Raw genomic sequence first — 56,116 nt, forward strand, 5'->3', positions numbered from 1 at the left:
GTTCGGTTCCTAGACAACAGCGCTTGGCCACGGGACTCCAATCCTGTGGAGAACGCGATTCAGCCCTTCGTCGTCGGAAGAAGGTCGTGGTTGTTCGCTGACACCGTGGGCGGCGCGAACACCAGTGCCAATTCTTTATTCGCTCATCGAGACCACCAAGGCCAACGGCATTGAGCCGTACCGATACCTTGTAGCCCTGTTCAAGAAGCTGCCGCTCGCGCAATCAGCCAACGACTACGAGGCCCTGCTGCTCTGGAGCATCGAGTTGCTTGGCACGGGCAGTTGACGGCTTTAAAAAATCGATGATTGCAACTCTTGCAGAGTTGCGCTGCGCTGATGCAGCACATCTCTCGTTCTCGCACGAATTGCAATCATTGCACCACTGTCGTATTGGCCATGCTCACTAAGCCCTTATGCGCCGCAGCGCTATTCGCCTGTTATCTGTTCCTGCTGGGTAGCGTCACCCAATCCCCGGACCCGTGTGCGGCCCCACTCAAGACTTCGTTTACCTCCTGACCACTCCTTTATTGATCCTGGGGTCCACCGGGTGGCTGGGGGTGTCCTGTTGGTGCCTTCCGTTTTCCGGGAGCTGGCCAAGCCACCTTGCCCACGCCGTTCTGTCTGCGGTCATTTCGATATTGTTGGCAATTGGCCTCTTGATGGGGGCGTTTCTTATCGTTCTGAGATATGAACACCTGATGTCGTTTCTGCTGGAGCAGGATTGCTATGGTGATGTCACACCCTCAATGCTGAGCATGACCGTGGCGAGCTTTCTTGGATTGTTGAGCATCGACGTCGCCAGTGCGAAGGTGTGGCCGTTCACGCCGCCCCGGCGGTTCGCAGCCTCGGACGCTAGACGCATGCCGGCGGCGTAGCCCGCGCCCTGCTTGGCTTCCAACCCGCGAATGGGCGCCACTTGTGCCACCAGCACCTCCAGGGCACACGCGTGGCTCATCGCCGCCGTCGCGATGGCCATTCCTGCGAGCCAGCGTGCGAGTCGCGCTTGTTTCATGGCCGGGCTCCTCCTTTGTTTTTAAGGAGTGCCGAATGCATGCAACATGTTGATACAACATCCGCGGAAAATCCCGGATGGCTGGATCGCTCGTGAGCTTGCGGCCGTGGCAGATGGATTTTAGCCTAAATTCAGCTATTTGACATTTAGCCGCATTAGTGCTAAATTACAAATAGCATAAATACAGCTAAGTCATGGATGCACTTCCTGCCCAACCTCTGGTATCCGGCGATCAACTGGGGCAATTGCTGCGCAGCACGCGCAAGCGACTGAAGCTGAACCAAGCTGCCATTGGCACCAGATTGAACCTCAGCCAGAACCGGGTTTCCTACCTCGAGCTTCATCCCGACGAGTTGAGCATCAAGCAACTGCTGACCTGGTGCTCGGCGCTTGGCCTGGAGCTGAAGCTGGGCGCGCGTGGCGCGCCGGCAGCCAAGCCACGCACGACGGAGTGGTGAGATGGGTCGTCGATCGCACAGCCAGTCCCTCGGCCTCTGGTCCAACGGCGAGCACGTCGGCCGCTGGACGATCCCCGCGCGCGGCGACATGGAGCTTCACTACGACGAGGCCTGGGTTCGCTCGGCCCTGGGCCGTCCGTTGTCCCTGTCCCTGCCATTCAACCCACACAACGAGCCCATCAAGGGCGCCGCCGTCGCGCACTACTTCGACAACCTGCTGCCCGACAGCAATGCCATTCGCAAGCGCGTGGCGACGCGTTTCAAGACGGGCTCGGTAGACGCCTTCGACCTTCTGCGCGCCATCGGGCGCGACTGCGTGGGCGCCATTCAGCTGCTCGATGAGGCCGAGGCGCCAAGGGCTGTCGACCAAGTGGAAGCAGTGCCGGTCGACGACCAGTCCATCGAGCGGCACCTGCTGAGTGTCGTCAGCCCCGACAAGCTCGACGCCGCGGTCGACCCGGACGACGACTTTCGCATTTCGCTGGCCGGCGCGCAGGAAAAGGACGCCTACCTGTGGTGGAACGGCACCTGGCACAAGCCTCGGGGCACCACGCCCACCACCCACATCTTCAAGCTTCCCCTGGGTCTGATTGGCGGGCGCCAGGCCGACTTCTCCACCTCCGTGGACAACGAGTGGCTGTGTCTGAAGCTGTTGCACGCCTATGGGCTGCCCACGGCAGACGCGACCATCGCTTCGTTCGGCAAACAACGTGTCCTCGTGGTCGAACGCTTCGACAGGCGCCTTTCGAACGGACGCCTCCTGCGATTGCCGCAGGAGGACTTCTGCCAGGCCACCGGGACCTCGCCCTTGGTGAAGTACGAAAATGAGGGGGGCCCCGGCCTGTCCAAGCTCTTTTCGCTGCTGCAGCAGTCCGTGAGTGCGGCGGATGACATGCGAACCTTGATGACCTCGCAAGTGTTGTTCTGGCTGCTGCGCGCACCGGACGGACACGCGAAAAACTTCAGCATCCATCTGCTTGCCGGCGGCGGCTACCGGCTGACGAGGATGTATGACGTGATGTCGGCCTACCCTATCCTCGGCAAGGGACCCAATCAATGGGCGCCACGTGAAGTCAAGATGGCCATGGCGCTTCTTGGCAAGAACAAGCACTACGCCATGACTGCCATACAGCGCCGGCACTTCAACAGCACCGCCCAGCAGGTGGGGTATGCCCGCGACGCCGAGGCCATCATCCAGCAGGTGATTGAACGCACGCCCGTTGCGATCAACGACGTGAAGGCGCAATTGCCGAAGGATTTTTCGCCACGGGTGGCCGAGCGCGTGCTGGGTGGACTGCAAGCAGCGGTGGATGCGCTCGAAGGCATGCCCTCAACTTGAGCTTGATGTCGGATCCTGCCGCTTCAAGCCTTCCCGGGTGCTGTATTTCTGAAACTCCGAAATACTTGCGGGCTTCGGCAAGGTGACACCCTCATCGAGGGATGGGCATGGGCGTCGAGGTCATGTGTTTTTGGGGGGCTATCCGTAGGCCTTCGTCGATGTGCCGTCCGTCTCTACCACCGCCCTGCCACACAAGCAGCAATCAGGCCCAACAACATCGCCTGCAGGCACCATGCCCAGCGGACACGAACGGCAGACTCCAGCACCGCGCCAGTGATCCAAAGTCCCGCGATGGTCAGGCCGAGCATCGTCGCATTGAGCCCGAACGACGAGGCCTTCGCGTGCCACAGGAATACAAGAATGGCCACGAGCCAGAGCACGAGTTGGCCGATGGCCGTCCATTGCTGGACAGGCGTGAGTGCGGGGTCATAGCGCTTGACCGTCTCAATCGCCTGAATCCGTACGAGGAACCTCGGTGCAACATCGGCCGGTTGCCACCCCGGCGGCTTCACCCACACGCGCAACTTGTCGCTCCACCTTCGTGTGTGCCATGCGGTGCGAGCCAGGGAGATGTAGGTGTCCAGGAGAGCATGCAGCGGGTTCCAGCTGTCGAGTGGCTTGAGGGTGCCGTAGACGCACGGCTCTCGCTCCTCGGCAAAGGTCCCGAAGAGCTTGTCCCACACCACCAGCAAGGCGCCGTAGTTGCGGTCCAGGTACCCGGCGTTGATGGCGTGATGCACGCGGTGGTTCGACGGCGAGGAGAACACATGGTCGAACCAGCCGAGCTTGCCAATGTGCTCGGTGTGCACCCAGTACCCGTAGAGCACCAACACCAGCGCCGCGATGCCGAACCGCTCCGGAGGCACGCCGATGAGCGCCATCGGGAGAAAGAAGATCCATCCGAGCAATCCCACGGCGCTGCCCTGCCGCAGGGCGATCGACAAGTTGAAATCCTGGCTCTGGTGATGCACGGCATGCGCGGCCCAGAACACGGCGCACTCGTGGCCGGCACGGTGCACCCAGTAGTTGCAGAAGTCGAACAGGATCACCGCGCACAACAGGCCGGCCCAACTGTTCCAGAAGTCCTGGTTCGACCAATGCGACGTGAACGGAAAGATCATCGTGTAGAAGCCGATCTGGAAGAACGGCGTGCAGACGGCCACCACCTGGCTCAGCAGGCCGTGGCTCAGGTTGCTGATGAAGTCGTTGAGCCGGTAGGTGTTGCGCCGCCGGATGCAGCCCCATGCAAATTCGCAGGCGATCAACACGGCAAAGAGCGGGATGGCATAGATGATCGTGCGGTACATGGCGCATCCTCTCGGTGTGCTCAGTTGGCATCGTCGACGGTGGGCAGGCCCCTCCCCGAGGGCCGATAGATGGCAGCCAGTGTGTGCCGGATCAGGGGAGCCAACAGACGCGTGACCCATCGGCTGCGGTGGCGCACGGCGATCCATATGTCCTCGTGCTCGGCGCCGAACTTGCGCTTCATGCTGTGGTTGGTCGACCCCAGGTCGACGCTGGTGCAGCCGCTGTTCATGGCGTGCTCGATCGCGCGAACCACGATCTGGTACCAGAGCTGAAGCTCCCTCGACACCTCGTAGTCGAGCCCGATCACCATGCACTTGAGCTTGGCGCCGCGCTGCATCAGCAGGCCGAATCCGACCATCCTTGTGCCTTGCGAGACGGTGAGCATCCGTGTGGCGTCGAGTTGCCCCAGTGCCGCGAAGAAGCTGCGCGGCAATGCGGGTGTGCGCGCTTCGCTGGCCCGCGCGTTCACCGCGAGATAGAGTGCATAGGTCGCTTCGACCAGATGGTCGAAACGCGTGTGCACCGCGACCTCGAGAGCGGCCGTCTCGCCTTGTGCCATGACCTGGCGCAGGTACCTGCGCTTCTTGGACGGCAGCGAATCGAGAAAGCTCTGCATCTGCCCGTCCGGCGGCAGCGCAAGGCGGCTGCGGTCGTAGCACATCTGCGCGATGAAGCCTGCCTCGGTCATCGAGCGCATGGACGCGTCGTCACGGCCCGGCGAGAACTCCTTGAGCACGAGGATGTCGCAACGCACCTGGGCCTTCACGAAGGCCTCGAAGCCGGCCAGGAACGAAGCGAAGTCGAGGGCATCGGCGTCGAACCAGAAGGCCTTGCCCGCGGCGACCGTGCCGCCCAGCACCAGCACGCGCATCGGAACGAAGCGCATCACGCGCATCTCCGAAACCGAATAGCAGGCCAGTGCGCGCACCTGCCCCGCCGGGTCCATGGCCTGCACGAAGTGGTAGGAGGTCCCGGGCTCGGTGTCGGCCAGGAGCCGGAGGAACTCGCAGTCCAGCGAGAGTTCGTTCTCCGCCACCCGCGCATTCCAGCGGGCGCGGAAAGCTTCGTCGGAAGGATCGACCGGATGAAAGATCAGGGTCATGGTGCCTCGGCCCCCGGCCTTCTGACCATGAGATTGATCGTGTAGGGCCCGACGCTGTTGAAGCGCGAGGTGCCGAAGTGGTGTTCCCCGATCTTCTCGAAGCGGAAGTTGGAGAAGACGCGCTGGTCGTTCGTCTCGGGGCTGCTGCTCTCCAGCCGGTACACGAGGTCGAAGCGGTCCGCCAGCAGGCGAAACGGCTCGAACATGCGCCGCGAAACGCGTTGGCCCTGGTGCGCCGGCCGGACGCATCCCATCTGCGCGTAGATGCAGCGAGCCGGCAAGCCAAGGCGGTGCATCGTCTGCTGCGAGGCCCGCACCAACGCGTTCGCCGCCCCTGCGGCCGCCGCTGCGCGCAGCAGCCCGTAACTGCGCAGCGCGGCGGGCGCACCGAACGCCGCCAGGTGCCACCACGGCTCGGTGCCGGGCACGGCCGGCGGAAGCCCCCACAACGAAGCACCGCGGATTTCGCGCGCGTCCGATGCATCCGACTCCTCCGCCGCGTCCGCGGACTCGAGCAGCACCAGCCCTCCCTCGAAGGCCGCGGCCGCGCACAGGTACTCGATCACGCGCGCGATCTTTTCCTGCGCCCGCCGGGTGTCGCCCGAGCGAACGCGCGCGACCTCCGACGGCGGCAGCCATGCGAGCCAGCCCTTGTCCTGGTTGTGCACGAAAGCCTGCGCCATCAGTCGCGCGGCCGAAGCCACCTGCGCCCGGTTGCGCGCAATCTCGACGGCGGGGCGACCAGGCAGCGTGGCATCGGCCGCGTTCAGTGCAGCGATGTGTTCGTGCAGGCCCTGCAGCAGCGCCGGCTCCACGTTGAGCGGCCGCAGGGCCCGGGACGTCGGTGGCATGAAAGGAACGTTCATCCCGCCACCCGCATCGGCAGCGGCGCCGCAACCGGCTGGAAGAGGCGCCCGCGCTCGGCCATGAGCACCATCGCCAGTGCCGCGCAGCCGCAGGCGATCGAGCCCAGCGTCATCGGCACCGCCGTACCGTCGAAGCGCTGCCCGATGAAGATGCCGACCAGCGCGCCGGCCACGTTGATCACCAGGCTCTGGACCGCGGAGGCCGTGCCCGCGATGTGCGCGAGCCGCGCCATCGCGAGCGAGCCGAAGTTCGCGAGCATCAGGCCGAAACAGAACATCAACGCCGATTGCAGCGCCGTGAAGACCCACGGTCGCTCCAGCCCCGACCACGCCACGGCGCCGTGCACGCATGCGACCAGCAGGTAGCCCATCAGCGCCAGGTGCGAGGTGCGCCGCGCGCCGAAGCGGCCCACGACGCGTCCGTTGAGCAGCGCGGCCAGCGCGACGCAGGTCGCGACCGTGCCGAAGACCACGGGAAAAGCCTCGGGCGCATGGAACACGTTCGCGAACAGTTGCTGGCCCGATGTGACGATGCCGAACAGCGCCCCCACGAGCGCCGTGGACGCCAGCGTGTAGCCGAGCGAATCGCGCTGCCGCAGCACGTAGCCGATCGCCCGCGCCACAGCCCGCGGCGACAGCGGCATGCGCCGCTCAGGCGGCAGCGTCTCGGGCAAGCGCAGCGCCACCCACGGCAGCAGCAGCGCGCCGAAGAGCGCGATCGCGGCGAACACCCATTGCCACGAAGACAGCACCAGGATCGCGTGCCCCAGCGAGGGCGCGAAGATCGGGATGCCGAGAAAGAGCATGAAGGCCAGAGACATCACGCGCACCATCTCGTCGCCCGAATGGCGGTCGCGGATGATCGATAGCGCAAGCACGCTCACCCCGCCGCCGCATCCTTGCAACACACGCAAGGCCACGGCGGTCCCGAAGCTTCCGGCCAGCACGCTCAGCGCGGCAAAGGCCACGTAGATGGCGAGGCCCACGAGCATCAAGGGCTTGCGGCCGTAGTGATCCGACAGCGTGCCGTAGACGAGCTGCGACGTACCGAAGCCGATCAGGTATGCAGTGATCAGCCACTGCCTGCGGTTGTCCTCACCGGCATTCACCGCGGTGCCGACGGCGGCCAGCGCCGGCAGCAAGGCATCGATCGCCACTGCGTTCACCGACATGACGGCCGCGGCCAGCACGATGAACTCCTTGGCGCCCGGCATGGTGGAAATGGGCTTCAGCATGCGGCAGCTACGGGGAGCGGGGCCAGGGCCTCGCCTGCCGCGAGTCCGACGGCGCCCGGCTGCCGCGCCGCGTGCACGTACTGGGCCTCGACAAGATCCGCGCGCCGCGAGAGAAAGCGGCGTGGATTGATCGTGCCCTTGTCGGTCAGTTCGCCGAAGGCCGCGCTCGGCGGCTCTAGCAGCACGCAGGCCCGCGCGATCGATTCGCTCGAGCCGGTGTGGACCGCGTTGTAGGCAGCCACGGCATCTTCGAGGAAACGCAGCAGCGCCCCGCTGCCCATGCCCTGGGCATCGTCATCGGTCAGGCCCTCGAAATCCCGCCGCACCAGTTCGGCGTTGAGCCAGAGAAAGGCGACCAGCCGCAGCCTGCCGAGTCCAGCCACCACGACGTCCTGCACCAGCGGGCCGGTGTGCGAAAGCAGGTCGGCCCTGATGCGCCCCGGCACCACCCAGATGCCGCTGCCGAGCTTGAACTCGTCGCTCGAACGGCCTTCGTAGCGCAGGCCCGCGTCGGGGTTGGCGGGGTCGACGAAGGAGACCAGGTCGCCGGTGTGGAAGAAGCCTTCGTCGTCAAACGCCTCGCGCGTTCGCTTCTCGTCGCCGAGATAGCCCGGCGTGACGTTGGGTCCCTTCACCGCCACGGCATAGAGGCCTCGCCGCGGCGACAGCCGGAAGCTCATGCCTGGCAGCGGCACGCCGATCTCGCCGGTGCCGGCCGTCTCGAAATGCGTGACGGCCGAGGTCGAGGTCGTCTCCGTCAGCCCCCATCCGCTCGCCCAGCGCGCGGCGTGCCCGGTGCTGCGGCGGCACAGCGCATCCATGCGCCGCCAGAGATCGGCGGCCAATGGCGCGCCGCCGTACACCAGCAGGTCGAGCCGGCGGAAGAAGGCGTCGGCGAAAGACGCATCGGCTTCGAGATACGGCAGCAGCACCGCATAGCCCAGCGGCACGTTCGTGTACCAGGTGGGCGACACCTCGCGCAGGTTGCGCACGCTTTGCCCGATGTCTTTCAACGTCGGGCGGCCTTCGTCGATGAACAGCGTGCCGCCGTTGCGCAGCGTCATGTTGAAGCTGTTGTTGCCGCCCGAGGTGTGGTTCCACGGCAGCCAATCGCACAAGACGGGTGGCCTGTCTTCGAGAAACTGCCAGAGCTGCGCCATCTGCTGCTGTTGCGCGCAGAGCATGCGCTGCGTGTGGATCACAATCTTGGGCAACCCCGTGGAGCCGGAGGTGAGAAGAAACTTCGCCAGCGTGTCGCCACCGATCCGTGCCCTGCGTTCGCACAGGCGCGCATGCGATTCCTTGGCAACGGCCTGTGTCGCGGCACCAGCAAGCATGCCCGGCGAGAGCCACCTGCACGCATCGACTTCACCGAGCGACGGACGGGGCACCGTTGCATCGGCCACGTACGCAAAGCCGGGCCGCACGCGCTGCGCAATGCCCTCGATGCGCGCAAGCCCCTGCGCGCTGTGCAGGTGCACCGGCGACAGCGGAACCACGATCACGCCGATGGCCATTGCCGCGAGCGACAGCAGCGCATGCGCGATCGAGTTCCCCTCGATCAGAAGCAGCGTGGTGCCGATGGGCGCATCGCCTTGCAGCAGCATCCGCGCGATGGCATGCACGTTGTCGCGCGCCGCGGCGTAGCGCAAGGTGCGCCATTCCTCACCCTCACGCTGCGCCAGGAACACGCGATCGGGTGCATCGCATGCCCATCTGTCGAGATGGTCCAGCAGCGTCTGCGGATGCGGCCGCAACGGCTGCTGGGTCGCATAGAACACGTCGCCCGCACGGTGATGCGTCATCACCGTGGCCGCAGGCGCGAGGCGTGGCGAACTCATGATTCCATCCCTCCTTGATCGGAACGGTCCGATGTCAGCGCGCGTTTTTACGTCAAAGCAAATGCGTTGAGTGCGGCATGAATACTTTGTGCCGCTACGCCATCAGGCGTATGGCTGCACCCTGCGCATGACAACACCATGACAGCCAGTTCATCGAGGAGTCACATGCTCATCGCGCAGTTGTCCGACCCGCACATCAGGCCTGAAGGCGCGCTGTATCAAGGCGTGGCGGATTCGAATCGCATGTTCTGCGAAGCGCTCGCACACCTGCATGCACTCGACCAGCGCCCCGACCTGCTGCTGATCACCGGCGACCTCGTCGACGAGGGCCGACCCGAGGAATACGCGATGGTGCGCGAGCTGCTTTCGGCTTCGCGCATTCCCTTTCTCGTGATTCCCGGCAACCACGATCACCGCGAGAACTTCCGCGCCGCGTTTGGCGACCAGTCCTACCTGCCTGCGGACGGGCCCCTGCACTGGTGTGTCGACGATCATCCGGTGCGCTTCATCGGGCTCGACTCGTGCCCCGCAGGAAAGCACTACGGGCACATCGATGCGCAAGGGCTCGCCTGGCTGGCGCGCGTGCTGGCGCAGGACACAGCCAAGCCCACGTTGCTCATGCTCCATCACCCGCCTTTCATGAGCGGCATTCCCTACATGGACATGTACCGCTACATGGAGGTGCAGCAGTTGGAAGGCGTGGTGCGGGCCGCGCCCAACATCGAGCTCGTGCTGTGCGGGCATGTGCACCGCACGATGCTGCGCCGCTGGGCCGGAACGGTCGTGTGCTCCTGCCCCAGCACCACGACGGAGATCGACCTGCAGCTCGCCCCCGACGCACCGCCGCAGTCCCACATCGGACCGCGCGGCTGCATGCTGCACCTGTGGGACAAGGCGCACGGCATGGTCAGCCACGTGAGCCACATCGGCACCTTCGCGGGTCCCTACGGATTCGCCTGAGCGCAACGACACCGTCGACACCACGCGGAGCATCCAGACAGTGAACTATACGGATTTCGTCACGGCCAATGCCGATGCGTTCCTGCGCAGCCGGAGCATCGGCTTCGACATGCTCGCGACACTGGCGCGCGAGCAAGGCTTCGACGACGCGCAGGTGCTGCTCACGAGTTCGCCGGTGCACGGCATCGCCACCGCCACCAGCGACATCGACCTCATCTGCGTGACGCCGCAAGCCGTGAGCAAGGGCCAGATGGCCACGCAGATCCACCGCGACGGCCAGCACTGCGAGATCCTGCCGATCGGCACCGACGACCTGGACCGCGCCTTCGCCGATCTCGCGCTGCTGTCGCGGTGTGCCCTGCCGCAACGTCTGGCGGGCTACCAGCGCTGGGACAGCGGCCACGCCGTGCGCAAGAAATACCTGGAGCGCATCGTCTACGCCGTGGCCACCGATGGCAAGGCGTACCATCTCGCGCACCTGGGCGCATTGGTTCCGGTCGCAGCCGCGCAGGAGTACGACGCCTTCCACCAGAGCCGCGTCTGCGCCGCGCTGGCACAGCGCGCCGGCGAGCCCGACGCGGCACGCGGCTATCTGATCAACGCCTGCCTGTCTGCGATGGCGGCCGCGCTGTCGCTCGGCGGCTGGGTGCTGTCGAACAAGAAGTGGACCTTGCGGCGCTGGCGCGAAGCGGCGGGCCCGCACATGCGCGTGGTCGATGCATGGCTGCAGGAGCGGCTCACGGCGATGTGGTCGTCGGTTGGCGAACCTTCGTGCGCCGCCAGCGCGCGCGGAATCGCTGCGCTGGACGAGGTCGACCGACGGCTCGGCGTCCTGATGGGCGCACCGTCGCTGTCCAATGCCATGCCCCACACCGACGCCCCCTGCACGCAAGCCGCCCTCGACAAGCGCTCGGCCTTCCTGATCGGCAACGACGGCCGCGCCCGGCTCGCTGCGACGACCGAGGCACAGGCCGCACCGGCAGACCTCGCGAGCCTGGCCACCCTCTCCGCCGCGCATGCAGCCTCGCTGTTGCGCAGCGCACGCAGCGGCACGCTGAGCTTCTCGCTCATGGCCGCCAGTTCCTGCGCGGAAGAAAAGGAAGACGTCCATGCCCTCGCCGATTGAGCCGCAGTCTCCGGATGCACGCGACATCCGCTGGTTCCCGCGCATCAACGCGGGCTACCGGTTTGCCGCGGGCGACCATGTCACCTCGACCATCAGCGCCGCCTGGCTGCTCATGACGGAGTTGCGCGCCTACATCGAGGACCTGGCGGGCGCACGCGACATCCCGGATGCGGCGGCGCTGGTCAAGATCAAGATCGCCGAGTTGCTGCTGCAGGTGGATGCGGTGCTCGGCCGTGCCGCCGTGCCGCAGGAGATGCATCGGCTGCCGCTGCTCATGGCGTACGGGCTGAGCGACGTGGCGGCGATGGACGGGCCCACCGCCACCCGCCTCCTCGGCATCGACACGCCCACCGACGGCGCGGAAGTCGATCGGCTCACCGGCGTGCTCGAAGACCTGCTCGCGGCGTTTCCGAGCGACCTCGTCGATGCGCTGCAACCCGAGAACCAGGGCCATGTGCTGCGCTTTCTGCGCTCGGCCAACAAGGCCTGCGAGCGCGTGGGCTGCGATGCAGGTTTTCTCGCGCCCTTGATGACTTCGCTATGAGCAACGACATGCCCACCGGGCGCAAGAACGCCTTCGCGGACCGCTACGGCACCGTCTTCGGCCGCCAGCAGGGGCTGATGCTCAAGATGGCTGGCCTTGCGAGCTCCGAGAGCAGCGCGAGTGGCGCCTGGATCGAGGACAGCATGGGCGCGCGCTGGCTCGACTTCGGCTCGTTCGGCGTCCACCTGCTGGGCCATTGCCATCCGCAGGTGGTGCAAGCGCTGACGGCGCAGGCCGGGCGCATGGGGCTGTCGTCGAAGATCCTGGCCAACGAACCGATCGTGACCGCGGCCGAGCGCCTGCTCGCGCTGGGCGGCCAGCCGCTGGACAACATCATCTTCGTCAACACCGGTTCGGAGGCGACGGAGGCCGCGCTCAAGCTCGCGCGCATCGCCACCGGCCGCCGGCGCATCCTCGCGTTCCGCCACGCCTACCACGGGCGTTCCCCCGGTGCGCTGAGCGTGAGCCATGGCTACGAGCGGCACGGGGGCCTGCTGACCGACGGGCAGTCGAGCTTCGTCGACGTCGGCGACCTGCAGGCCGTCGAGGCCGCGCTGGCCAGCGGCGCGTATGCCGCAGCGATCATCGAGCCGGTCCAGGGCGAAGGCGGCATCCGTCCCGTGAGCCCGGCCTTCCTGCAGGCGCTGCGCGAACTGACGCGCGCGCACGGCGTGCGGCTCATCCTCGACGAGATCCAGACCGGGCTCGGCCGCACAGGCCAGTTGGTGTGCCCGGTCGTACCCGACATCCGCCTGCTTGGCAAGGTGCTCGGCGGCGGCATGTTTCCCGTGGCCGCGGCGCTATTTGACACCGCGCAGTTCGGCGCCGCCGCGCGCGATCCGGTGGTGCACGCGTCGTCCTTCGCGGGCAGCCCGATGGCCGGCGCTGTGGTCAACGCGGTGCTCGATGTGGTCACCGAAGCGTCTTTCACGACCCGCACCGCCACGCTCGGCACCCGCTGCCGCGAACTGCTCGCTGCGCGCGTCGGCCACCACCCGGCGGTGGCGGAGGTCCGTGGCGAGGGTTTCATGATCGGCGTCGAGTTCAAGGACATGAGCGACGCCGGCCAGATGATCATCGAGGCGGCCAAGCGCAAGCTGCTGATCGCCTTCTGCCTCACGGCACCGAACGTCGTGCGGGTGTATCCGCCGGCGGTCATCGACGAAGCCACGCTGATGGACGGCATCGAGCGCTTCTGCGCCAGCGTTGCCGCACTTCCCGCCCGCGACACCACGCCCTCGAAGGAGCCTCTCGCCAATGCCTGACGTCAATTCCTCGCTTGTCATGGGTCCGATGGACCGCGAACTGCTCTGGCGCACGCTGTGCGACTTCGAGCGCTATCCGGACTTCATGCAGGACGTGCTCGAGGTGCGCGTCGAACGCCGCACTGCCACCGAGATCGTGAGCCACTGGCGCGTGCTGCTCAACGGCAGCGAGCTCTCGTGGACCGAGCGCGACCTGCTCACCGACGACCACCGCATCGTGTTCGAGCAGACCGACGGCGACCTCGAGGTGTGGCGGGGGCAGTGGCGCGTGCTCATCGCGGGGGACGGCAGCCTCAGCGTGGAGCTCGACGTGAGCTTCGACCTGGGAATCCCGTCGCTGGCCGAGGTGCTGCACCCCATCGGCGAACGTGCCATCCGCGCCAACAGCCGCCAGATGCTGGAGGGCATCCGCACGCGCATGGCCGCCGCCGACGGCCTGCTGGTCGGCTCATGAAGGTGCTGCTGAGCGGCGCGAGCGGTACCGTCGGCATCCCGCTCGCCGCCGCCTTGCTTGCGCACGATGTCGACCTGCGCCTGATCTGCGTGCTGCGCTCTGCGAAGGCGCGTGCGGCGCTCGAGGAAAGCCTGCCGCCCGCCCTGCGCCGGCGTGTCGAGTTCATCCAGGCCGACCTGTCGGACGACGCCTCCATCGATGCCGCGATACGCGTGCTCGCTACGGACGACACACCTGCCGTTGGCGTACACCTGGCCGCCGACGTGTCGTGGGACAAGAGCTGCCAGGAGATGCAGCAGCTCAACGTGCAGGGCACACAGAACTTCGCCCGCCTGCTGCTCGCGGCGTCGACACAGCCGCACATGGTCTACGTTTCGACCGCCTACACGCAGACCCACGACTGGGACTACCGCAACGGCTACGAAGAGAGCAAGGCCATGGCCGAGCGCAAACTGCGCGAAGGCTTCGGCGCACGCCTGCCGATTTCGACCTTCAGCTGCAGCCTGGTGGTCGGCGACAGCCGCACCGGCGAGATCGCGCGCTTCAACGGGCTTTATCCGCTCATCAAGTTCCTTGCCACCTTCAACCCGCCCTTCCTCGTGGGCAACAAGGAGGGTCTGCTCGACATCGTTCCCGTGGACTGGGTGGTCGCCGAGCTGCACGCGATGGTGCTGCGGTGCGCGGCCGACGCCACGCCGTGCGAGTGCGTCGCCTCGGCCGGGTCGCACCGCGTGCGCTACGAAACCGCGGTGCGGCTCATCGAGGAACGCATCGCGCTTGCACGCCGCAGCCATGGGCTGCCCGAACTTGCGCCGGTGCCCATCCTGCGCGACCGGCAATGGGGTTTCCTCAAGCGCGCGCTGGCCGCGTGGCAGCCGCCGGGCATCTCGCGCTCGGACTTCCGCTATTTCGAACGGCTGCTGCGCGTCTACGGCATCTATGCAAGCAGCGACCGCGTGCGGCCGCCGCTGCACGTGCGCGAACCCTCGCCCGATCCGCTGGGCTTCCTGCCGGGCGTGGTCGATCACTGGATCGCATGCCACCCGCGCACGGTGCGCCCGCAGGCTGCCGCCACGCCTTGCGCACAGGAACAGGCCGCATGACGACGGCAGGCATGGGCACCACCCTCGGCGGACGGTCGATGCGCCTGCCCTTCGGGCCGGAAACGCTGCAGGCGCTCGCCACCCTGAAGCCATGGCGCTGCGCCGCACAGATCCTCACGCAGTGGCTGGTGTGCGTGCTGGCCATCGCGGTGGCGGAGCGCCTGAAGCAGTGGCCGGTGACCGTCGCGGCGATGCTGGTCATCGCCACGCGCCAGCACGCGATGCTGGTGCTGATGCACGACGCCGCCCATTGCCTGCTCGCGCGCAAGCGCTGGTTCAACGACACGGTCGGCAACCTGCTGCTCGCCTTTCCGCTGACGCTCAGCGTGGCGCGCTACCGCGCGCATCATTTCAGGCACCACCGCTATCTGAACGGCGAAGGCGACCCCGACCTCGCCGACTCGGTGATCCCCGCCACGCGCGGCCGCTTCCTTGCGCTGCTGCTGCGCGATGCCTCGGGGCTCACCACCATCGCGGCCCTGCGCTCGGCCAACAGCTTCGGCATGCTGGGCCTGTTCTCGAAAAAGGCCCCAGGCAGCCGTCTCGACCGCGGCCTGGCGGTGGCCTTCATCGCGGCGGTGGCGGCGCTGGTGGCCGGGTTCGGCGTGTGGCGCGAATTCATCCTGTACTGGCTGCTGCCCATCCTGCTGTTCATGCCCGCCATCCTGCGCGTGCGCGGCATTGCGGAGCACGGCGGGCGGCTCGGCAATCCGGTCGCCACCGCGGCGCGCAGCCTGCGGGTCGGATGGATCGAGCGCTTTCTCTGGGCACCCTGCCACATCAACCGCCACTGGGAGCACCACAGCTGTCCGGCCGTGCCCAGCTACAACCTGCCGCAACTGTCTCGCCTGCTGGCGGCGGGCGATGCGCAGTGCGCGGCCGCCAACCCGACGCAGGGTTACTTCATCGGCCCTCGCTCGCTGATCCGTGAACTCTATCCGGCCGCGCGGCCGGAACCGGCGCACGCCACCGCGCCGGAGAAAGGCATGCATGGTCCTCACGGGAAGTGAAATCCGCCGCATGCGCGAGGCCGGCTCGATCGTCATCGAGCCCTTCGACGAGCGCCAGATCGAGCAGAACTCGTACGGTTGCTGCCTGGGCGCGGAGATCCTCGAGTACAGCTCGGACCAGATCGATCCGCACCTGGGGCTGCAGGTGATCCGCCACACCATCCCCGAAGAGGGGCTGGTGCTGCACCCCAACCGCTTCTACCTCGGCCAGACGGCCGAGCGCATCGGCGGCGTGCACTTTGCCAGCGAGCTCTACGCCAATCTCTCCACGGCCCTGTGCGGCATGTTCATACAGACCAGCGCACCGCTGGGCCACACGGGCGCGGTGATCTGCTGGACCCTGGAGATCGTCGTCACTCAACCGCTGCGCGTCTATGCCGGCGCGCGCATCGGCAAGGTTTGCTTCTGGACCAACCTCGGCGGAGAACTGAAGTATCAGGGCCGCTACGTGGGTTCGGAAGGTGTTGTTCCCTCGCGAATCATCATGGACCAAAAATGATCCTTACCGGCACCGAAATCTCCCGACGCGTTCACAGCGGCGACATCACCATCGCGCCGTTTCTCTCGAAGAACGTCAATCCCAACAGCTACAACTTCAGGCTGGCCGCCGACATGAAGGTGTACCAGGAGGGCGTGATCGACATCAAGGAGGAGAAGCCCACCGACGACATCCACATCGGTCCCGAGGGCTTCGTGCTGGAGCCGATGCGGCTGTACCTCGCGACCACCATGGAGACCATGGGCAGCACGAAGTTCGTGCCGACCTACGCGGCGCGCTCGTCGATCGCGCGGCTGGGCATGTTCATCAACCTCTCGGCTTCGCTGGGCGACATCGGCTTCGTCGGCAAGTGGACCATCCAGCTGCTGGCCATCAACCGCATCAGGGTCTATGCCGGCATGGACATCGGGCAGATGATGTTCTGGGACGTGCAGGGCGACATCGACCTCTACGACGGCAAGTACCAGGGCGCGACCGAGGCCTATGCCTCGCGCATCTTCATGGACTACGAGAAGAAGGCCTCGCCGATGGCGATGCCCCCGCAGGCGCATCCGCTCGAGGTGGTCGATGCCCGCGCCGCCGAGCTCGATGGCGTATAGGAAGGAACGGCACGCCATGTCTTCCAAGTACCGGACGCTCGTCGCGCTGTCGCATGCGGTGCCCGTGCCCGCGCTCTTCGCGCTCGACGACGCACAGCTGGCCGCGCTCTGGGCCAACCACGGCGCCATGCGCGAGGAGGCGCAGGAGGTGTTCGCGAGCATCCGCCTGACCGCGGGCGCGTTCCTGGACCGCGACCTCGACCGGCTCGATGCCGTGGCCGTGCCGCAATGGACGGACGATGCGAACGCTCTCCTTGCGGCGCATCTCGCAGCGGCCGGCCTGTCGGCCGCGCACGCCCTGGCGGTGCGCTCTTCGGGCGGCATCGAGGACGGTGCCGCACACAGCTTTGCGGGCATCTTCGAATCCGTGCTGCATGTCGAGGGCATGGCGGCGCTGAAGGAGGCCCTCTTCGATGTATGGCGCTCCGCGTTCTCGCGCCGCGCGGCCGTGGAGCGACTGCGCTGCGGCCTGCTCGACGCACCGCTGGACATGACGGTGATCGTGCAGCGCATGGTCGCCGCGCGATGGGCCGGCGTGGCCTTCAGCCACAACCCCATCGACGGCCGGCCGGAGATGCTGATCGAGGCCGTGCAGGGCGTGGGCGATGCGCTGGTCTCGGGCGCCGCGGCCTCGCAGTCGGTGCGCTGGGGCGAGGCCGGCCTCGTTGGCGATGCGCCGTTGCGCGACGCGCAGGAGATGCTGGTCGAGCTGGCCGCCATCGTGCGCACGGTCGAGGGTCAGCTCGGCACCGCCGTTGACGTCGAATGGGCCTGCGACGGCGAGCGCGTATGGGTGCTTCAGGGGCGGCCGATCACCTCGCTGCATGCGGCGGACGACGCGGCTCACGCGCAGTGGACCGATCTCTATCTCGCGGCCGACGAAGACATCGCCGCCTTCAGGCCGCTGCCGGGTTTCGCGAACTACTTCCGCTCCAAGCGCCGGCCGCTGGCATTGCTGGCGCATGCGCACGGCGTGGCCTCGGGCACGGCGCTGCTGGTGCGCGGCAATGCAGGCGGCTTCGAGGATGCCTCGCGCATGCAGGCCCTCTGCGCGCGCTTCGGCGAGGACAGCGTGGTGCTCGACTTTTCCGACGGCCTGCGGCAGCAGGTTCTGCCCACCGGCGAACTGGCATCGCGCCTGCGGCAGGTGCTGGGCGCGCAGGCGTCGACCTTCGTGATCCGCGACTACGTGCGCGGCGACTGGGGGCTCATCACCCAGCCCACCGAGGACGGCGGCGTGCTCTGCGAATGTTCCACCGACGGCCTGCTGGCGATCAACCGTGGATCGGCGCAGACGCAGGCGTTCTTCATCGGCAGCGACCGGCAGGTGAGCGGCGCGCAATCCGCTGCGGCCGCGCCGTTCGGCGCGCGTGAGCGCGAACAACTGCACCGCGCCACCCATGCGGCGGTAGCGCGCTTCGGACCGGTCCAGCTCGAATGGGTGATCGGCGCGGGGCAACTGAGGCTGATCGACTTCTCGCCGATCAAGAGCCTGCACACGGCGCAGGGCGACGACGGCCACGAGGAAGATGGCCGACGGACCATTTCCCCCGGCTTTGCGCACGGCGCGGCGCTGGTGGTGCCTGCCGACAGGCATCTGGAAGACATCAGCATCGCCGCGACCGTGTCGATCAGCCACATGCCGAGCGCGGAGAGCCTGGGGCCGGCCATCGTTCGCTTGGCCGAGCGCGCGCGCGTCGGCGGCGGATCGATGATCGTCGTGGCGCCGCGCCCCTACGCCGCACTGGCGGCGCTCATTCCGTACGTCTCGGGCTTCGTGTTCGAGCAGGCCTCGATGCTGTGCCACCTCGCGATCCTGCTGCGGGAAAGCCAGGTACCCGCAGTGGCCTCGCGCGCGCTCTACGCGCGCGGCCTCGAAGGCGAGAGCCTGACGATCGAGGCCCGCGCGGCGAGCGCCAGCCGGGAGACGGCATGAGCGAATCCGTCTACTTCCTCGTGCATGCGAACGCCGCGCCGCGGCAGCTGGTGGCTGTCCTTGTGTGCAGCGGCACCGGTCTGCGCAAGGGCGCGAACAGCTTCTACGTGCGCGGCGGCGATCTGCGGCTGCAGGCCGTCTGGCTCGCCGATGGACGCTGCGACGCCGCACCGCCGGATTCGCCGGCCTTCGAGTACCGCAGCTTCAGCGCGACGCAGCGCGCGGCCAGCCGCGGCTTCTGCGCCTGGCTCTGTGCACGGTATCCGGCGCTCGGGGCCGCGCTCGAAGCCGGTGCCGGTCTCTCGCCACGCCTTGCGCCGGCCATCGTCGCCACCCGCGAGGGCGACTCGCTCGCCTTCCATCACTTCGTGCAGCAGGGCGAGCTCGGCAGCCTGTTCGTGCGCTACCGCGACGAGGCGATGCCCGATGCGCCGCTGGCCTGGCGCCACTTCGACAGCCTGCTCGCAAGTCATGCGCCCGTGCTCGCAGCGCTGCGCCCCGCGCTGGGCGACGAGTGCTGGTACACCAAGTGGCGGCCCGACCTGGAGATGGAGCGCAAGTTCACGTTCATGGGCATTCCCGACACCTGGCGGCTGCTGATGGCGTTCCACGACGCCATCGCCGATGGCGCCCTGCCCGACTTCGTGCCCGAGATCGACCGCGAGATCCAGGTCTGGGACTACGAGCAGCACATCTTCGAGGTGCTGGGCGCCAATGCCGAAAGCGGCTACGTCGCCTACATCCCGCAAGCGGACGGCCGCATGACCGTCAAGCGCAAGTGGTTCATCGAGAACAGCGAGGTGCGCCGCGAATCGCTGTGGGGCAACCTGGCGCTCGGCATGGACGACATCGAGGCGCATGTGCGCACGCTGACGCCCGAGGCCACGCGGAGGCTGCCCTCGTACCGGCGCAAGCGCTTCGATGCGCAGTTCGAATCGCTGGCCACCGGCAACATCTTCGGCATCTACATGGACGTGTGCCGCACGCTCGACGATGCGCATTCGTTCTCGCAATGCGAGGTCGAGTACTGCCGCACGCGCAGCTTCGGCGAGCTGCACGGGCTGCAGCAGGACTTCGATGCGATCTCGGGTTTCGTGGGTGCGTCGCTCGCGCGCTGGGGACAGGCGCACCAGCAGGACCTGTACTCCAAGCTCGACTTCGTGCGCGAGATCGCGGACGCCGGCCAGGCGCAGGCAGAGCCCGAGCGGAGGGCCGCATGAGCGATGCGACCTCGATGATCGTGTTCGGCAACTGGCGCCTGCGCCATGCCGAGCCCTCACCCGAAGCGGCACGGCGGCTGCGCGTCCAGCGCGTGGCCACCCGTTCCGGCACGCGTGCGGCGCAGGCGGACTGCCGCGGTGCGCACGCGCTCGTCGCCCATTGCGTGGACGCGACATGGCAGCCCGCCCCTCACGCGGCCGCCGCCATGCCGAGCCACAACATCGACCCCGACTGGGTGCCGCTGGCCCATGTGGACATCGACGATGGGCTGGTGCACATCAGGCACCTGGTCGACCGCACCGACCGCCACGTGGCGCATTTCATCGCGCCACCGGTGCCGGTGTCGCCTTTCGCGCCGCCGCAACTGTACGAGCAGCTGTGGCAGGCCTTCCAGGCCAACCACCTGCAGACCAGCAACTACGAGTGCTACTACGCCGTGCACGCCGCCCCGGAGGACCTGCACGTGGCCATCGATGCGACGGCACCGCTGGACGTGCTGGCGCTCGGCGATGCCTGGCTCGACGCGCTCGACGCCGACACTGCCTCGCACTTCGTCGCGCAGATCGGCGACGAGCTGCAGCACGGCAGCCACGACAACGTCCTGTGCCGCGTGCTGCCGCATCTCGAGGGCCGGTGCGGATGGGCCAATGCGGCGCTCTTCAGCCGCAAGCGCCGCGCCACGGTGCTCGAGCCGCTGGCCGAATTCAGCGCAGTGCTGCGGCCGGACGGCGGCGCGCCATGGACAGAACAGCGCCACCCCGACCAGCCCTATGGCGCGGCCGTCGAGGTCGACCTCGCGCAGCACTTCGACCTGCCGCTGCAGCCGGCCGTGCGCTGGCGCCACACGCGGGCAAGCTCGGGCTGCGAGTCCCTCGAGACGGGCAACCTCTTCAGCGTGGGCTTTTCCTGTGCGCAGGCCGCCACGCCCGTTTTCCATTGCGCCGTCAGCTATCTGCGCACGCGCGGTGACGGCAGCGCCGCGCTCGTCGCGCAGCAGCAGGCCGCGCTGCGCGACAAGGTCCTGCAGTTTCTCCGGCGGCAAGGTCTCGATGCCTGGCCCGACGCCGGAGGCATCGCCCATTTGTACGAACGCATTGCCGAAGGGAGCCCTCGCCCATGACGGACAGCCTGTTGACCAACACTGTGTTCAGCCTGCGCTTGCGAGCGGGCGCAGCGTCGAGACCGCTCGCGATGCGCCTGCGGACCTTTCTTTCGCCCTACCTCTGGGCCGGCACCGATGACGGCGCGCCGGACCTCGCGGTCGACCTGCACGCCGCCGACGACTTCCTGCCCGCGTGGTGCGCGCGCTGCACCGCACCGATGACGATCCGCGAAACCTACGCCATCGGCTTCACGCTCAAGGTGGTGCGCGGCATGTTGGAAGACGGCACGCAGCTCGCATGGGACGCGGACACGCGCGTGGGCTACCGCTACAGCACCGCGCGGCGCGAGGTCGCGTTCTATGGCGACGAGGCGACGGCGTTCATCCACCTCATCGAACTCGTGCGCTACTTCGGCCTGCTGGTCGAGCAGTCCAAAGGCACGGCCATCCTGCACAGCTCGGCGGTGCTCGACGAGAAGACTGGCGGCGTGATCGCCATCGCGGGCGTCAAGGGCGCGGGCAAGACCACGACCATGCTCGACCTCGTGCTCGGGCAGGGACACCGCTATTTCTCTGGCGACAAGCTGCTGCTGGACGTGGTGGACGGCCGGCTGCGCGCGCGCGGCTGGCCCGACTACCCGCACATCGGCCTGGGCTCGCTGCGGCAGCACCCGGCATTGGTCCAGCGGCTCGGCAACCAGGCCGACGCGGCGCGTGACCCGGCGCGCGCCGACTTCGACAAGATCCTGCTCACGCCCGAGGCCTTCGCCAGCGCGGTCGGCCGCAGCCCCATGGGCAGCGGCTGGCTCGAGCGCATCGTGCTGCCCGAGGTCGCGGTGGACGAGGTGCTGCGCACCCGGCAGTTGCGTGGTGAGGAGATCGACGATGTGCTGCGCGACCCGCGCATCTTCGAGTGGCCGCACACCTTCATCACCTCGACCTGGCACGGCATGCCGCCGGCCGACCGCGCGATGGAGCGGCGCGTGGCCGCGCCCGTCGCCGCCGCGCTGGGCACGCTGCCCTGGATCAGCACGCCGGGCCGCGCGGCGCTGGCCGCGGCCTGAACGCACGAGGGGGAGCACAGCACATGCCGAACCACACTTCCACGCAAACGGCCGCACCGCGCCCGGCCCTCTGCCTGTGCCTCGTGGCACCCAGCGGCTCCGGAAAGAGCACGACCGCGCAGTTGATCCGCGACTGGCTGCTCGCGCGCGGGCATACGGTCGAAGTCGTGAAGCTGGCCGAGCCGCTGTACCGCATCCAGGCGATGTTCTATGCCGAGGCCGGCATCGCACTCACACCGGAGACGCAGGACCAGAAGCTGCTGGAAAGCGTGGCCGCGCACCTGCGCACCATCCATGCGCGGGCGCTGGCGGACGGCTTCCTGCGACGCCTGGCGGTTTCGCGCGCCGACGTGGTGATCAACGACGACCTGCGCGACGACCGCATCGACTGGCCCGCGCTGCGCGAGGCCGGCTTCCGGGTGGTCAAGGTGGCCGCCCGCGCCGAGGTGCGCGCGCAGCGACTGGCCAAACGGAACGATCTCAGCGTGGTGAAGGACAGTCCGCTTGATCAGCAGATGGCGCGCATCGAAGCTGACTACGTGCTCACCAACAACGGCAGCCTCAGGGCATTGGAGGCTCAGGTAGCCGGCCTTTGCCGGCTGCTCGTGGGCGAGCGCGCCGAGGCTATGGCATGACGCCCGCGAAGGGCCTGTTCTGGCTGCTGGTCGATGGCCTGTCGCACACGCTGTGGCAGCAGCTCGCACCGATGCTGCCGCTGCGCGTGGATTGCGCTCTGCCGCTGGAGCCGCTGTCGCCCAACTGCCAGACGCCGCCTTCGCTGTTCAGCATCTGGAGCGGGCTCGACGCCAGCGCGCACGGCCTCACGGGCTACGAGATTCCCGACGCCGAAGCAGGCGACCCGCTGGCCGTCGCCGATGCCTTCGGCCGCTGGCCGCGCACCACGCCGATGGTGTGGGATCGCTGGGCTGTCGCGGGCGGGCGCGTCCGCACCAGCGCCGTGCCCTTCGTGCAGCCGTCGCGACTGGCAGGTGCGCTGCTGTCGCACACCGAGGTCTATGCGCGTCCCGTGAGCCCACCCGCGGTGCTGGCGCCGGGCGATGCGCTGTCGGTGCCGGCGCTTCAGCTGCATTGCACCTTGACGGTGTCGCCCGACAACAGCGCGATGGTGCTTCACGATGTGCCGACCGGCGGCGATCTGCGCGTGCCTTTCGGCAGCACCTGCCATGTCGCGCTGTCGCCGGCGTTGCCGACGGCGCTGGCCGGCGACACCAACCGCGCGGTCGCGGTTCACGCCACCCGCGTGGAGGGGCAGCCGCGGCTGTGCTTCCTGGGCTTCCAGCCGGTGTTCGTGCATGGCCGCGACGCCGCGCTGCGCCGGCTGGCGTTGCGTCATCGCGCCTGCAGCGTGGGCAACCCGGCCAGACTGCATGCGAGCGGGGCGCTGGGGCGGCATGTCGACCAGGGCGGCGACGGCTCGGCCGAGCTGCTGCTGCTCGACCTGCTCGACGTGATGCACCGCAGTTTTCTCGACGACATCCTGTGGAGCCTGCGCGCGGGCGGTGCGGAGCTGACGGTGGGCTACTACCCGGTGATCGACCTGGTGTCGCACCAACTGCTGCGCCATCTCGGAGACGACTCGACCGCGCCGCCACATGCAGTGGCCGGCGCGATCCGCGCCCGGCTGGCGCACTGGCTCTTCGAACTGTTCGACGGCTGCCAGGCGCTGCTCGCACCGGGTTGCCGTTTCATCGCGCATTCCGACCACGGCATGCAGCCGCTGAGCCACGACCTCGCGCCCAACAGCTGTTTCGCGGCGCGGGGCTGGCTCGCGGCGACCGGCACCGGGCAGATCGACACGGAGCGCTCATTCGCGTTCTATCACCCGGCCGAGAACGGCTGGCTGGCCCTGAATCCTGCGCGCATGGCGGCAGCCGGCGTGACGACACAGGCCATCGTCGATGCGCTGGGCGAGGCCCTTCCGACCGAACTCCTCGGCGCCTTCCGGCTGATCGAGGGACCTGTGGTCGATCTGGGCGGTGGATGGACGAGCCCCTGGTATCTGCAGCCGCCGACCGCTGCCCGCCTGCTCAAGTCGCCCCATCTGCCGTTTGCCGTGGAAAGCCGCAAAGGCGGCGACCACACCTGCTGGTCCGACGCGCCCTGGCTCAAGGGCGTCTTCCTGGAGCCGACGCTGCAGCCCGGCGTGCCGGCGTGGCAGACGCCGCTGACGCTGATGCAACTGGCACCGGCCCTCATGGCCGAGTTGGGCCGGCCCGCGCATGCCGCACCCTCGCGCGAGGCGCAGGCATGGCACTGAAGGCGCTGCTGATCGATATCGATGGCACCCTGGTCTTTCGGAACGAAGCCATCGCTGGCGCGAACTGGGCGCTGCAGGAGGCGGCGCAGGCAGGTCTCGCGGTGCGGCTGCTGACCAACATCAGCGCGAAGCTGCCGCATCACATCGCCGCCGGACTGCAGGCGTGCGGCATCGACGTGGCCGAAGACAACATCCAGACCGCAGCCATGGCCTGCAGCGCCTACATCCGCAGGCAGCCCGATGCGTCCTGCCACCTGTTGGTGCCCGATGCCATGGACAGCCTCTTCGAGAACATCCGGCGCGACGACGCCAGGCCCGACTTCGTCGTGATCGGCGATGTGGCGGAGCGCTTCGACTACGACCTGCTCAACGGGGTCTTCCGCATGCTGCGCGACGGCGCACAGCTGGTGGTGCCGCATCGCAATCTCTACTGGTTCGACGGTGCCGGGCCGCCCCGGCTGGATGCCGGCGCTTTCATCCTCGGGCTGGAGGCCGCGGCGGGGCAGACGGCCGTCGTCACCGGCAAGCCCTCCGCGGTGTTCTTCCAGGCCGCGCTCGATGCGCTGGGTGTCTGCGCCAGCGAAGCGCTGGTGGTGGGCGACGACCTGCTCACCGACATCGCAGGCGCCAGGGCCTCGGGCCTTGCGAGCGTGCTGGTGCACACCGGCAAGGGCCAGACGCCGCGCACACCGGGCACGGCAGCCCCCGACGCGCAGTTGCAGAGCATTGCGGGCCTGATGCCCTACCTGCACGGCGCTGGCCTTCTTGCGCGCTGAACGACATCCACACGACCAACGAGGGACAGACACACCATGCAGTTCGACGCCGCCGTGCGCGCGACAGAGTTCGACGCGTTCTATACCTTCAATCCCGCCCGCCTCGCCCACGCGACAAGGGCCTTCGTCGAGGGCTTTCCGGGCAGCGTGCTGTATGCGGTGAAGGCCAATCCATTGCCCCAGGTGATCTCGACCGTGCGCGCTGCAGGTGTCGCGGGCTTCGACGTGGCCTCGATCGGCGAAGCTCTTCTCGTACAGGCCGAGGCGCCAGGCGCGCGCTGCTGGTTCATGAATCCCGCCAAGTCGCGCCGCGACATCGAACGCGCCTGGAGGGAACTGGGGCTGCGCGACTTCGTGGTCGATTGCGCCGCGGAACTCGAGAAACTGCTGGAGGTTCTGCCGACACAGGAGCCTTCGCTGCGCACCTATGTGCGATTCCATTCGGGCGCGTCGGATGCACTGTACGACCTGAACAGCAAGTTCGGCGCGTCGCACGCAGACACGCTTCGGCTTCTGCAGCGCATCGCGGCACAGACACGGTGGTCATCGGGCATCGCGTTCCACCCGGGCTCGCAGACGATCAGCGTCGAGCCCTACCTCGCCGCACTGCAGACGGCCGCCAGGCTGGTCGAGCAGGCGAATGCCCCCGTGGCCGCACTGGACATCGGCGGCGGCTTTCCGGCGCGCTACGACAACATGCCGATGTCGCCGCCGGCTTCGCTGCTCCAACGGCTGGGCGAGTTCGTTGCCTCGTCTTCGGCACTGAAGCGCGTGGAGCTGTTGTGCGAGCCGGGCCGAGTGCTGGCGTACGACTGCATGTCGCTCTTCGCGCGGGTCATCCTGCGCAAGGACCAGGCGCTCTATTGCGGCGCCGGCATCTTCGGGGGACTGCTGCCGGCGCAGCAGTTCTTCCAGCTGCCCGTGCGGGCATGGCGCGGCAGCGAGCCGATCGATGTGGCGGCCGATGGCCGCAGCGAGTTCGTCGTCTTCGGTCCGACCTGCGACAGCAACGACAGACTCGCGTTTCCGTATGCGCTGCCCGTTCACCTGCGGGAGGGCGACTGGATCGAGTTCCAGCATGTGGGCGCCTATTCGGAGAGCGTGCGCTGCGCGTTCAACGGGTTCTCAGTCGACCACCTGGTGACGGTCGGCGAGCACGAGATGGGCTGATGCGCCATGTCCGGCATCCGGCTCAACATCGAAGCCATCATTCTTCAGAGCTTGGTGGAACTGATCGAGCAGCAGAACGCCGCCAGTCAAGCAGAACTGGATGCGCCCCGGGTGCACATCGCCGCCACATCCGAAGACCTGGTGCACGCAGCCCAGGTGATGGCGCAGGCATTCGTGAGAAACCGCGACAAGGCCTGGATCGCATGGCTGCGGCCCGCTGACGTCAAGCGCATCCGAGCGGGCGACTTCGTCGATGCCGAGCGGAAGATCGCCCGGGTCATCCACTACCTTCTGCAGGCGGCGTTGCGCACGGGCGGCGTGGTGGTGCTGGAGACCGCGCGCGAAGAGCCGCAAGGCGCCCGCACGGTCCGCGGTGCGGCGCTCAGGACGCTGCCAAGCGCCATCCCGTCGAGACCGGGGCTCTTTCACGAGCTGACGGTTGGCGCCCCTGCCGCCTTGCGTGCCTATGGCTTGCGCCGGACCCTGGCGGCCCAGAGCGCTTCGGCCGCCCTGCAGCGCGCGACCCATGCGATGCGCGTGCGCGAAGGCGTCCCCGAGCGGTGCATCTACGGCGGCATGGTCTGTGTCCACCCGGTGCACGAGCAGAAACGCGTGGCCTCGCGAATGTCGCGGCCGTTCCAGCGGCTGGCCGACATTCATGGGCTCTCCTACCTGCTCCAGAGCAGCAACCCGGATCGCAACGACACCCGCGTATTCAAGGGCTTCGGGTTCAGGCACACGGGTGAGTTCGTCTACGGGGCCTCGAAGCTCAACAGCGTCGGGCCCTACACCGTCAAGCTGATGATCAGAAGTCCGGCGCCTGTGCTGCCTGAGTGATGGCCTGTGCCTGTCGGGAGCATCCTGCATGCGCTCACTCTGAGCGCTACGCGGCCCGATCGAATCACATCGGGGCTCAGCCGCTGCCATATCGGGAGCGGTGAGTTCATCAAAAAGAAACTAACGGGAAGCCGATTCATATCACGCCCTTTTCTGGTAAGTAATGCTGTTCTACAGATGCATCAAGCTCGAGAACTCTCTGATGCTCTCGCATCCCGTTAGTATGTTTATATTTTGGCGTCATGGCCGCTGAATTGTCCCTTCCTCTTTTCGATGAGTTGCCTCCCGCAGCGCATGCGACCGCCTTCGGGCAGGCTTTCGAGGCTTGGCTGGCCGATCAGCGCGGTGCGGGCTTGCTGCGCCGGGACGGCTCGGCATCGGTCTACAAAGACATGTGGGAGGCCTTCGCAACATGGTGTCTGGGGCAGTCGCCTGCGGTGACCTTGCCTTCGCTGGCGCTGACCGATCTGCAGGCATTCCAGGCTGCGCGATTCGGCCGCAAGACCTCGGACCTGTCGCTCACGCCCCGCTACGCGTTGCGCCTGATGCGACTGATCGATCGGGTGTTGCGCCATCACGCAGCCCAGACCGATGCCGTGGTCAACACGGCTGCCGCGGACTGGATCCAGGCAAACCCCGAGGTCCGCTATGCCGACGCCGCGCATGCCGATCCCCTGCCGGAATACCTCCCGGTGAGCGAAGCCAGGCAGCTCATTGCCTTTCTCTCGGCCGCTCGGCCGCGGCCCGGAGTGCCGCGGAACGCCCACGCAGGGCTGACTTGGCAGGAAGTGCGCAATCGGGCCTCGGTGGCCTTGCAACTCGGGGCCGGGCTCACGCCGGGGGATGTGCGGGCGCTGACGCTGGATTCGCCTGTCGCGCAAGGCGGCCGTGTGCGCGAGCGGCCCTGGAAGCTTCATGTGCCTGGGGACGGCAATTCGCCGGCAAGGGAGACCCCCATGGCACCTTGGGCCGCGGAATTGCTGCAGCACTGGCTGGCCGTGCGAACCGAAGCGGGCATCGTTGGCACTTACCTGTTTCCCTCCACACGTACCGGCAAGCAATGGCAAAAGCCGTCCCAATACGAGTGCGCGAAACGCGTTCTCGAGGAAGCCGGCATGGACTCGCGCGAGGGCGGTTCATTCCGCCTGCGGCACACCTTTGCGCTCAGGCAACTGCGTCGAGGCACATCGCCCGAGCAGGTGGCACGGTGGCTGGGCATCGAGCCGGCGAAGATGAAGCGCTACGAGCGGGTGTTGCCGGACGTGGTGGAAGTCGTCTGAGGAGTCCCCCGCTCTCGGCGGCCTCCTCGCTCGCCTCGTCAGGCCTGCCGAGGCAGGGCGAGCGAACATCCGTGGTGAAGAGTGCGAGACGAAACACCGCCTGAACACCGCTCGGCTTGTCGGGCGCGCCCATCTCGACCAAGCCTCTCACCGCCTACCTGCTCCATCCCGATCACACGGGGCATCACGATCGACGGCACCGAGCGAATGCCACGCGCCCCACACGACCCCGGCCTCAGGCACTCCCAACGTGCCCTGCATGCCGCCCGCCCAGGCAAGCAGGCAGGCAGGCAACTAGCACATCGTGCAGTGGCGCCGTCGGTCCGATTCCCCAACGATGCAGACCTCTGCCATGAGCCAAGGAGCCTCCCATGCGCACCCTCCTGATCGACAACTACGACTCATTCACCTACAACCTGTACCAGTATCTGGCCGCCTGCAATGCCGAGCCGCCGATCGTCCTGCGCAACAACGAGATGAGCTGGGACGAGGTCGAACGCCTGCCCTTCGACAACATCGTGATCTCGCCAGGCCCCGGACGTCCGCAGCGCCCCCAGGATCTGGGCATCTCGGCGGACGCGCTGCAGCGCTCTCGCAAGCCCGTGCTGGGCGTCTGCCTGGGCCACCAGGCGATCGCTCACCACTGCGGCGCGCGGGTCGACCTGGCGGTGCGGCCGATGCACGGGCGTCTGGACCGCATCTCGCACACGCAGTGCGACCTTTTCACCGGCATTCCGGATCGCTTCGAAGCGGTGCGCTACCACTCGCTGGCGGTCACTCAGCTTCCTTCATCCCTCGAGCCGCTTGCCTGGACGTCCGACGGGACGCTGATGGCGTTGCGCCACGTCTCGCGCCCCTGGTGGGGCGTGCAGTTCCACCCGGAGTCAATCTGCACGGAATTCGGCGCACGGCTGCTACGCAATTTCAGGGAACTGACCGAGGCATGGCACGCACAGGCACCGCAGCGCGAGGCCCGTGATCACCTCGGGCCCGCGCTGCGGTTCGAAGGACCGCGGGCGCTGTCGCTGCATGCCGAGTGCATCGACACCGAGGCCGATGCCGAGACGGTGTTCGTGCGCACTTTCGCGCACGGCGACTGCGCCTTCTGGCTGGACAGCAGTCTCGCCGAGGCTGGGCGGGCACGCTTTTCCTTCATGGGAGATGCGAGCGGGCCGCGGACCCGAGTGCTGACCTATCGCACGGCACCGCGCGAGCTGTTGGTGCGCCGGGGCGACACCGTCCAGGTGCGCGACGAAAGCATCTTCGACTACCTGCGCGACCACATTCCCGGTCTGCCACCCTCAGGCCCGAGTCTCCCTTTCGACTTCGCGAGTGGCTTCGTAGGCTATTTCGGCTACGAGCTCAAGCGGGAACTGGACGGGTCGCGCATGCACGACGCCGATACCCCGGACGCGATGTGGATCCTCGCTGACCGATTCCTCGCCTTCGACCATGCCGAGCGGCAGGTCTGGATCGTCTGTCTGGATGAGACCGTCCCGGGTGATGAGAATCGCCGCTGGATGCAAGCCATGCGCGAAGGCCTGAATGGCGCGCAGAAGCTCGCAGCAGACACCAGCGGCGACGCCGCCCGTGATCTGCATTCACTGGGATGGCGGGTGGACCTGGGCACCTACCGCGATCTCATCCTTCGCTGCCAGCACGAGATTCTGCAAGGCGAGACCTACGAGGTCTGCCTCACGAACCAACTGGTGGGCGAGGGACGCATCAGTCCGCTGGAGATATACCGGGTTCTGCGCAGGCACAACCCAGCACCCTATTCGGCCTACCTGCGCGTGGGCGGCTATGCCGTGCTGTGCGCATCGCCCGAGCTCTTCCTGCACATCTCTGGCACCAGGGATGTGGAGTCCAAGCCCATCAAGGGCACCGCGGCGCGCGGTGCAACGCCGGCAGAAGACCTTGCGATCGCCGACGCGATGGTCGCCGACGAGAAGACGCGCGCGGAAAACCTGATGATCGTCGACCTGCTGCGCAATGACCTCAACCGGGTGTGCGAGATCGACAGCGTCCATGTGCCCAGCCTGTTCGCGGTGGAGACCTACGCCACCGTGCATCAGCTGGTCAGCACCATCCGAGGCCGGCTGCGCTCCGACATCGGCGCCGTGGACTGCGTGCGCGCTGCCTTCCCGGGGGGCTCCATGACCGGCGCGCCCAAGGTACGCACGATGAAGATCCTCGATGAACTCGAAGGGGCCGCCCGCGGCATCTACTCGGGCAGCATCGGCTATCTTTCGCTCGACGGCGCAGCCCAGCTCAACATCGTGATCCGTACCCTGGTGGCGGCCAACGGCCGGATCTCCATCGGCGCTGGCGGCGCCATCGTCGCCATGTCCGACCCGGATGCCGAAGTCGAGGAGATCGTGCTCAAGGCCCAAGCCCTGTGGGATGTGCTGAGGCATTGCGGTGCGCCGCTTGGGCCGCGACCGGGGACGGTGGCGAATACGGAATCGGCGGCCGATGCCGTCACGTGGCCCGCGTCACGGGAGTCATCCGCCTCCACGGTCCCGCAGAACCCAGCGTCGGCAACGCCCTCCTCCAGCGATGGCTAGTGCGCAGGCCAATCGCCGAGGGATCGCCCTTATGCTGGTGGCCATGGGCTGCTATGTGCTCAACGATACCTTCGTCAAGCTGACGGCCCCGAGCCTGCCCCCCGGGCAGATCCTCGCCGTGCGCGGTGCCTTTGCCAGTGCCCTCGTCCTAGCTATCGCCTGGCGGGCTCAGGTGGGCTGGCGCGCCGCGCTGCGTCCCCTCATCGGGGTGCGTTGCGGACTCGAGATCACGACCGCCCTTGCCTCCGTGGTTGCTCTGTCGCTCGCGCCCCTGGCCACGGTCAGCACGCTCATGATGACCGCGCCGCTCATGATTGCCGTCACCGCGATGGCGCTACGCTGGGAGCACTGGCGCGGCAGCCGTCTGCTCGCGATCGCGGCCGGCTTCGCTGGAGTCTTGCTGGTGATCCAGCCATCTGCACGCGCCGATGTCTCTGCGACTGGACATGCATGTGCGCTACTGTGCGCTGCCTCACTGGCCGCCCGTGATCTGGTGACGCGGCACATCCCCGTCGCGATCCCGTCGGCGACCATCGCCGTCGCAACCACGCTTGCCGTGTGCCTGGCCGGACTGTTGCTGGGGCTCGTGGAGAACTGGGCGCCGCTCTCGCAGCGTGAACTCACCGCGCTGGCCGCCGCCGCGGGCTGCGCAGCGCTGGGCAACTACGCACTCATCGCCGCCTGCCGCGGCGTTGATCTCTCTGTCGTCACGCCCTTTCGCTACAGCCTCATCGTCTGGGCCATGCTGCTGGGATACGCGATCTGGGGCGACATACCGCCTCCCCACGCCGCGCTCGGCGTGGTCCTGATCATCGCAGCGGGTGCCTTCAACATCTGGGCGGCGCGGCGCCCGTGAACAAGCACCCTCCAGCGTCGCACCCAATACCCATCACCTTGCACGGCGGAGTCCACCTCTAGGCCGGCGGGACGCCCGCAACCGGCATGTGTTGATCGCCCTCCAGGGTGTCTCGAGTGCGGCGATGTCATAGGCTGGCTCGGCGAATGAAGACTTGATGCACACGTTGAACATTCCCAGTCCGAGCACAGATGCAATCGAACCGAGCCGGCTTCGAGATCATTCGTTCAGCATGGCAAGTACAATGCGTCCTTAGGACGCATTGTACTTGCCATGCCTTCACAGCCATCTCTTTGAGATCTCAGCTTTACCACGGAATCGTATTTGGCACAGTTGAAAATTCCATCAAATATCTGTAAACTGCGTCCTCAGGACGCAGTTTACAGATATTTGAGATCAATATACCAAACACAGACACCCTCTTTTCTCCCCAATCCCTTCGACTCAGGCTGCCCAAATGCCAATGACATCCACTGTGCATCAGGATCTCGTCTCCTCCGTGGCGGACGCCCTCGCACTGATCAAGGAGCCGGCTGTCTCTTCGTATGAACTCGGCAAGCTGGTTTTCTCCCACCTGCCTCGATCATCCCGGCCGGCACAGTCCAGAGCAATGTACGAGCAGGTGCTGACGGCTCTGAAGGGCGTACGCCTCCTCACACCCATCCCCACATCGGCGCAGGAAACCGCTTACCTCCTGTTCGGAAGCACCAGGGCCACGCCTGATGAGATCATGTGCAGCCTGGATCCATTCGCTTACGTCTCCCATCTGAGTGCCATGGAATACCATGGCCTGACCGATCGCTTCTCAAAGATTGTCTACATGACAACACCACCAGTGACAGCCTGGCGCAGGCAAGCACAGGCTCGCATGGCAAGGGACCTGGATGACAGGCTCGAGGACTACAAGAGCTCCGGCCTGCCGCGGCTTACCCGCCCTCACATCAACAACATCGGGCATACGAATATCGAGTTTCACGAAAGATCGCAGTTTGGTGCATTCAGGAATGTCGCCGAATCACCCCTACGCGTGGCGACGCTCGGACGCGTCTTTCTGGACATGCTGAGAGAGCCGAAGCTCTGTGGAGGCATCCAGCACGTTCTCGATGTCTACCGGAAAGAAGCAAAGCGATATCTCAAACTGATCGTGGACGAAACAGACAGGCATGGCCAGCCTATCGACAAGGTTCGGGCAGGTTTCGTGATCACTGAGGTCTGTCGGCTCGACTCGCCAGTCATCGATGAGTGGCAAAAGTTTGCGCAACGCGGCGGCTCCCGGAAACTTGACGCTGAAAACGAATACGCCCCCGTCTATTCCGAACGATGGCAGTTGTCCATCAACGTCCCATCGCTAGCCCTCGCGGCCTCCTACGACCACTCCAACGGAAATGCTTGAAGAAATCGATCTCCCGCAGTGGGTGTCACAGGCTCCCGCCGACAAACGCAATTTCAGGGAAGCGGTGCACATCATCCTGACCGCGATTGGTACATCGACTGCCCTGCGCTCCAAGATGATCATGAAGGGTGGCCTGCTGATGGCCATTCGCTACGACAGCGGGCGGTTCACCAAGGACGTGGATTTTTCCACGCGCGAAAAATATGCTGCGGGCATGGAGCAAGAGCTGATCGACGAACTCGACCAACAGCTTGAAGTGGCCAATGACGCTCTTTCCTATGACACGATGTGTCGTCACCAACGCGCCGAAATCCGTCCAGCCCGTCCCGACGCGCAATTTCCCACACTGGCCCTCAACATTGGTTATGCACCCAGGAGCAAGCGCAACGAGTTGGACAGGCTGCTGAACAGACAGGCTCCCACAATCGTAGAGATCGACTACAGCTACAACGAGGCAGTCTACGACGTGGAGATTCTCGAACTCGGTGATGGCGACCAGTTGCGGGTCTACAGTTTCCTCAACCTGATGGCAGAAAAATTGCGCTCTCTGCTCCAGCAGCCGATCCGCAGACGCAACCGACGCCAGGATGTCTACGACCTGCACCTGTTGGTTACTCAAAGCAAACCCCTGAGCGACCAAGAACGCGCTTCTCTTCTCATCCTGCTCCAGGCATCCTGCAGAGCGAGAGAAATAGAACCCGGCATCGACTCTCTCGCCGATCCGAAAGTCAGGGAAATGGCCAGACAAGGATACGAGGAACTATCCCCCGAGATCGAGGGAGCGCTGCCCCCATTCGATGAGGCTTACGCCACAGTCCAGGCCTTCTACGCTGCGCTGCCGTGGAACGCGATGCAAGAGTCCGTGCCACCATCGCAAGCACCGCGATAGAAGCAGCGCAGATGCACTGGGCGCGCAGGCCGGCCCAACTCCGGCCATGAAACGCGTACCCTGCCCCTTCATCGCGCCGGGCTCATGCACGAGCATCTGTCTAGCGACGGCAGAGTCGCCTTGACTGCCGCGCACAAGCTGCACATCGGCCGCCCGCCCTATCAACTCTGACAGTGTCCCTCGCGTCTGTCATCAGGCTGTAATGCGACCTCATGTAGCAAGAGGTGACGTCATGGAGATCATCGCGGGAACAGTCGATTCATTCTCCGCAGGGGTACTGTTCGACATGGCGCGCTACCGGCACCAGGTTTTCGTCGAGAAGCTGGGCTGGAAGCTGCAAACGCGCGGGCGGTTCGAGCTCGACGAGTTCGACCGGAAGGACACTATCTATCTGATCGCGCGCAATCCGGAGGGCGAGATCGTGGGGACCAGCCGCTTGTTGCCGACGCACCGGCCTTACCTGCTGGCCTCGGTCTTTCCGCAACTGCTCGGCAGCATTCCTGCACCGTGCTCGCCGCAGATCTGGGAGCTGTCACGGTTCGCCGCCGTCGACGGTGTTCGTCTCAGCCCCGGCGATGACCTGTGCGGATCGTCGCTCGCGCTGGACATGCTGGGTGCTGCGATGCAGGCGGTCGCGAAAGAGGGCGGGCAGCGACTGATCTCCGCCTCGCCCCTGGGCGTCGAGCGCATCCTGCGCCGTGCAGGCGTGCATGCGCACCGGGCGGCACCGCCGGTGCTGATCGAGGGCCAGTATCTGTTTGCCTGCTACATCGACGTGGACAAAGGCTGGCGCCCGCGCCAGGACCGCTGCGGCAATGAGACCCGATGAACACATGCGCAGCCCCGATGCCGGCTGCAGCCATTGGGTCAGTTCAGAACCCCGAGGCGCGAAGAGCGCGCCACGGCCGAGTTCTTGTTGTTGGCACGCAATCTGGCGATCGCATTCCTGATGTGGAAGTTGACGGTCGGCTTCGAGATGCCGAGGATGTGCGCGATCTCGTCGCTCGTCTTGCCGTCGGCAGTCCAGCGCAACACTTCAACCTGCCGGCTCGTCAGCGGCTCGAGGCCTGCCAGTGGACTCTCCCCGAGGCAATGGGCGAGCGCCTGGTGAGCCGTGTTCACCAGCCATTGGAGCAGTGGATCCTTGGCGCGCATCTCTGTCGCGGTGAGCGGCTCACTCGATCTGGCAAGCGACAGCATGCCCACGCGGGCGTCGGCCTCGAAGACCGATTGCGCCCAGCCGACACGCAGACCGAAGGAGCGCGCTTCATCCCACATGCGCGGCGTGTCCCGGAAAACCTCGTTGCTCCAGACCACCGGCGTCCGACTGCGCACTCCATGGGCAACGGTGGGGTCGACCTGGAGGTATCCCGCATCCAGATACCGGTGATTCCAGCGCTCGTCGTAGGTGCTGAGCATCAAGGTCCGGGGGCGGGTGAACGGCACGAAGATGCGCAACCCGTAGGCGCAGTGCTCGAAGCCGAGGTGTCTGGCTGCCACGCTGATCTGCTCGAGCACCTGGGATGGCTCGCTCGCCTCGGTCAATCGGCCGAGAACATCCTGTGTCCAATCGTTCATGGGTGTTCTTTCTGGAGCGCCGGCCCCCCCCGCGTTCGTCGCAAGCGCAGTCGACGCCGCTTCTGCGGCAGCCTGGCGGGCACCATGGCTGTCCGAGGGCTTGAGCCCGGGAACCAACCGACCCTCGCGCCAGTCTGTCCCGTGCACATGGCGCTCGGTTCAGCACGTCATGGAGGCGGGGCTTGACAGTCTAGAAGCGCGACGCCCATCCATGAAAGCAAATTGACCACCATTTCTGCCAATCGCGCGAGCTCCGGCCCGGCGAGCACTGGCAACGCACTGCGCAGGTTCGGGAGGGTGCAGATTGATCCCCAATGTGGATACGGTAGCCCCTAAACGATGCACAAGATCTGGTTTCTGCTGCTTCCCGGGTTCCTTCTCGCCGACGTGATCGGCATGATCGCGGTCTTCAATGCCGCCAATGCCCTGCGCAGGACGCGGAGCAATGTCGCCGCTTATGCCATTCGACTGGCCTCCATCGCGGGTGGGCCCGTCTCCAGCTCCAGCGGTATTGCGTTGCCCGCCAGCGCACTGCCGCGCCAGCTCACGGGTCGCGCGAACACGCTCGTCATTGCCGGAGTGCCCGACTCGGCTTCGCCCCGGAACGGACCGACCAGCGTCCAGCGCCTGTGTGAATGGCTCTCCAACGGCCGAAGGCATCTGAGGCGCTGCGCCTTGCTGGGGACCAGGACCCTGTTGCCGCTGGTGCCGAGCATCCGCGGCGCACGACGACCAGAGCGCCCGATGCCGTCGAATCCGCCACGTGCGCGCAAGGAAAGATCTGACCCGTTCACCGTCCGCATGACCACACGCGGCTGGCGGGTCGTCGAACCGGATCAGGGCGTGGACTTGGCACTGTCGTGGGTCGAGCAGGACAAGGGGCCATGGTTTGCCGACTCGCTCGCCTCACGTCTGCCAGAGCCGCGCAGCCGACGCTACGGCGTGAAGCGCCATCGCGGTGCCCCGATCGAGAAACCCGTGCTCGATGCGCGCATCGCCGCATTGCATCTGTGGATCTCGGCACACCTGCGCGAGAAGCTCAGTGTCGCCATGCTGGCACAACAGGTTCACATGTCGGCGCGCTCTTTCGTGCGCTTCTACAAGCGCACGACGGGTCTCACGCCGGGGCGCGGTGTGCAACAGATTCGCCTCGAGATGGCCTGCCGCCTGATCGAAACGAGTACACGCCCTCTCAAGGCCGTCGCCGCGCAATGCGGCTACGGATCCCAGGAGGTGATGCGCCGGGTCTTTCTGCGCAGCCTGAAGATGACACCGCTCGAATACAAACGCCGCCACATGGTGGCGAGCTGTACGCACCCGGCATAGCCTTATGCTTGCCGCGGGAACGCCGAGTATGAATGAGCAGCTCCATCGCTCGCACCTTCCCACTCGACTCGAAAAGAGAAGCTTGGCACTCCGGGCGGTAAGGCCGGGCAACATGACTTGCTGACCACATGCGCGCACGTTCTGATCCCCCAGAACGCATGCGTCCCTATTCCTCCGTGGCCCAGCACACCGGCCGCAAGTCCGCCAGCGGCAGCAAGGCGCACGTCCCATCGCCGAACCGGACCTCGCCGACATTGCTGTCCTGTGCCTTGATGCGCAATGCCCCGCGCCGCCCGCCATGCTCCACCACCAGCACCGTGCGCCCGCTGCTGGCCACCCTGCCCACCCTGCAGCCGCTCGTTGCCGTCTCCGGAGGTCCGCCGGACTCGCGAGGTCGCAGACACCCCGGCGCTTCATCAGGACGGGCACGACCGATCGGGCCACCTCGCGCCAGCAGTTCCTGAATTTCATGCGGCCGATCGCGCGCAACCGCCACCAGTTGGTACAGCGTCCGGATATCACCGCCGAGCCGTCCCTGATCCACCGCTCTTCGCAATTCCTCAGGCGCTTCGTTCAGCTTGGCAGCTTCCGTGATGAAGGAGCGCGGCTTGCCCAACCGGCGCGCGATCTCGGCGCGCGAGTGCCCTTCCCTCTCCCGCTCGGCGATGAACGTGGCCAGATCGAGCGGCGACATGTCCTCGCGATGCAGGTTCTCCACGGCCTGCGCGAACGGGTCGACCCGTTCATCCACAAAGGCTGCAATGGCGGCGAGTCCGGCCCGACGCGCCGCGCGCACCCGGCGCTCGCCTCGGTTGACGATGTACCGGTCCGGCTGCTCGGAATGGGATCGCAGGGATACCGGCTCCAGCACGCCATGCTGGCGGATCGATTCGGCAAGTTCCTCGATGCCGGTGCCCTGGATACGCCGGCGCGGCTGGGCAGGATCGAAGTCGATGCGATCCAGCGCCACCTGCATGGGCATGCCCGGGGCAAGGCAGCCCGCATCACCCCCCAGCAGGTCGACCGCCCTGAATTGCGACAGCCCGCTCAGATCCAGGCCGTCGTGCTCTCTCATGCCCTCGCCTCACCCATTCGCGCCGTCTCGCCCGAACCGGCGATGCGCTGCTGGAGCAGCTCGAACACCTGCATCACCTCGAGACTCGCCTCCCGTGCGGCACTCTTCGGCAGTTTCCACACCGGAACACCTTCGGCCAGCGCTTCGGGAATCGCCGAACGGATCGAGATCCGCGCCGGGATCACGAACTCCCGGAAGTTCTTGGCCAGCTCCTGCATCGCGGCCTTCTGCCGCAACGACCGCGGATTGAACCGGTTCAGCACGATGCCGGCCAGCCGCAACTGCGGGTTGTAGCGCTGTCTGACACCGAAGACGGTCTTGAGCATGTCCGTGACACCGTCGATGCTGTACTCCTCCAGCTCGATCGGACAGACCACGGCGGTGGCAGCGATCAGCGCCGCGCTCATTCGCAAGCCCAGCGCCGGCGGCGTATCGATCACGATCGTGTCGAAATCCTGCGCCAGCCGCATCACGCTTCTGCGGAATGCGGGAATCACCACTTCCGGCTTCGCGAGCTCAATGTCGGCCACGCTCCTGCTGCTCGCCACGAGCGCAATGCCCTGCTTGCACGGCAACGGGATCGGTGGCGCGGTCTGGCCGAAGAGCGCGGACGCGTCGATGTCTGTCGCGAACCGGCGCAACGACTTCGAACTGTTGGCCTGCGTATCGAGGTCGATCACGCACACGGACTGGCGCTGCATGTCGGCCAGCCAGCATGCGTACAGCACCGCCAGGGTGGACTTCCCAACCCCGCCTTTCTGATTGCCAAAGACGACCACGTTGTCCATGACTTGCTCCTCGCGCCTCGTCGGCCGTCGCGCCAAAGGCTGCGCTGCGCGTGTGTTTCGCGGAAAGACAGCGAGAGGCCTTCCCGGCCCCCGAAGTCAGGATTTAGCCCCTCGGGTCTTTCCAGCTCCACTGTCATAAGTGACAGTCGACACGCATACGGCGATGGGTGAACAGTGCACCCTATGCAAGCAAAGGATGTTCTCTGCGGCGAAGCGATCGGCGAGGTCGGACAAGCAGCCTTGCTTTGTCTGTTCGTTTTCGTCTGCGTGATGGCCGACGCGAGCGCCCCGCCCCTGCAAGCCTCGCCGGCCCCATCGCACGCCGTCGCTGCGTCAGAGCAGTCTGCTCGCGACAACGAACGCATGGAGATCCTCCGCCAGGAGTTGAAGAAATCCGAAGAGCAGATGGAAGGCCTCGTGCGTCGCAGGGCCGAGCGCATTGCCGCATCCGACATGCAAGCGGCGAACGAGGCCGAGGAGCAGCACGCCCGCGTGCTCCGCGATATCGCGGCCATCAAACGAGAGATGGCCTCGACCTCCCTCGGCACTGGAAGGGCTGCTGCGCTCAGACCCGTTGCCGGCCGCCCGGCCGAGAGCAGCCCCAGCGCGAGCAAGGGTACGGCGCCGATGCCCTGGTGGGATGTCTACGGCAGCGGCAGGCGTACCGGACTGCCCGCCTCGCATCCTCTTGCGTCCACCCCAGAGCAAGGCGTCCGCAGCACTCCCCGCTCGCCCACTGGAGTAGTGCCATGACCGCATGCTCGATCCGCAGCGCCGCATTGCCACTGCTTCTCACGGAAGTCCGCAGCGACTCCGTGCCAGTATCTCGTTGCCCTTGCGTTGAATCGGTCCGGCTGCACGCCGATGCATTCGACGTTCGAGGCGCTCGTCACGCGCCGCACCCCGATCCGGGCAAGACAGCCCGACCGTCCAGAGCTCCCATCTGGAACGTGAATGAAGTCCGCAACAGAGCAAGAGGACTTGCACCACTGCTCATCGCGGTGCTTGCTGCGGTCCTTCCTGAGGTCGCCATGGCTGGAAGCCCGTTCGCTACCGGCGCGAACGCCACCCAGCAGCAACTCGTCGCCATCCTGACGCCGCTGGCAGCGGTCGCGGTGATGGTCTCCGGCGCCATGGCCTGGTTCGGGCGCCTGAGCTGGTGGTGGATGGTCGCCGTGGTGATCGGGACCGTACTGGTCTTCGGCGGGCCGCAGATCGTGTCCTGGATCCGGGGCCTGTTCGGGGTCTGAGAAGAGCACGTCATGAACCGCAACCAGGGCATCGTTGCCGACCCCCTGTTCGTAGGCATGACGCGGCCCTCTATGGTCTGGGGTGTCACCTACGCAGCCATGATGTTCAACATCGTCGTCACGACCGAGTCGTTCATCGTGACGAAGAACCTCGCCTGGCTGCTGGCCTTCGTACCGGTCCACGGGGTGCTCTACCTGGTGTGCCTGTACGAGCCGCGCTTCTTCGACCTTCTGCAGCTGTGGGGCCGCACGCGCCTGCCGGCCGTGCTCGGCGGCAACCAGCGGTTCTGGCGCGCCAACTCGTACAGCCCGCTGGCGCTGGACATGCCCGGCCTGCGAGGGCGTCGCCGCATGCGGGCGGTGCCGGCGGTGGTGGTCTGAGATCGGACGGCTTCATGCAACTGCTCTCCCGCTCCGAGAAGACGCTGCGCCGCGAGGTCGGCGCCGCAGCCATGATCCCGCTTGCGGCTCATGTCGACGAGCATGTGGCCCGCACGCGCGCAGGCGACTACGTCCAGACCCTGCGCCTGGGCGGTGCGAGCTTCGAGAGCGCAGACGACGAGGACATCAACAGCTGGCACGAGCGCCTCAACGTGCTGTTGCGCAACATCGCCTCGCCCAACCTGGCCCTGTGGACCCACGTGATCCGGCGCCGCGAGACCGGCTACCTGGCCGGGCGAACGGTCCCCGGCTTCGCCGAGGAAGTCGAGCAGCGCTATCGCCGGAAGATGGCCGGCGAGCGGCTGATGGTCAACGAGCTGTACCTGTCGCTCGTCTTTCGTCCGCAGGCCACCAGGATCGGCAACGCCGCACTGCACCTGCTCAAGCGCACGGATCCCGAAGGCGCGCAGGTCGAGCTGCGCGACTCCCTGGATGCCTGCACCAAGCTGCGCCAGGAGTTGCTTGCCGCCCTGGAGCGCTACGACCCGGCCGCGCTGGGCATCTACCAGCCGGAGGGAAGGGACGTGCTCTTCTCCTCGCTTGTGGAATTCCATGGCCTGCTGGTCAACGGGGAGTGGCAGCGCATGCCCCTGCCACGCTCGCCTCTGAACGAGGTCCTGGCCACCACTCGACCCTTCTTCGGCAGCGAGGCCATGGAATACCGCGCGGGGACCCAGACACGGATCGGCGCCTTCCTGGGGATCAAGGAATATCCGACGCCCACGGCACCGGGCATGTTCAGCGCCTTGCTGACTGCACCCTTCCCCTTCGTGCTCACCCAGAGCTTCACCTTCCTGGCCAAGGGCACCGCCACCGACATGATGAGTCGCCAGCACCACCGGATGGCGGCCGCGGGAGACCTGGCGGTCTCGCAGGCCGAAGAGCTCAAGGACGCGCTGGACGACCTGATGAGCAACCGGTTCGTGGTGGGCGACCACCACTTCAGCCTCCACGTGCTGGCCGACACCTACGACGGTGTCAGCGAGGCCGAGGGCCGGCCCCGCCTGAAGCAGCTCAACGACAACGTGGCGCGCGCCCGATACCTGCTGGGCGACACCGGGATGGTGGTGGCCCGGGAGGATCTCGCGCTGGAGGCTGCGTTCTGGGCGCAACTGCCTGGGAATTTCGGCTACCGCAACAGAAAAGCCCCCATCACCAGTCGCAACTTCGCGGCCATGTCACCGTTTCACAATTTCCCGACCGGCCGGGCGACAGGCAACTACTGGGGCAACGCGCTGACCATGTTCACGACGCGCGCCGGCTCGCCCTACTACTTCTCGCTGCATGCGAGCGACCCGCGCAGCCCGGATGGCGGCAGCCGGCGAGACGTGGGGCATATCACCGGCGTCGGGCCGCTCGGTACCGGAAAGACCACCCTGTTGGGCTTTTGCATGGTGGCGATCTGCAATCGCCTCGACGCCACCCAAGTCATCTTCGACAAGGACGAAGGGCTGCACATCCTGGTGCGCGCGCTGGACGGCCGGTACCTCTCCCTCAAGAACGGAACGCCGACCGGCTGCAATCCCCTGCAGCTCGACGACGCGATCCCCGACAACATCGAATTCATGCGGCACTGGCTCAGACGCCTCGTGATGCGCTCGCCGAACGATACCCTGACCGTCCGTCAGGAAGACGATCTCGACCAGGCACTGCGCGGCACCCTGAAACTCGATCCACCGTACAGGCGCCTGTCGCGACTGGTCGCCTTCCTCGACATCACGGACCCGGAGGGGATGCACGCGCGCCTTCGCAAATGGTGCGCTTCGGAGCATGGGGGCTACGCCTGGGTCTTCGACAACGATCAGGACGACGTGGCGTCCCTGCTCACCCGCCACTCTCTGATCGGCTTCGATGTGACCGACTTCCTGGACAACGAGGTAGTCCGGGCGCCGCTGACCATGTACCTCCTCCATCTGGTCAATCGCATGGTGGACGGTCGTCCACTCGTGTGCTGGATGGACGAGTTCGCCAAGCTCCTGAGCGACCCGGCCTTCACGAAGTTCGCCAAGAACGGGCTGGAGGCCTGGCGAAAGAAGAACGCCAACATCGCCACCTTCACCCAGAGCGCAAGCCATGTGCTCGATTCCAGCATCGCACGGGCGATCATCGAGCAGACGCCAACGAAGATCCTGCTCCCCAACCCGGAAGCGGATTACGACGAATACACCCAGGGCTTCAACCTGACGGACCGGGAGTTCGCGCTCATCAAGCAGGAGCTCGAACCAGGCTCGCGCCAGTTCCTCATCAAGCAGAACCACGTGAGCGTGGTCGCGCAGCTCGATCTCCGCGGTTTCGACGACGCCCTGCATGTCATCTCGGGACGCACCGGCAACGTCCGGCTCATGCGCGAACTCATGGAAAGGCATGGGCCACGGCCCGATCAATGGCTGCCCCCTTTCCGCGCGGCCCTGGCAGCACATCACCGTTCCCGTTCAACCTCGGCTCAGGAGGCCTTCCATGCATAGATACCTTCTCGCCTCCATCCTCGCCGCGGCATCCTTCCTGGCACCGCTGCGCGCACAGGCCGGCATCCCGGTGATCGACGTCACGGCGATCGCCAACCTGATGCAACAGGTCATGTACTGGCAGCAGCAGATCTCCGGGATGCAGAAGCAGTACGACCAACTGAAGGCATCGAAGGACCAGTTGGCCCAGACCCACAGCGCCCTGACAGGCACCCGAGGCATGGAGCAGTTGCTGTCGACCTCGGACCTCGCGCGCAACTACCTGCCTCCCAGCTACGGCGATCTGATGGACACGCTCAACGGCTCATCGGGCAACTATGCCGGGCTGGCCGACCAGGTGCAGTCGATCATGAGAGCCAACAGCGTCCTCTCCGGAACGCAGATGGATGCACTCAGCCCCGAACTGCGCCAGATCGTCGAGCAAGGCCGGCAGTCGGCAGCCATGCTCAACGGCATGACCCAGAGCGCCTACCAGAACACCAGCCAGCGCTTCTCGGCGCTGCAGCAACTGATCAACCGCATCGCCACCGCACAGGACCCCAAAGCGATCCAGGACCTGCAGGCCAGGATCCAGGCCGAGCAGAACATGCTCACCAATGAGCAGACGAAGCTGCAGAGTCTCTATCAAGTTGCCCAATCCGAAGAGCTGATGCGCAAACAACGCGCCCGGGAGCAATCCATATCGGACATCGGCTCCATGAGGTCGCTTCCCAGCGTCAACTACTAGCGCCCGGAATTTGAAATGAAAAAGACAACCTGGGCGCTGTTCGCAAGCATCGTTGTCACTGCGGCGGGCAGTGGTGCGTACTATCTCATCTGGCGCCAGACCGCAGAACAGGCCTCCCCCTTTCCTTCAGATCCAGTGCCGCAATTCGCAGATGGTGGACTGACCCGGCGGAAGCTCGAAGGTATTGGCAGCACGCGAGATCTGAAGCCGACACCCATCCCGCAAAGCAATGCCAGATAGCACTTGCGATCATGGGCTTCTTCGCACAATTCTTCTCGTGGCTCAACGGCCAACTCGCCAACTATGTTGGTACGCACTCGGCGCGGGTTGCATCCGCGATTGAGCCCGCAGCCGTAACACTCGCAACCATCTACGTGATGGTGTGGGGCTACCTCAGCCTCACCGGACGAATTCAAGAACCCGTCTGGGAGGGCGTCAAGCGGATCTTCACCATCGCAATCGTCCTCGGAGTCGGACTTCGGCTGTGGACTTACAACCAAGTCATCACGGATACCTTCTATCAAGCACCTGAGCAATTGGTGGCATCCATCGTCGGGGCTCCGACAGTCGTGAGCGTGATTGATCAAGTCTGGCTGGATGGAACAACGGTTGCGGAACAGTTGCTCAAAAAAGGAAGCGTGCTTGATAGCGACTTTGCGTTCTACGTCGCTGGCTTTCTGGTCTACCTGTTGGTTGGCCTGACCGTTGTCGTAACAGCGTACATGCTCGGCCTTTCCAAGGTGGCCATTGCAATCTTGTTGGCCCTGGGTCCGATCTTTATCGCCCTACTGTTCTTTGATGCAACCAGGCGCTTTTTTGAATCCTGGACTGCACAACTGGCCAACTACGCGCTCGTTGGGGTGCTGACCATGTTCGCTGCGTCGTTGCTCCTCAACGTTGTCAAGGCGTACGCGGCCGATGCGGCGGCGGCAGGTACCGGAATCACCATTGCCGCGAGTGCGCGAGTCTGCATTGCTTCGGCCCTCGTTTTCTTGGTAATGCGTCAAGTCATGCCAATCGCGGCAGGACTTGCGAGCGGCGTCGCGCTGAGCACCTATGGCGTTGTCAGCGGAATGCTCCGCTGGGGGCTCGGAGGCACCAAGCGAACCAGCTACGAGTTCAGCCGCGGCATGCTCGACGGCCTTCGGCGAGAGCCGGGTGGACGTTGGGATTCGTTCCGCCGCCTGGCGGGCAACCGCGTCGGTGCGGGCATGGCCTCCATCAGCGGCATCGGTACATCGCGACGCGGCGGCATCGTGCTTCCCAGGGAGCACGTCATGCCAGGCCCATCGCGCAATCGCTAGCGACAGATCCTGCGAATGCAATACACGACTGCGCTCTACGTGCTCGCCTTGCTGCTGACGGCCTGCGGTACTCGCCCACCTCTGCCGCCGGAATGCGAAGGGCCGCTCACGCCGATCAACGCTTCGGCTGAAGCTCCCAGCCCAGGAACGCGCAATGGCCCGGAACGCCGCCCTTGAGAACTATCTGCTCGAGGCCCAGAACTGGGAACTCGATCGTGCGCGTCGAGCGGAGCGATCGGCCAGGATCGCCTGGATCGTCGCCGCGGTAGCGGCCGTCATCGCGGTGCTCGCGGTTGCCGCCGTCAGCGGTCTCACGCCGTTGAAGCAGCCCGTTCCCGTTCTCATCCGGGTCGACAGCAGCAGCGGGATCGTCGACATCGTTCCCACCTACGAGGGCACGGCCGACATCGAGCAGGTGGTGACGCGCAACCTGTTGCAGAACTACGTGATCGCACGCGAGCGCTACTTCTATGGCACAGCCGAGGCGGACTACGAACTAGTCGCCTCACAGAATGCGCCCAGCCTCAACCAGGAGTGGGCCGCCCTGTGGGCCGCCGACAACCCGACTTCGCCTCTGAATGTCTACAAGGACGGCACCTCTATTCGCACGCAGGTGCGCTCGATCACATTCCTCAAGCTGGAAAGCGGCAAGGACAAGCTGGCCCAGGTCCGCTTCACCCGCTCTACGCGCGCCGGCGGCACCGGGGAAGAGCAGGCAAGCCACTGGGTGTCCACGATCGAGTTCGCCTATGTCCCGCCGTCGAAGGACGACAAGATGCGCTCGCTCAATCCGCTGGGCTTTCGCGTCATGGAGTACCGCCGCGAGCCCGAGGTCGCCACGATGGGCATTGCACCCGGCAGACAGGATGCGCGATGAGACTCCAGGATACGCATCGCACATTTCCGCTCCTGATCGGGTTGGCGGCGGGCCTGATGCTCGCTGCGCCGTCCGCACACACCGCAACCGTGCCCCCGATCGGCAAGATAGACGCCCGGGTACGAGTGGTCGCCTACAACCCCGACGACGTCGTCTCATTGCATGGCTACGTCGGCTATCAGATCCACCTGCAGTTTGCCGAGGGCGAGGAGTTCCTGAACCTCGGCTCCGGTGATAACGGTGCCTTCGATGTTGGTGCAGAGCGCAACCATTTCTTCATCAAGCCCAGGGAGGCGCGCGCCTCGACCAACCTGACCGTCCTCACCAACCGGCGGGCCTACCACTTCGATTACGTCGTTTCCGCCACCGCGCCTGCGGGCATGGCCGCCAGGCGCATGGTGTATTCGCTACGCTTCACCTATCCGGAGGACGAGGCACGAGCAACTGCAGCCGATCGGGATCGTCGCCAGACCGAAGCACACATGAAGGAGTGGGCGGCCAGCCGTCCACGCAACGCCGACTACTGGTTCTGCGGCAGCGAGTCGCTCAAGCCGGTGAGCGCCTACGACGACGGGGTGCAAACCCGGCTGCGTTTCCAGTCACGCTCGGAATTTCCGGCCATGTTCGTCCAGAACGACGACGGCTCGGAATCTCTGCTCAACTTCAATGTCGAAGAGGACGAGGTCGTCGTCCACCGTGTGGCGCGCCGACTTGTGCTGCGCCGAGGCCAGTTGGTCGGCTGCGTCGTCAACCAATCCTTTTCTGGCGGCGGTTCACACGTGCCGTCCAGCACCAGCGTGCCGGGTGTGCAGCGCATCACCACGGGGGACGGACCATGACCTGGCTGGACCGGTTCCGCCGTCCCCCGCCGGCCGATCGTCGGGAAGATGCCGACGCGCCGCAGATCGATCCAGGCACTGGAGAGGTCCTGGCCGTGCGACGAACCACAGAACCAAAGCCTGACGCCTCCCGCGCAACCACTGGGGACACGACAATCCAGGGTGAGCGCACCATCCCTTCGGTCAATCGTGAGCGCTCCATCCAGTCACGCATCAGTGGCGCTCTGGCGTTGGCGGCGATCATTCTGCTGGGCACCGGGTTCCTGTTCTGGTACTACAACACACAGTACGCCAGGACCCGGGAGGCCGAAGAAGCCGCGAGGAAGGCGGCCGCTGCACGCGCCGGCGGCGAAATGAAGGTGCCGCCGCTGGGCCGCATCAACCCGCCAACGGGCTCATCGGCCCCAACGTCCATCTCCGACAACCCGCCACCGCCGGGGCCGGCGAACACCGCCAACGCGGGGCCGCAACAGAAAACACCCGAGCAGATCGCACTGGAGCGGCAACTGGGCGCGCCGGTGCTTCGCCGGGCGCAGTCTTCGCAGGCGGCGAGTGTCACAACGCCGTACGCCTTCGCGGATCCGGCAACATTGCCGGACGGTGTTCCAGGCATGGCGCAGCTGATCGGCGCGCTGCAGGCGCCCAATACTGGTTCAGCGACTCTCAGCGGCAGCAGTGGCGGCCTCGCCGCCGGCCTCCGGCCTACCCCCACGCCGGAGGTTGCCGCCCAGGTCCTGCCTACACGCCGCATGCTGCTACCCAAGGGCGCATTCATCGATTGCACCCTGGAAACGGCCATCGACTCCACCTACGGGGGCATGGTCACGTGCATCGGCGCCAGCGACGTCTACGGAGCCGACGGCAAGGTCGTGCTGCTGGAACGGGGGACCAAGTATGTCGGCGAACAGCGCGGAACACCGCGCCAGGGACAGGGCCGTGTCTTCGTCGTGTGGAACGAAGCCCGCACACCCACCGGCGTCGTGGCCTTGCTGGCCTCTCCAGGCACCGACGAGCTGGGACGCAGCGGTCTCCCGGGCTTCGTCAACACCCATTTCTGGGACCGCTTCGGCACCGCGATCCTGATCTCGGTGATCGACGGAACGATGCAGGCCATCGCTGCCCATCAGCAAAGCGGCACAAGCGTCGGCGGTGGCGGTGGCGTGGTGCTCGCTCCACAGGGCAGCCGCGACGTCATCGCGGAGGTGCTGCGCAGCACCGTCTCGATCCCACCGACTGTCGTCAAGAACCAGGGCGAGCGGATCCAGATCCTGGTCGCGCGCGACGTGGATTTCAGGAGCGTCTATGCGCTTCGATCCGGCACAGTCAATCCTTGATCTCGAGCCTGGTGCCACAACGGGCAGCGGACAGGCGAAAGGAAAGCCTGCGCCTGTCGGTGCACCGGTGCAGCCGCCCTCATCACTCGCTCTCTTTCTCGGTCCGCTCGGCCGGCTGCTGGACGACCCCGCGCTCACCGAGATCTGCATCAACGAGCCCGGTGCGGCCTTCGTGGAACGGCAGTCCGGCTGGACGCGCGAGGAGCTTCCCTTCGCCAGCTTCGACTGGTGCATGTCCGTCGCCAAGCTCGTGGCCAACTTCACGCGCCAGCGCATCTCGGCCAGCGAGCCCCTCCTGTCCGCGACCCTGCCTGGCGGCGAACGGATCCAAGTCGTGCTGCCGCCTGCGACCCTGGACCGGACCGTCTCGATCACGATCCGGCGCCCGTCGAGCACCCTCTGGACCCTCGAGGATCTGGAGGACCTGTGCATCTTCGAGCCGACGCGCTGCGCGCCCGCGACCCCGACGCGGCAACCCGGTTCGAAGATCCCGTCGCCGGAAGATCGGGAACTGGAGGACCTCCTCGCACACAGGCAATTCGTGGCTTTCTTGCGGCGTGCCGTTCAGTTGCGCAGGAACATCCTTCTGTCCGGCGCCACCGGCTCCGGCAAGACCACGGTCAGCAAGGCACTGATCCTCGAAGTGCCTTCCGAAGACCGACTGATCACCATCGAGGACGTCAAGGAACTGTCGCTGCGCAACCAGCCCAATCATGTGAGACTCTTCTACTCGCAAGGTGCCCAGGGACAGGCCGAGGTCACGCCCGGCCAACTCTTGGCCAGCGCCAAGCGGCAGCGCCCCGACCGGGTGTTCGTGTCAGAGCTGCGCACCGGCGAAGAGGTCTACGACTACCTCGTGTCCGTGAACACCGGCCACCCCGGCTCGATCACCAGCGTGCATGCGGACAGCGCGGAGATGGCCTTCGTGGCGCTGGCGCAGCTGATGAAGCGCAGCCAGGCAGGCCAGGGCATGAGCACACGCGAGGGCGTGGAGCTGGCCCAGATGAGCGTGGACGTCGTCGTGCAATGCGCGAGGGACCGGCTCGATGGCCGGCAGCGGCGCATCGTACGGGAGATCTGGTATGACCCGGGCACCAAGCACCGAGGGCTTGCCTAGTCCTTTCAGGATCGCGGCCGCGCTGCTGATGGCGGCGGTGGTCGGCCTGTATGTCGGCGGCTACGCCTTCCTGATGGCCATGAAGCTGCCGCCGCAGAATGCCACGCCGCTGACCCTCCATCGGTACTGGGGGGCCTACGGCAAGCAGCCGGACGTGCGCCGTGCGCTCATCGCGGCGCTGCTCGGCTCCCAGGGCCTCATGCTGGGCCTGGTGGGTCTTGCCATGCTGCCGCGGCGCCCGCCGCTGCATGGCGCGGCGCGATTCGCCCTTCGGCGCGAAATCGCGAAGGCGGGCCTGCTGAAGGAGCAGGGCATCATCCTCGGCCGCCTCGGCCACCGTTACCTGGTGCTTCCGGGCCAGCAGGGCGTCGAGCTCGAGGCACCTCCGCGCAGCGGCAAAGGCGTCGGCGTCGTCATTCCCAACCTGCTGAACTGGCCCGGCTCGGCGATCGTCAGCGACATCAAGGGCGAGAACTTCATGCGTACGGCCGGCTTCCGCGCGGCCCACGGGCAGGAGGTGCATCTGTTCGACCCCCTGTCCGAGCGCGAATGTTCGGCGCGATGGAACCCGCTGGGCTATGTGTCCGAGGTGCCCTACCGCTGCATCGACGATCTGCAACGCATCGGTACGATGCTCTTTCCCGACCCGCAAGTCGGCGATCCGTTCTGGACCTCGTCGGCGCGCTCCCTGTTCCTGGGCGTCGCTCTGTACCTCTTCGAGACCGAAGGCGCAACGCGCACCTTGGGTGAAGTGCTGCGCCAGGGCATGGCCAGCGATGCCGAGGGTTTCCAGAAGCACTGGAAACGTGTGATCGATGCCTGCGAGCGCGCCGGCTATCCACTGTCGCAGGAGGCGGTGCAAAGCCTCTACGACGTGATCGACCTGGCACCGACCACGGCTTCCAGCATCCGCAAGACCTTCACCAGCCGCCTGGACCTGTGGCTCAACCCGATGATCGATGCAGCCACCTCGGCCAATGACTTCGACCTGCGCGACCTGCGCAAGCGCACGATCTCGATCTATGTGCAGATCAACCCCGACAACATCGCGCGGTTGCGGCCGCTGCTCAACCTGTTCTTCCAGCAGGCGATCGGCCTGCAGACGCGCGAGCTGCCCGAAAACAACCCGCAGCTTCGTCACCAGCTTCTGTTGATGCTCGACGAATTCCCCGCCCTGGGTCGCATCCCCGTCATCGCCGACTCCACGGCCTTTCTGCCGGGCTACAACGTGCGCACGGTGATCATTGTCCAGTCCAACTCGCAGTTGATCGAGAAGTACGGCGTCGAGGGCGCCAAGTCGATCCGCAAGACGCTGGCTGCACGCATCGTGTTTCCACCCAAGGAGTACGAGGATGCCGAAGCCATCTCGCGCGAACTAGGGACCTATACCGTTCAGCAGAAGAACGTCAGCCGCCCGATGTGGGGCGGCGCGGGCAAGACACCGACCGTGAGCGTGAGCGAGCAACCGCGCCGCCTGCTGCTTCCCCAGGAGGTCAAGGAATTGGACCCGGAGCGGATGATCCTCTTCCGCGAAGGCCTGCGCCCGGTGCTTGCGTACCGCATCCTCTACTTCCGCGACAAGTTCTTCGCCAAGCGCGAACTACCGCCACCGCCGGTTCCGAAGCTGGACGTGGACAGGTCTGGTCGGGTCATCCCGACCGCTCGGACGACGACGGACGACGAGGAGGACGCGCCCGACGCGAGTCGAGGGCCCATCACCAATGCCGCGCCACAAGGCAGCGAATCTGCGTCGATGAAAGAGGCTCGCACCATCGCCAGCGAAGTACTGAATGGCAACCTGAAACTGGATGACTTCTCGTTCGACTTCGATGACGTGGAGATCCCCACCGAAAAGCTCAGTGACGAGGATGTGAAGCGCCGAGCCGATGAATTCGTGTCGCAGATTCTGGATTGATGCCGCATCGAGCCGATTCGGCCGACCCCTGCGTCCGACATGACTGCACGAACAGTGAAAGGAGCCGCAATGTCTACAGACCATTCCTCCGATGACTCTCCAACTGGCGGCGCGGGCACGGCTTCGCCGGACTTTGCCGGCTCCATCCAAGGCGACGCGCCTCCCGCGGGCCACAGCCGCCATCGGGTACCCGACGCCATCGTGCGCCGCTACCTGCGCGTCGACAACCGCTACTTCTTTCCGGACCGCACACTCGCATTCATCGACGACGACGGCCGCATCCGTGTGCGGACCGAGAACCGCGAGGTACTCCACAGCGTCGTGGCCATCGTGGAAATGCGCGGCTGGAGGGTCATCGAGCTCAAAGGCACCGGGTCCTTTCGCCAGGGCATGTGGCGTGAAGCCGCCTTGCGCGGCATCCAGGCCCAGGGCTACAAGCCGACTCAGGCTGAAGTCCTCCAAGTACAGCGTGCGCGTGAAAAGTCGCGCCCCTCGCACGAGATGGAATCCGGTCAGGAGCCCGCATCACCGAACCGCGACGTGCCGATCGCGCGCGAAGGTTCCGTACCCGCCGAACCCTGTCGCAACTCCGATAGTTGTCCGCCCGACGCATCGCAAGACAATCGATCCCTGCACGACGGTCCTAGACCGCCTGTCAGAGGCATGCTCGTGGCGGCGGCCGCCGCACCATACCTTTTTGATCCCGCACAGCGAATGTCCTTCTACGCGACGGTTCGCACGGAAACCGGCGAGCGCACCATCTGGGGAGCGGACCTCGAGCGCGCGCTTGCCGAGTCGGCCTCGCAACCGCGCATCGGTGACGAGGTCGTTCTCACGCAGCATGGCACCCGGCCGGTCAATGTCCGCACGACTGCCCGCAATGTGGACGGCGAGCTGATCGGCGAGAAGAAGATCATCGCGCAGCGTGCCCGATGGAGCGCCGAAACACCCGGCCACATCCGCGCGATGGAGCACCGTGCCATACGCGTACGCAATGGAGAACTTCAGTCCAACGCGGGCCAAGACCCTGACCTCGTCACTGTGGCTGCCGGCCTCAAACTGGCCGAGCAGTACGCCCGGCGAGTGACCGGCGATCAAGCCTCCCAGCAACGCTTAGTGCAGGCGATTCGCGAACGGCTGGCCACCACTATGGAACAAGGCCGCTCGATCTACCTCCCAGATCACCGCCCGAGCCCCACGCCAAAGCACGTGCGCCAACGCATGGGTCGCGGCCGTGAGGACTTGATCCATGAACGCATTTAGACATCGTAAGGAGCCAGGCCTGAAGTTCGCTGCCCTGGCAACAAACCTCATGTCCGCGTTGCTGGCGTCACCCATATCCGCAGCCACGCAGGCGACTTCATGCTTGGCCGCATTCACGCACATGAAGGCCCTGCCGATGGTGCTGAACCTTATACGAGCCGTCCGCTCCACGCTCTTGGCTTCGGTCTACTCGTTCACCACCCGATCGGCGGCCACTTCCATGCGAGATGTCCAGCGCCGCAACATCCGAGTCTTCGCGGCGCACGACCTGACGGCGGAGACCGGCAGCTTCAACTCCCCGCCCACAGCTGCAGTACACAACGCCGAGAACGTGCTGATCGCGCGCAACACGCCAGCGCTCTTCGCCCAGTGCAGCGCAGCATGGTGGCGTCCGTGGGGCGAAGGCGCCGAACGGCCTCCAGTGCGCTGATGCACGGGGAGCCACGCAATCGCGCCGCGATGTCCCAGCCAATCCAACAGAAACCCCGAACGTCGATGAGCGCGTGGTCGATCTCGAATGGCTCACTGGAAGCACTCAAATGGGTAGGCCTGCTGCTCATGACAGGTGATCACGTCAACAAGTATCTGCTGCCCGAGACGAGCCCTGCCCTCTACGCACTGGGACGGCTGGTGATGCCCCTTTTCGGCTTCGTGCTGATGGTCAATCTGACACGGCCCGGGGCGCTCGAAGCAGGTGTGCACCTGCGCGTCATGAAACGACTGGCGATCTTTGCACTGCTGGCGACACCTGCCTTCGTTCGCCTGAACGGCTGGTGGCCATTCAACATTCTGGCCACCCTCTTCCTGGTAACGCTGATCGTCTGGCTACTAGAACGGGGCGGTTGGGTCCATTGCTGTGCGGCTGTGATCGCCTTTCTCTTCGGTGGCGCGATGGTAGAGTTCTGGTGGCCGGCATTGCTCTCTTGCCTAGCCGCTTGGGGATTCCTGCGCCGGCCCGGCATGCTTCGGCTGCTGTTGTGGGCCTTTGCGACGGGTTCGCTCGCCGTCGTCAACGGCAACTTCGCCGCGGTGGTCGCCCTGCCCCTGATCTGGGGAGCGAGCCAGGTCGAGACACCATGTCCGCGCAGCCGGTGGATCTTCTACAGCTTCTATCCGGCGCACCTCTCGCTCATTGCTCTCGTGCACCGGCAGACGTGAAAAGCCAAGCCTCTGGAGCGACAGATACTCGCGACTTTTTTCTTCTCGGCAGCCCTTCAGTGTCATCTCGGCGACTGGACGGATGTCTTGCCGCAGCGCCGACCCTGAATATCAATGATGCTGTAGCTGACCAGTCGCGCGAGCCACCTCGCTGATGCGCCGGGTCGGCCACCCAGCACCTCGCCGATTAAAGTTTCTCTCAGAATTGCCGATGAAGTGGATTGAGCGAGCGCAAATCGGCGGTCGCTCGTACAGTTTTCACAACCCAAGACGACGCATGTTCGGGACGAAACCAACAGCACTCATCAGAGATCCATGAGGCTTCTCGTATCCCAAACACTCACCTTTCTTGCAATCGGCTTGGTCAGCCTGGCGTCCCAAGCCCAACCCGCACCGATGGACCGGATTGAGATCGTCGTTCACAAGAACGGTCAGGTCTTTTCTGGACCAGTCGCACTGGGACTCGAAGAGTCAAGTGCAGCTTCGGCAAGGGTACTGACGGTTGGCCAGCTTGAAGTGACATGCAATGGTGACCAGCCTCGAAGTATCAAAGTGGTTGATCGCAGTCTCGGTGTTCGGCTGAATGCCAAACGCACCAAGGCTGAAATCCAGGTCGAAGTACAGATGTTGGACATCGATGAGCAGCATCTGCCTGCAAATGGCCGCATGGGAAAGTGCTCGGCCATGGCTCCCCCAGAACAGCGATCAACGAAGGCAAGTTTTTCAGTCCCGTCCGGCCCCGCTTCGACCACGCAGATGGAGGCGGACACTGACTCCGGTTTCCACGTAGTCGTCAACCGCACTCGCATGCGGTGATGATGTTGGCGGGTGCCGGTCAGACCTCCCCGTCATGTGTGCAGTACCGGAACTTGAGCGCTCGTCGGACCTTCGCGCCGGAGGCGAAATTGGTCAACCCGCAAGATAGCCCATCGCCAGCAGCGCAGGAAGACCTCATTTTGCGATGACTGGGCGACGGCTCAGCGGACTGGCTGGCCTGGTGTTTTGGTGTTTGTGCGCTCCAGCGCTCGGCCTCTGGCTTGTTTTCTCCAGCGATCGGCCAGTCGCCGCGTATCAGTCTGCACGGCCGGCATGCGTGCGACGAAACGATTCACCTGAGCCACCAGACCATCTTCTCCCTGTCTTCGCAACGCCTCAGCCGTTGTGCGCCAGTCTGAGATCACTGCCTGCCGAGTGCCCTGCATCGCCTCCTGGCCCGCATCGGATGCGCCCCTGCTCCTTCGCAGGACCTCGAACACACCCTCCAGCTTGGCACGCATGAAGGTTGATGTCTTCGGCTGCCGACGCTTCGCACGCTCGTCGGTTGACAATTTTCTGAACGCCCGAAGCACGCGGAGCCGATGATGGATCGCGTCTTTGTACGGCTTGCGGGTCTGCCCTCGCACCTGCCGTGGCGTCGCATTGGCCGCCACGCCCTGCTCGCGCATCAGCGCGGCGAACTGCTCGCGCCATTGCCGCAGCGTGTCCTTGCGGATGTACAGGCGCCTGCCTGGTTCGAACTCATGCTCGCACTTGACCACCAGGTGCACGTGCGGGTGCGACTGGTCGGTGTGCAGCACCATGGCATAGCGATGCTGCAGCGCGAAGTTCTCGCGCGCGAACCCGCGTGCCGCGGCCAGCACCTTCTGTGGTGGGGTAACGGCCGGCATCGACAGCACGATGTTGTGCACGAGCTTCGCCCGGGTGTCCTTCTGGCCCTCGGCCGGCTTGGGCTTGTACTGGCTTCTGCAAAGGTCCAGTTGCCAGTCGACCGCGATGTCCCTGGCAGCGCCCCGGCCCTGCAGGATCAGTCCCTCGTCTGTTTCCACCGGCAGCTTGCCGTGCCGGCCGATGTAGCGCAGGTGCGCTTCGACCCCGCCCACGTCCCGCCCGCCGCCGGAGACCTTCACCATCACCTCGGGCGTGCGACCCACCGTGCGCTGGATCTGCGCGATCTGGTCGGCTCCGAAGCGCAGCGTGCCACCGGGCCCTCGCCGGCCGTAGCTCACGATGTCCAAGGCCATGTCGCGCATTGCACCGATGGACCCGCGGCTGTTCCGACCGAGGCGAATCATCTGCTTAGGCATGGCTCAACTCCCCATCCGTCTCCCAGCTGATGAGGTTCTGGCGCACGACAGCAGCTGTCGCTTCACGCGCTACTTCGACTTCCCGCCGGGCCAGTGCGATCACCTCACTCAATTCGGAGGTCAGAGACATCGTCAAAGTGTTCGGCATGCCGAACATGCGAAGCTGCCGCCCGAGCGCGGCCAGCTCTGCGCAGGTCACTTTGAGCTGGTCCAGCTCTTTCGGAGGCAACGCCGCCGAGCGCCGAACGTGGTTGTGGACCAGCATAGCCAGGTAGCTGCCGGTCTTCATCTCACGGGCACGGGCCCGCTCTGCCGCCAACCTTCGATCGCCGTTGCGAAGCCGCAGCGTGATGCGATCCGATGCGGCGCCGTCGGCCGTCGAATCACGCGCCCCCGCGCTGTTGGTCTTCAGCACTTCGTTGACCATCTTGGCGAGCAGCCCCGACTCGCTCAGTTCGTGGCGCACGGCCAGCGCGGCAAACCGC

54 protein-coding genes and 1 pseudogene (2 of these 55 cut by a window edge) are annotated in these 56,116 nt (G+C 65.9%); 44 read left to right on the plus strand and 11 right to left on the minus strand.

What is annotated here, in order from left to right; all coding sequences use genetic code 11:
* Positions 1-286: pseudogene (locus tag AC07O3_RS26760) on the plus strand (IS66 family transposase); its annotated part reaches 141 nt to the left of the window's first position; the annotation flags it as partial.
* 438 nt (positions 287-724) lie between these two features.
* On the opposite strand, the gene AC07O3_RS26765 reads toward AC07O3_RS26760, so the two are convergent.
* On the minus strand, positions 725-1,012 hold the full coding sequence (locus AC07O3_RS26765; RefSeq protein ID WP_143047804.1) for a hypothetical protein: 288 nt from the start codon (positions 1,010-1,012) through the stop codon (positions 725-727).
* Between the two features lie 194 nt (positions 1,013-1,206).
* Between AC07O3_RS26765 and AC07O3_RS26770 the strand changes: the two genes are divergently transcribed.
* Together AC07O3_RS26770 and AC07O3_RS26775 are read left to right on the plus strand one after the other, a co-directional pair.
* Positions 1,207-1,470, plus strand: coding sequence for a helix-turn-helix domain-containing protein (locus tag AC07O3_RS26770; RefSeq protein WP_093178864.1), 264 nt, complete (start codon positions 1,207-1,209; stop codon positions 1,468-1,470).
* Between the two features lies 1 nt (position 1,471).
* Positions 1,472-2,809 carry a type II toxin-antitoxin system HipA family toxin gene (locus tag AC07O3_RS26775; protein ID WP_093178865.1) on the plus strand — a complete coding sequence of 446 codons (1,338 nt, stop codon included), beginning with the start codon at positions 1,472-1,474 and terminating at the stop codon, positions 2,807-2,809.
* Positions 2,810-2,982: 173 nt separating this feature from the next.
* Here AC07O3_RS26775 and AC07O3_RS26780 read toward each other — a convergent pair whose 3' ends face one another.
* From AC07O3_RS26780 to AC07O3_RS26800, 5 genes are read right to left on the minus strand one after another with little or no spacing between them, the layout of a single operon-like run.
* Positions 2,983-4,116 carry a sterol desaturase family protein gene (locus tag AC07O3_RS26780; protein ID WP_093178866.1) on the minus strand — a complete coding sequence of 378 codons (1,134 nt, stop codon included), beginning with the start codon at positions 4,114-4,116 and terminating at the stop codon, positions 2,983-2,985.
* 20 nt (positions 4,117-4,136) lie between these two features.
* Positions 4,137-5,219 carry a GNAT family N-acetyltransferase gene (locus AC07O3_RS26785; protein ID WP_093178868.1) on the minus strand — a complete coding sequence of 361 codons (1,083 nt, stop codon included), beginning with the start codon at positions 5,217-5,219 and terminating at the stop codon, positions 4,137-4,139.
* On the minus strand, positions 5,216-6,070 hold the full coding sequence (locus AC07O3_RS26790; RefSeq protein ID WP_143047805.1) for a hypothetical protein: 855 nt from the start codon (positions 6,068-6,070) through the stop codon (positions 5,216-5,218). Before AC07O3_RS26790 ends, AC07O3_RS26785 begins: the two co-directional genes overlap by 4 nt.
* Before the next feature lie 11 nt (positions 6,071-6,081).
* Positions 6,082-7,320: a multidrug effflux MFS transporter gene (locus AC07O3_RS26795; protein WP_495340722.1), complete on the minus strand. Its 1,239-nt coding sequence runs from the start codon at positions 7,318-7,320 to the stop codon at positions 6,082-6,084.
* Positions 7,314-9,161, minus strand: a complete 1,848-nt coding sequence (locus tag AC07O3_RS26800) for an AMP-binding protein (protein ID WP_093178871.1) — start codon at positions 9,159-9,161, stop codon at positions 7,314-7,316. The genes AC07O3_RS26795 and AC07O3_RS26800 overlap by 7 nt, the downstream gene beginning before the upstream one ends.
* 138 nt (positions 9,162-9,299) lie before the next feature.
* On the opposite strand from AC07O3_RS26800, the gene AC07O3_RS26805 reads away from it, so the two are divergent.
* The 24 genes from AC07O3_RS26805 to AC07O3_RS26920 all read left to right on the plus strand — a co-directional run bounded on the left by AC07O3_RS26805 (position 9,300) and on the right by AC07O3_RS26920 (position 34,919).
* Positions 9,300-10,121: a phosphodiesterase gene (locus tag AC07O3_RS26805; protein WP_256330970.1), complete on the plus strand. Its 822-nt coding sequence runs from the start codon at positions 9,300-9,302 to the stop codon at positions 10,119-10,121.
* A 40-nt stretch (positions 10,122-10,161) separates the two neighbouring features.
* Positions 10,162-11,247 carry a DUF6001 family protein gene (locus AC07O3_RS26810; RefSeq protein ID WP_093178874.1) on the plus strand — a complete coding sequence of 362 codons (1,086 nt, stop codon included), beginning with the start codon at positions 10,162-10,164 and terminating at the stop codon, positions 11,245-11,247.
* Positions 11,231-11,791, plus strand: a complete 561-nt coding sequence (locus tag AC07O3_RS26815; protein WP_495340723.1) for a DUF6031 family protein — start codon at positions 11,231-11,233, stop codon at positions 11,789-11,791. The genes AC07O3_RS26810 and AC07O3_RS26815 overlap by 17 nt, the downstream gene beginning before the upstream one ends.
* Entirely contained in the window at positions 11,788-13,056 is a 1,269-nt protein-coding gene (locus AC07O3_RS26820; RefSeq protein ID WP_495340724.1) for an aspartate aminotransferase family protein, read from the plus strand. The genes AC07O3_RS26815 and AC07O3_RS26820 overlap by 4 nt, the downstream gene beginning before the upstream one ends.
* Positions 13,049-13,510, plus strand: coding sequence for an aromatase/cyclase (locus AC07O3_RS26825; RefSeq protein WP_093178879.1), 462 nt, complete (start codon positions 13,049-13,051; stop codon positions 13,508-13,510). Before AC07O3_RS26820 ends, AC07O3_RS26825 begins: the two co-directional genes overlap by 8 nt.
* Positions 13,507-14,613 carry an SDR family oxidoreductase gene (locus AC07O3_RS26830; RefSeq protein WP_093178881.1) on the plus strand — a complete coding sequence of 369 codons (1,107 nt, stop codon included), beginning with the start codon at positions 13,507-13,509 and terminating at the stop codon, positions 14,611-14,613. Before AC07O3_RS26825 ends, AC07O3_RS26830 begins: the two co-directional genes overlap by 4 nt.
* Complete coding sequence (locus AC07O3_RS26835) at positions 14,610-15,623, plus strand: fatty acid desaturase family protein (RefSeq protein ID WP_495340725.1); 1,014 nt, start codon at positions 14,610-14,612, stop codon at positions 15,621-15,623. Before AC07O3_RS26830 ends, AC07O3_RS26835 begins: the two co-directional genes overlap by 4 nt.
* Complete coding sequence (locus AC07O3_RS26840) at positions 15,604-16,122, plus strand: dCTP deaminase (RefSeq protein WP_093178884.1); 519 nt, start codon at positions 15,604-15,606, stop codon at positions 16,120-16,122. The genes AC07O3_RS26835 and AC07O3_RS26840 overlap by 20 nt, the downstream gene beginning before the upstream one ends.
* A complete protein-coding gene (locus AC07O3_RS26845; protein ID WP_093178886.1) occupies positions 16,119-16,721 on the plus strand; it encodes a dCTP deaminase in 603 nt (200 codons plus the stop codon). The genes AC07O3_RS26840 and AC07O3_RS26845 overlap by 4 nt, the downstream gene beginning before the upstream one ends.
* Before the next feature lie 16 nt (positions 16,722-16,737).
* On the plus strand, positions 16,738-18,657 hold the full coding sequence (locus tag AC07O3_RS26850; RefSeq protein ID WP_495340726.1) for a PEP/pyruvate-binding domain-containing protein: 1,920 nt from the start codon (positions 16,738-16,740) through the stop codon (positions 18,655-18,657).
* The gene (locus AC07O3_RS26855; protein ID WP_093178889.1) at positions 18,654-19,877 is read left to right on the plus strand and encodes a hypothetical protein; all 1,224 of its coding nucleotides are present in this window, start codon (positions 18,654-18,656) and stop codon (positions 19,875-19,877) included. Before AC07O3_RS26850 ends, AC07O3_RS26855 begins: the two co-directional genes overlap by 4 nt.
* Positions 19,874-20,998 carry a hypothetical protein gene (locus AC07O3_RS26860; RefSeq protein ID WP_093178890.1) on the plus strand — a complete coding sequence of 375 codons (1,125 nt, stop codon included), beginning with the start codon at positions 19,874-19,876 and terminating at the stop codon, positions 20,996-20,998. Before AC07O3_RS26855 ends, AC07O3_RS26860 begins: the two co-directional genes overlap by 4 nt.
* Entirely contained in the window at positions 20,995-22,044 is a 1,050-nt protein-coding gene (locus AC07O3_RS26865; protein ID WP_093178892.1) for a phosphoenolpyruvate carboxykinase (ATP), read from the plus strand. Before AC07O3_RS26860 ends, AC07O3_RS26865 begins: the two co-directional genes overlap by 4 nt.
* A gap of 23 nt (positions 22,045-22,067) precedes the next feature.
* Entirely contained in the window at positions 22,068-22,679 is a 612-nt protein-coding gene (locus AC07O3_RS26870) for a dephospho-CoA kinase (RefSeq protein WP_093178893.1), read from the plus strand.
* On the plus strand, positions 22,676-24,322 hold the full coding sequence (locus AC07O3_RS26875; RefSeq protein WP_093178895.1) for a hypothetical protein: 1,647 nt from the start codon (positions 22,676-22,678) through the stop codon (positions 24,320-24,322). The genes AC07O3_RS26870 and AC07O3_RS26875 overlap by 4 nt, the downstream gene beginning before the upstream one ends.
* A complete protein-coding gene (locus tag AC07O3_RS26880) occupies positions 24,313-25,098 on the plus strand; it encodes an HAD-IIA family hydrolase (protein WP_093178896.1) in 786 nt (261 codons plus the stop codon). The genes AC07O3_RS26875 and AC07O3_RS26880 overlap by 10 nt, the downstream gene beginning before the upstream one ends.
* A 36-nt stretch (positions 25,099-25,134) precedes the next feature.
* The gene (locus AC07O3_RS26885) at positions 25,135-26,268 is read left to right on the plus strand and encodes an alanine racemase (RefSeq protein ID WP_093178898.1); all 1,134 of its coding nucleotides are present in this window, start codon (positions 25,135-25,137) and stop codon (positions 26,266-26,268) included.
* Positions 26,269-26,274: 6 nt separating this feature from the next.
* The gene (locus AC07O3_RS26890) at positions 26,275-27,105 is read left to right on the plus strand and encodes a hypothetical protein (protein ID WP_093178899.1); all 831 of its coding nucleotides are present in this window, start codon (positions 26,275-26,277) and stop codon (positions 27,103-27,105) included.
* 242 nt (positions 27,106-27,347) lie between these two features.
* Positions 27,348-28,385: a tyrosine-type recombinase/integrase gene (locus AC07O3_RS26895; protein ID WP_093178901.1), complete on the plus strand. Its 1,038-nt coding sequence runs from the start codon at positions 27,348-27,350 to the stop codon at positions 28,383-28,385.
* Positions 28,386-28,756: 371 nt separating this feature from the next.
* Positions 28,757-30,952: an aminodeoxychorismate synthase component I gene (pabB, locus tag AC07O3_RS26900; RefSeq protein WP_495340727.1), complete on the plus strand. Its 2,196-nt coding sequence runs from the start codon at positions 28,757-28,759 to the stop codon at positions 30,950-30,952.
* Positions 30,945-31,808, plus strand: a complete 864-nt coding sequence (locus tag AC07O3_RS26905) for a DMT family transporter (RefSeq protein WP_495340728.1) — start codon at positions 30,945-30,947, stop codon at positions 31,806-31,808. Before pabB ends, AC07O3_RS26905 begins: the two co-directional genes overlap by 8 nt.
* A gap of 457 nt (positions 31,809-32,265) precedes the next feature.
* Positions 32,266-33,201, plus strand: a complete 936-nt coding sequence (locus AC07O3_RS26910; RefSeq protein WP_093178906.1) for a type IV toxin-antitoxin system AbiEi family antitoxin domain-containing protein — start codon at positions 32,266-32,268, stop codon at positions 33,199-33,201.
* Positions 33,194-34,090 carry a nucleotidyl transferase AbiEii/AbiGii toxin family protein gene (locus AC07O3_RS26915; RefSeq protein WP_495340729.1) on the plus strand — a complete coding sequence of 299 codons (897 nt, stop codon included), beginning with the start codon at positions 33,194-33,196 and terminating at the stop codon, positions 34,088-34,090. Before AC07O3_RS26910 ends, AC07O3_RS26915 begins: the two co-directional genes overlap by 8 nt.
* Positions 34,091-34,322: 232 nt before the next feature.
* Positions 34,323-34,919, plus strand: a complete 597-nt coding sequence (locus AC07O3_RS26920) for an acyl-homoserine-lactone synthase (RefSeq protein WP_093178909.1) — start codon at positions 34,323-34,325, stop codon at positions 34,917-34,919.
* 38 nt (positions 34,920-34,957) lie between these two features.
* Here AC07O3_RS26920 and AC07O3_RS26925 read toward each other — a convergent pair whose 3' ends face one another.
* Positions 34,958-35,668, minus strand: a complete 711-nt coding sequence (locus AC07O3_RS26925; RefSeq protein ID WP_093178910.1) for an autoinducer binding domain-containing protein — start codon at positions 35,666-35,668, stop codon at positions 34,958-34,960.
* Positions 35,669-36,007: 339 nt separating this feature from the next.
* Here AC07O3_RS26925 and AC07O3_RS26930 point away from each other — a divergent pair, with 339 nt between their 5' ends.
* Positions 36,008-36,994 (plus strand): GlxA family transcriptional regulator, encoded by a 987-nt coding sequence (locus tag AC07O3_RS26930; RefSeq protein WP_495340730.1) that lies wholly within the window; start codon positions 36,008-36,010, stop codon positions 36,992-36,994.
* 166 nt (positions 36,995-37,160) lie between these two features.
* Here AC07O3_RS26930 and AC07O3_RS26935 read toward each other — a convergent pair whose 3' ends face one another.
* On the minus strand, positions 37,161-38,069 hold the full coding sequence (locus AC07O3_RS26935) for a ParB/RepB/Spo0J family partition protein (RefSeq protein ID WP_093178913.1): 909 nt from the start codon (positions 38,067-38,069) through the stop codon (positions 37,161-37,163).
* Positions 38,066-38,857: a ParA family protein gene (locus tag AC07O3_RS26940; protein ID WP_495340731.1), complete on the minus strand. Its 792-nt coding sequence runs from the start codon at positions 38,855-38,857 to the stop codon at positions 38,066-38,068. The genes AC07O3_RS26935 and AC07O3_RS26940 overlap by 4 nt, the downstream gene beginning before the upstream one ends.
* Positions 38,858-39,040: 183 nt before the next feature.
* Here AC07O3_RS26940 and AC07O3_RS26945 point away from each other — a divergent pair, with 183 nt between their 5' ends.
* The 16 genes from AC07O3_RS26945 (at position 39,041) to AC07O3_RS27020 (ending at position 54,363) form a co-directional block, all read left to right on the plus strand.
* The gene (locus AC07O3_RS26945) at positions 39,041-39,610 is read left to right on the plus strand and encodes a DUF4200 domain-containing protein (protein ID WP_093178917.1); all 570 of its coding nucleotides are present in this window, start codon (positions 39,041-39,043) and stop codon (positions 39,608-39,610) included.
* Positions 39,607-40,107 (plus strand): TrbC/VirB2 family protein, encoded by a 501-nt coding sequence (locus tag AC07O3_RS26950; RefSeq protein WP_495340732.1) that lies wholly within the window; start codon positions 39,607-39,609, stop codon positions 40,105-40,107. The genes AC07O3_RS26945 and AC07O3_RS26950 overlap by 4 nt, the downstream gene beginning before the upstream one ends.
* Before the next feature lie 12 nt (positions 40,108-40,119).
* Positions 40,120-40,488: a VirB3 family type IV secretion system protein gene (locus AC07O3_RS26955; RefSeq protein WP_093178920.1), complete on the plus strand. Its 369-nt coding sequence runs from the start codon at positions 40,120-40,122 to the stop codon at positions 40,486-40,488.
* Positions 40,489-40,502: 14 nt separating this feature from the next.
* On the plus strand, positions 40,503-43,013 hold the full coding sequence (locus AC07O3_RS26960) for a VirB4 family type IV secretion/conjugal transfer ATPase (protein WP_093178921.1): 2,511 nt from the start codon (positions 40,503-40,505) through the stop codon (positions 43,011-43,013).
* Positions 43,006-43,740, plus strand: a complete 735-nt coding sequence (locus tag AC07O3_RS26965; protein ID WP_093178923.1) for a TrbJ/VirB5 family protein — start codon at positions 43,006-43,008, stop codon at positions 43,738-43,740. The genes AC07O3_RS26960 and AC07O3_RS26965 overlap by 8 nt, the downstream gene beginning before the upstream one ends.
* A 15-nt stretch (positions 43,741-43,755) precedes the next feature.
* Positions 43,756-43,980 (plus strand): hypothetical protein, encoded by a 225-nt coding sequence (locus tag AC07O3_RS26970; RefSeq protein WP_143047806.1) that lies wholly within the window; start codon positions 43,756-43,758, stop codon positions 43,978-43,980.
* Between the two features lie 11 nt (positions 43,981-43,991).
* Entirely contained in the window at positions 43,992-45,044 is a 1,053-nt protein-coding gene (locus AC07O3_RS26975; RefSeq protein WP_093178924.1) for a TrbL/VirB6 family protein, read from the plus strand.
* A 154-nt stretch (positions 45,045-45,198) separates the two neighbouring features.
* On the plus strand, positions 45,199-45,921 hold the full coding sequence (locus AC07O3_RS26980) for a VirB8 family type IV secretion system protein (RefSeq protein WP_093178926.1): 723 nt from the start codon (positions 45,199-45,201) through the stop codon (positions 45,919-45,921).
* Positions 45,918-46,760, plus strand: coding sequence for a P-type conjugative transfer protein VirB9 (gene virB9 / locus AC07O3_RS26985; protein ID WP_495340733.1), 843 nt, complete (start codon positions 45,918-45,920; stop codon positions 46,758-46,760). Before AC07O3_RS26980 ends, virB9 begins: the two co-directional genes overlap by 4 nt.
* Positions 46,757-48,094 carry a type IV secretion system protein VirB10 gene (gene virB10, locus AC07O3_RS26990; protein ID WP_495340734.1) on the plus strand — a complete coding sequence of 446 codons (1,338 nt, stop codon included), beginning with the start codon at positions 46,757-46,759 and terminating at the stop codon, positions 48,092-48,094. The genes virB9 and virB10 overlap by 4 nt, the downstream gene beginning before the upstream one ends.
* Positions 48,063-49,211, plus strand: a complete 1,149-nt coding sequence (gene virB11 / locus AC07O3_RS26995) for a P-type DNA transfer ATPase VirB11 (RefSeq protein ID WP_093178930.1) — start codon at positions 48,063-48,065, stop codon at positions 49,209-49,211. The genes virB10 and virB11 overlap by 32 nt, the downstream gene beginning before the upstream one ends.
* Positions 49,141-51,126 carry a type IV secretory system conjugative DNA transfer family protein gene (locus AC07O3_RS27000; protein WP_256330974.1) on the plus strand — a complete coding sequence of 662 codons (1,986 nt, stop codon included), beginning with the start codon at positions 49,141-49,143 and terminating at the stop codon, positions 51,124-51,126. The genes virB11 and AC07O3_RS27000 overlap by 71 nt, the downstream gene beginning before the upstream one ends.
* Positions 51,127-51,195: 69 nt before the next feature.
* Positions 51,196-52,389 carry an LPD7 domain-containing protein gene (locus AC07O3_RS27005; RefSeq protein ID WP_495340735.1) on the plus strand — a complete coding sequence of 398 codons (1,194 nt, stop codon included), beginning with the start codon at positions 51,196-51,198 and terminating at the stop codon, positions 52,387-52,389.
* A 103-nt stretch (positions 52,390-52,492) separates the two neighbouring features.
* Positions 52,493-52,819, plus strand: coding sequence for a phospholipase D-like domain-containing protein (locus tag AC07O3_RS27010; RefSeq protein WP_495340736.1), 327 nt, complete (start codon positions 52,493-52,495; stop codon positions 52,817-52,819).
* A gap of 65 nt (positions 52,820-52,884) precedes the next feature.
* Entirely contained in the window at positions 52,885-53,547 is a 663-nt protein-coding gene (locus AC07O3_RS27015) for a TraX family protein (RefSeq protein ID WP_256330975.1), read from the plus strand.
* Between the two features lie 315 nt (positions 53,548-53,862).
* Positions 53,863-54,363, plus strand: coding sequence for a hypothetical protein (locus AC07O3_RS27020; RefSeq protein WP_495340737.1), 501 nt, complete (start codon positions 53,863-53,865; stop codon positions 54,361-54,363).
* Between the two features lie 161 nt (positions 54,364-54,524).
* On the opposite strand, the gene AC07O3_RS27025 is transcribed toward AC07O3_RS27020, so the two are convergent.
* Positions 54,525-55,631 (minus strand): relaxase/mobilization nuclease domain-containing protein, encoded by a 1,107-nt coding sequence (locus AC07O3_RS27025; protein WP_495340738.1) that lies wholly within the window; start codon positions 55,629-55,631, stop codon positions 54,525-54,527.
* A protein-coding gene (locus tag AC07O3_RS27030) for a hypothetical protein (RefSeq protein WP_495340739.1) crosses the window boundary here: on the minus strand, positions 55,624-56,116 show its 3' portion. 59 nt of this gene lie beyond the right edge of the window; the window shows 493 of its 552 coding nt (coding positions 60-552); the start codon falls outside the window, past its right edge — the gene reads right to left on this strand; its stop codon occupies positions 55,624-55,626. The genes AC07O3_RS27025 and AC07O3_RS27030 overlap by 8 nt, the downstream gene beginning before the upstream one ends.

Source organism: Variovorax sp. GW821-FHT09D05, assembly GCF_059416325.1.

Coding starts and splice junctions, on each gene's coding strand:
- AC07O3_RS26940 (WP_495340731.1), bottom strand. CDS start 38,857: ATGGACAACGTGGTCGTCTTTGGCAATCAGAAAGGCGGGGTTGGGAAG.
- AC07O3_RS26815 (WP_495340723.1), top strand. CDS start 11,231: ATGCCCTCGCCGATTGAGCCGCAGTCTCCGGATGCACGCGACATCCGC.
- AC07O3_RS27000 (WP_256330974.1), top strand. CDS start 49,141: ATGGCCGGCAGCGGCGCATCGTACGGGAGATCTGGTATGACCCGGGCA.
- AC07O3_RS26765 (WP_143047804.1), bottom strand. CDS start 1,012: ATGAAACAAGCGCGACTCGCACGCTGGCTCGCAGGAATGGCCATCGCG.
- AC07O3_RS26925 (WP_093178910.1), bottom strand. CDS start 35,668: ATGAACGATTGGACACAGGATGTTCTCGGCCGATTGACCGAGGCGAGC.
- AC07O3_RS26780 (WP_093178866.1), bottom strand. CDS start 4,116: ATGTACCGCACGATCATCTATGCCATCCCGCTCTTTGCCGTGTTGATC.
- AC07O3_RS26875 (WP_093178895.1), top strand. CDS start 22,676: ATGACGCCCGCGAAGGGCCTGTTCTGGCTGCTGGTCGATGGCCTGTCG.
- AC07O3_RS27015 (WP_256330975.1), top strand. CDS start 52,885: ATGAGCGCGTGGTCGATCTCGAATGGCTCACTGGAAGCACTCAAATGG.
- AC07O3_RS26870 (WP_093178893.1), top strand. CDS start 22,068: ATGCCGAACCACACTTCCACGCAAACGGCCGCACCGCGCCCGGCCCTC.
- AC07O3_RS26910 (WP_093178906.1), top strand. CDS start 32,266: ATGCCAATGACATCCACTGTGCATCAGGATCTCGTCTCCTCCGTGGCG.
- AC07O3_RS26800 (WP_093178871.1), bottom strand. CDS start 9,161: ATGAGTTCGCCACGCCTCGCGCCTGCGGCCACGGTGATGACGCATCAC.
- AC07O3_RS26965 (WP_093178923.1), top strand. CDS start 43,006: ATGCATAGATACCTTCTCGCCTCCATCCTCGCCGCGGCATCCTTCCTG.
- AC07O3_RS26855 (WP_093178889.1), top strand. CDS start 18,654: ATGAGCGAATCCGTCTACTTCCTCGTGCATGCGAACGCCGCGCCGCGG.
- AC07O3_RS26970 (WP_143047806.1), top strand. CDS start 43,756: ATGAAAAAGACAACCTGGGCGCTGTTCGCAAGCATCGTTGTCACTGCG.
- AC07O3_RS26975 (WP_093178924.1), top strand. CDS start 43,992: ATGGGCTTCTTCGCACAATTCTTCTCGTGGCTCAACGGCCAACTCGCC.
- AC07O3_RS26930 (WP_495340730.1), top strand. CDS start 36,008: ATGCACAAGATCTGGTTTCTGCTGCTTCCCGGGTTCCTTCTCGCCGAC.
- virB9 (WP_495340733.1), top strand. CDS start 45,918: ATGAGACTCCAGGATACGCATCGCACATTTCCGCTCCTGATCGGGTTG.
- AC07O3_RS26945 (WP_093178917.1), top strand. CDS start 39,041: ATGCAAGCAAAGGATGTTCTCTGCGGCGAAGCGATCGGCGAGGTCGGA.
- AC07O3_RS26805 (WP_256330970.1), top strand. CDS start 9,300: ATGACAGCCAGTTCATCGAGGAGTCACATGCTCATCGCGCAGTTGTCC.
- AC07O3_RS26935 (WP_093178913.1), bottom strand. CDS start 38,069: ATGAGAGAGCACGACGGCCTGGATCTGAGCGGGCTGTCGCAATTCAGG.
- AC07O3_RS26920 (WP_093178909.1), top strand. CDS start 34,323: ATGGAGATCATCGCGGGAACAGTCGATTCATTCTCCGCAGGGGTACTG.
- AC07O3_RS26820 (WP_495340724.1), top strand. CDS start 11,788: ATGAGCAACGACATGCCCACCGGGCGCAAGAACGCCTTCGCGGACCGC.
- virB10 (WP_495340734.1), top strand. CDS start 46,757: ATGACCTGGCTGGACCGGTTCCGCCGTCCCCCGCCGGCCGATCGTCGG.
- AC07O3_RS26845 (WP_093178886.1), top strand. CDS start 16,119: ATGATCCTTACCGGCACCGAAATCTCCCGACGCGTTCACAGCGGCGAC.
- AC07O3_RS27020 (WP_495340737.1), top strand. CDS start 53,863: ATGAGGCTTCTCGTATCCCAAACACTCACCTTTCTTGCAATCGGCTTG.
- AC07O3_RS26825 (WP_093178879.1), top strand. CDS start 13,049: ATGCCTGACGTCAATTCCTCGCTTGTCATGGGTCCGATGGACCGCGAA.
- AC07O3_RS26980 (WP_093178926.1), top strand. CDS start 45,199: ATGGCCCGGAACGCCGCCCTTGAGAACTATCTGCTCGAGGCCCAGAAC.
- AC07O3_RS26770 (WP_093178864.1), top strand. CDS start 1,207: ATGGATGCACTTCCTGCCCAACCTCTGGTATCCGGCGATCAACTGGGG.
- AC07O3_RS26850 (WP_495340726.1), top strand. CDS start 16,738: ATGTCTTCCAAGTACCGGACGCTCGTCGCGCTGTCGCATGCGGTGCCC.
- AC07O3_RS26835 (WP_495340725.1), top strand. CDS start 14,610: ATGACGACGGCAGGCATGGGCACCACCCTCGGCGGACGGTCGATGCGC.
- AC07O3_RS26915 (WP_495340729.1), top strand. CDS start 33,194: ATGCTTGAAGAAATCGATCTCCCGCAGTGGGTGTCACAGGCTCCCGCC.
- AC07O3_RS27005 (WP_495340735.1), top strand. CDS start 51,196: ATGTCTACAGACCATTCCTCCGATGACTCTCCAACTGGCGGCGCGGGC.
- AC07O3_RS26950 (WP_495340732.1), top strand. CDS start 39,607: ATGACCGCATGCTCGATCCGCAGCGCCGCATTGCCACTGCTTCTCACG.
- AC07O3_RS26955 (WP_093178920.1), top strand. CDS start 40,120: ATGAACCGCAACCAGGGCATCGTTGCCGACCCCCTGTTCGTAGGCATG.
- AC07O3_RS26890 (WP_093178899.1), top strand. CDS start 26,275: ATGTCCGGCATCCGGCTCAACATCGAAGCCATCATTCTTCAGAGCTTG.
- AC07O3_RS26840 (WP_093178884.1), top strand. CDS start 15,604: ATGGTCCTCACGGGAAGTGAAATCCGCCGCATGCGCGAGGCCGGCTCG.
- AC07O3_RS26790 (WP_143047805.1), bottom strand. CDS start 6,070: ATGCCACCGACGTCCCGGGCCCTGCGGCCGCTCAACGTGGAGCCGGCG.
- AC07O3_RS26880 (WP_093178896.1), top strand. CDS start 24,313: ATGGCACTGAAGGCGCTGCTGATCGATATCGATGGCACCCTGGTCTTT.
- AC07O3_RS26865 (WP_093178892.1), top strand. CDS start 20,995: ATGACGGACAGCCTGTTGACCAACACTGTGTTCAGCCTGCGCTTGCGA.
- AC07O3_RS26960 (WP_093178921.1), top strand. CDS start 40,503: ATGCAACTGCTCTCCCGCTCCGAGAAGACGCTGCGCCGCGAGGTCGGC.
- AC07O3_RS26785 (WP_093178868.1), bottom strand. CDS start 5,219: ATGACCCTGATCTTTCATCCGGTCGATCCTTCCGACGAAGCTTTCCGC.
- AC07O3_RS26830 (WP_093178881.1), top strand. CDS start 13,507: ATGAAGGTGCTGCTGAGCGGCGCGAGCGGTACCGTCGGCATCCCGCTC.
- AC07O3_RS26795 (WP_495340722.1), bottom strand. CDS start 7,320: ATGCTGAAGCCCATTTCCACCATGCCGGGCGCCAAGGAGTTCATCGTG.
- pabB (WP_495340727.1), top strand. CDS start 28,757: ATGCGCACCCTCCTGATCGACAACTACGACTCATTCACCTACAACCTG.
- AC07O3_RS26885 (WP_093178898.1), top strand. CDS start 25,135: ATGCAGTTCGACGCCGCCGTGCGCGCGACAGAGTTCGACGCGTTCTAT.
- virB11 (WP_093178930.1), top strand. CDS start 48,063: ATGCGCTTCGATCCGGCACAGTCAATCCTTGATCTCGAGCCTGGTGCC.
- AC07O3_RS26775 (WP_093178865.1), top strand. CDS start 1,472: ATGGGTCGTCGATCGCACAGCCAGTCCCTCGGCCTCTGGTCCAACGGC.
- AC07O3_RS26895 (WP_093178901.1), top strand. CDS start 27,348: ATGGCCGCTGAATTGTCCCTTCCTCTTTTCGATGAGTTGCCTCCCGCA.
- AC07O3_RS27025 (WP_495340738.1), bottom strand. CDS start 55,631: ATGCCTAAGCAGATGATTCGCCTCGGTCGGAACAGCCGCGGGTCCATC.
- AC07O3_RS26905 (WP_495340728.1), top strand. CDS start 30,945: ATGGCTAGTGCGCAGGCCAATCGCCGAGGGATCGCCCTTATGCTGGTG.
- AC07O3_RS26860 (WP_093178890.1), top strand. CDS start 19,874: ATGAGCGATGCGACCTCGATGATCGTGTTCGGCAACTGGCGCCTGCGC.